The 57,671-nt window shown below is 50.3% G+C and carries 49 protein-coding genes and 1 tRNA gene (2 of these 50 only partly in view); 26 read left to right on the top strand and 24 right to left on the bottom strand.

Going from position 1 to position 57,671, the window contains the following annotated elements:
* Both AACH41_RS03265 and ybeY read right to left on the bottom strand, forming a co-directional pair.
* On the bottom strand, positions 1-109 hold the start of the coding sequence (locus tag AACH41_RS03265) for a ScpA family protein (RefSeq protein WP_338656719.1). The gene continues 689 nt to the left of window position 1, outside the view; the window shows 109 of its 798 coding nt (coding positions 1-109); the start codon lies at positions 107-109; its stop codon lies off the left edge, out of view.
* A gap of 37 nt (positions 110-146) precedes the next feature.
* Positions 147-581, bottom strand: a complete 435-nt coding sequence (gene ybeY / locus AACH41_RS03260) for an rRNA maturation RNase YbeY (protein WP_338656718.1) — start codon at positions 579-581, stop codon at positions 147-149.
* A 64-nt stretch (positions 582-645) separates the two neighbouring features.
* On the opposite strand from ybeY, the gene tpiA reads away from it, so the two are divergent.
* The gene (gene tpiA, locus AACH41_RS03255) at positions 646-1,428 is read left to right on the top strand and encodes a triose-phosphate isomerase (RefSeq protein ID WP_194749466.1); all 783 of its coding nucleotides are present in this window, start codon (positions 646-648) and stop codon (positions 1,426-1,428) included.
* Here the strand turns inward: tpiA and AACH41_RS03250 are convergent.
* The 5 genes from AACH41_RS03250 to AACH41_RS03230 all read right to left on the bottom strand — a co-directional run bounded on the left by AACH41_RS03250 (position 1,417) and on the right by AACH41_RS03230 (position 6,414).
* Entirely contained in the window at positions 1,417-1,707 is a 291-nt protein-coding gene (locus AACH41_RS03250) for a hypothetical protein (RefSeq protein ID WP_338656715.1), read from the bottom strand. The two genes, tpiA and AACH41_RS03250, sit on opposite strands and share 12 nt — an antisense overlap.
* Positions 1,708-1,977: 270 nt before the next feature.
* Positions 1,978-3,132, bottom strand: a complete 1,155-nt coding sequence (locus AACH41_RS03245; protein WP_338656713.1) for a cupin domain-containing protein — start codon at positions 3,130-3,132, stop codon at positions 1,978-1,980.
* 11 nt (positions 3,133-3,143) lie between these two features.
* Positions 3,144-3,887: a hypothetical protein gene (locus AACH41_RS03240; RefSeq protein WP_338656712.1), complete on the bottom strand. Its 744-nt coding sequence runs from the start codon at positions 3,885-3,887 to the stop codon at positions 3,144-3,146.
* Positions 3,884-5,182: a phosphate regulon sensor histidine kinase PhoR gene (gene phoR, locus AACH41_RS03235; protein WP_338656710.1), complete on the bottom strand. Its 1,299-nt coding sequence runs from the start codon at positions 5,180-5,182 to the stop codon at positions 3,884-3,886. Before phoR ends, AACH41_RS03240 begins: the two co-directional genes overlap by 4 nt.
* A gap of 98 nt (positions 5,183-5,280) precedes the next feature.
* Entirely contained in the window at positions 5,281-6,414 is a 1,134-nt protein-coding gene (locus tag AACH41_RS03230; protein ID WP_194749462.1) for a TIGR03790 family protein, read from the bottom strand.
* A 65-nt stretch (positions 6,415-6,479) separates the two neighbouring features.
* Here AACH41_RS03230 and AACH41_RS03225 point away from each other — a divergent pair, with 65 nt between their 5' ends.
* On the top strand, positions 6,480-7,172 hold the full coding sequence (locus AACH41_RS03225) for an SDR family oxidoreductase (protein ID WP_338656707.1): 693 nt from the start codon (positions 6,480-6,482) through the stop codon (positions 7,170-7,172).
* Between the two features lie 5 nt (positions 7,173-7,177).
* Here the strand turns inward: AACH41_RS03225 and AACH41_RS03220 are convergent, their stop codons facing one another.
* Together AACH41_RS03220 and AACH41_RS03215 are read right to left on the bottom strand one after the other, a co-directional pair.
* On the bottom strand, positions 7,178-8,371 hold the full coding sequence (locus tag AACH41_RS03220; protein WP_338656706.1) for a GNAT family N-acetyltransferase: 1,194 nt from the start codon (positions 8,369-8,371) through the stop codon (positions 7,178-7,180).
* A 114-nt stretch (positions 8,372-8,485) separates the two neighbouring features.
* Positions 8,486-9,094, bottom strand: coding sequence for an EF-hand domain-containing protein (locus tag AACH41_RS03215; protein WP_228518928.1), 609 nt, complete (start codon positions 9,092-9,094; stop codon positions 8,486-8,488).
* Positions 9,095-9,523: 429 nt separating this feature from the next.
* On the opposite strand from AACH41_RS03215, the gene ompR reads away from it, so the two are divergent.
* Both ompR and AACH41_RS03205 read left to right on the top strand, forming a co-directional pair.
* Positions 9,524-10,249 (top strand): two-component system response regulator OmpR, encoded by a 726-nt coding sequence (gene ompR / locus AACH41_RS03210; protein ID WP_313987169.1) that lies wholly within the window; start codon positions 9,524-9,526, stop codon positions 10,247-10,249.
* 21 nt (positions 10,250-10,270) lie between these two features.
* The gene (locus tag AACH41_RS03205; RefSeq protein WP_313987167.1) at positions 10,271-11,584 is read left to right on the top strand and encodes an ATP-binding protein; all 1,314 of its coding nucleotides are present in this window, start codon (positions 10,271-10,273) and stop codon (positions 11,582-11,584) included.
* A 52-nt stretch (positions 11,585-11,636) separates the two neighbouring features.
* Here AACH41_RS03205 and cysG read toward each other — a convergent pair whose 3' ends face one another.
* Positions 11,637-13,028 (bottom strand): siroheme synthase CysG, encoded by a 1,392-nt coding sequence (gene cysG / locus AACH41_RS03200; RefSeq protein WP_338656704.1) that lies wholly within the window; start codon positions 13,026-13,028, stop codon positions 11,637-11,639.
* Positions 13,029-13,139: 111 nt separating this feature from the next.
* Between cysG and miaB the strand changes: the two genes are divergently transcribed.
* A complete protein-coding gene (gene miaB, locus AACH41_RS03195) occupies positions 13,140-14,477 on the top strand; it encodes a tRNA (N6-isopentenyl adenosine(37)-C2)-methylthiotransferase MiaB (RefSeq protein WP_338656703.1) in 1,338 nt (445 codons plus the stop codon).
* A gap of 2 nt (positions 14,478-14,479) precedes the next feature.
* Positions 14,480-15,430, top strand: coding sequence for a PhoH family protein (locus AACH41_RS03190; RefSeq protein WP_338656702.1), 951 nt, complete (start codon positions 14,480-14,482; stop codon positions 15,428-15,430).
* A 64-nt stretch (positions 15,431-15,494) separates the two neighbouring features.
* Here the strand turns inward: AACH41_RS03190 and AACH41_RS03185 are convergent, their stop codons facing one another.
* The 5 genes from AACH41_RS03185 to AACH41_RS03165 all read right to left on the bottom strand — a co-directional run bounded on the left by AACH41_RS03185 (position 15,495) and on the right by AACH41_RS03165 (position 21,402).
* Positions 15,495-18,188, bottom strand: a complete 2,694-nt coding sequence (locus tag AACH41_RS03185) for an ATP-dependent RecD-like DNA helicase (protein WP_338656701.1) — start codon at positions 18,186-18,188, stop codon at positions 15,495-15,497.
* A 192-nt stretch (positions 18,189-18,380) separates the two neighbouring features.
* A complete protein-coding gene (locus tag AACH41_RS03180; RefSeq protein ID WP_338656700.1) occupies positions 18,381-19,094 on the bottom strand; it encodes an RES family NAD+ phosphorylase in 714 nt (237 codons plus the stop codon).
* Positions 19,054-19,434, bottom strand: coding sequence for an antitoxin Xre-like helix-turn-helix domain-containing protein (locus AACH41_RS03175; RefSeq protein ID WP_275356742.1), 381 nt, complete (start codon positions 19,432-19,434; stop codon positions 19,054-19,056). Before AACH41_RS03175 ends, AACH41_RS03180 begins: the two co-directional genes overlap by 41 nt.
* A gap of 52 nt (positions 19,435-19,486) precedes the next feature.
* Positions 19,487-20,095, bottom strand: coding sequence for a glutathione S-transferase (locus tag AACH41_RS03170; RefSeq protein ID WP_338656697.1), 609 nt, complete (start codon positions 20,093-20,095; stop codon positions 19,487-19,489).
* A gap of 281 nt (positions 20,096-20,376) precedes the next feature.
* Positions 20,377-21,402: a quinone-dependent dihydroorotate dehydrogenase gene (locus AACH41_RS03165; protein WP_338656696.1), complete on the bottom strand. Its 1,026-nt coding sequence runs from the start codon at positions 21,400-21,402 to the stop codon at positions 20,377-20,379.
* A gap of 192 nt (positions 21,403-21,594) precedes the next feature.
* On the opposite strand from AACH41_RS03165, the gene AACH41_RS03160 reads away from it, so the two are divergent.
* Entirely contained in the window at positions 21,595-21,720 is a 126-nt protein-coding gene (locus AACH41_RS03160) for a DUF3149 domain-containing protein (RefSeq protein ID WP_194749452.1), read from the top strand.
* A 64-nt stretch (positions 21,721-21,784) separates the two neighbouring features.
* On the opposite strand, the gene AACH41_RS03155 is transcribed toward AACH41_RS03160, so the two are convergent.
* Entirely contained in the window at positions 21,785-25,654 is a 3,870-nt protein-coding gene (locus AACH41_RS03155) for a DUF3683 domain-containing protein (RefSeq protein WP_338656695.1), read from the bottom strand.
* Between the two features lie 192 nt (positions 25,655-25,846).
* Between AACH41_RS03155 and AACH41_RS03150 the strand changes: the two genes are divergently transcribed.
* From AACH41_RS03150 to AACH41_RS03140, 3 genes are read left to right on the top strand one after another with little or no spacing between them, the layout of a single operon-like run.
* Positions 25,847-26,269 (top strand): TlpA disulfide reductase family protein, encoded by a 423-nt coding sequence (locus tag AACH41_RS03150; protein ID WP_313987144.1) that lies wholly within the window; start codon positions 25,847-25,849, stop codon positions 26,267-26,269.
* Positions 26,270-26,680 (top strand): CopD family protein, encoded by a 411-nt coding sequence (locus AACH41_RS03145; RefSeq protein ID WP_338656693.1) that lies wholly within the window; start codon positions 26,270-26,272, stop codon positions 26,678-26,680. It begins immediately after the preceding gene.
* Between the two features lie 45 nt (positions 26,681-26,725).
* Entirely contained in the window at positions 26,726-27,433 is a 708-nt protein-coding gene (locus AACH41_RS03140) for a hypothetical protein (RefSeq protein WP_338656692.1), read from the top strand.
* Between the two features lie 85 nt (positions 27,434-27,518).
* Here AACH41_RS03140 and AACH41_RS03135 read toward each other — a convergent pair whose 3' ends face one another.
* Entirely contained in the window at positions 27,519-28,007 is a 489-nt protein-coding gene (locus AACH41_RS03135; RefSeq protein ID WP_194749447.1) for an SRPBCC family protein, read from the bottom strand.
* Between the two features lie 169 nt (positions 28,008-28,176).
* On the opposite strand from AACH41_RS03135, the gene AACH41_RS03130 reads away from it, so the two are divergent.
* The 5 genes from AACH41_RS03130 (at position 28,177) to AACH41_RS03110 (ending at position 32,077) form a co-directional block, all read left to right on the top strand.
* A complete protein-coding gene (locus AACH41_RS03130) occupies positions 28,177-28,743 on the top strand; it encodes a TetR/AcrR family transcriptional regulator (RefSeq protein ID WP_194749446.1) in 567 nt (188 codons plus the stop codon).
* An 85-nt stretch (positions 28,744-28,828) separates the two neighbouring features.
* Entirely contained in the window at positions 28,829-29,797 is a 969-nt protein-coding gene (locus tag AACH41_RS03125) for a carbohydrate kinase family protein (RefSeq protein WP_194749445.1), read from the top strand.
* A gap of 29 nt (positions 29,798-29,826) precedes the next feature.
* The gene (locus tag AACH41_RS03120) at positions 29,827-30,285 is read left to right on the top strand and encodes a glycine zipper 2TM domain-containing protein (protein ID WP_194749444.1); all 459 of its coding nucleotides are present in this window, start codon (positions 29,827-29,829) and stop codon (positions 30,283-30,285) included.
* A 204-nt stretch (positions 30,286-30,489) separates the two neighbouring features.
* Entirely contained in the window at positions 30,490-31,278 is a 789-nt protein-coding gene (locus AACH41_RS03115; protein ID WP_338656690.1) for a GNAT family N-acyltransferase, read from the top strand.
* Positions 31,279-31,354: 76 nt separating this feature from the next.
* A complete protein-coding gene (locus AACH41_RS03110; protein ID WP_275356734.1) occupies positions 31,355-32,077 on the top strand; it encodes a lysophospholipid acyltransferase family protein in 723 nt (240 codons plus the stop codon).
* A gap of 21 nt (positions 32,078-32,098) precedes the next feature.
* Here AACH41_RS03110 and AACH41_RS03105 read toward each other — a convergent pair whose 3' ends face one another.
* The 5 genes from AACH41_RS03105 to AACH41_RS03085 all read right to left on the bottom strand — a co-directional run bounded on the left by AACH41_RS03105 (position 32,099) and on the right by AACH41_RS03085 (position 37,331).
* Complete coding sequence (locus AACH41_RS03105; RefSeq protein ID WP_338656688.1) at positions 32,099-32,902, bottom strand: TSUP family transporter; 804 nt, start codon at positions 32,900-32,902, stop codon at positions 32,099-32,101.
* Complete coding sequence (locus AACH41_RS03100) at positions 32,871-33,710, bottom strand: symmetrical bis(5'-nucleosyl)-tetraphosphatase (protein WP_338656687.1); 840 nt, start codon at positions 33,708-33,710, stop codon at positions 32,871-32,873. The genes AACH41_RS03105 and AACH41_RS03100 overlap by 32 nt, the downstream gene beginning before the upstream one ends.
* 224 nt (positions 33,711-33,934) lie before the next feature.
* Entirely contained in the window at positions 33,935-34,438 is a 504-nt protein-coding gene (locus AACH41_RS03095) for a c-type cytochrome (protein ID WP_194749441.1), read from the bottom strand.
* Between the two features lie 150 nt (positions 34,439-34,588).
* The gene (locus AACH41_RS03090; RefSeq protein ID WP_338656685.1) at positions 34,589-36,073 is read right to left on the bottom strand and encodes a choice-of-anchor I family protein; all 1,485 of its coding nucleotides are present in this window, start codon (positions 36,071-36,073) and stop codon (positions 34,589-34,591) included.
* Positions 36,074-36,191: 118 nt separating this feature from the next.
* On the bottom strand, positions 36,192-37,331 hold the full coding sequence (locus tag AACH41_RS03085) for an NDP-sugar synthase (protein ID WP_338656683.1): 1,140 nt from the start codon (positions 37,329-37,331) through the stop codon (positions 36,192-36,194).
* 230 nt (positions 37,332-37,561) lie between these two features.
* On the opposite strand from AACH41_RS03085, the gene AACH41_RS03080 reads away from it, so the two are divergent.
* Positions 37,562-38,596, top strand: a complete 1,035-nt coding sequence (locus AACH41_RS03080; protein WP_194749438.1) for a sulfite exporter TauE/SafE family protein — start codon at positions 37,562-37,564, stop codon at positions 38,594-38,596.
* A 90-nt stretch (positions 38,597-38,686) separates the two neighbouring features.
* Positions 38,687-38,763 (top strand) — tRNA-Arg (locus AACH41_RS03075).
* Positions 38,764-38,991: 228 nt separating this feature from the next.
* Here the strand turns inward: AACH41_RS03075 and AACH41_RS03070 are convergent.
* Positions 38,992-39,243 (bottom strand): hypothetical protein, encoded by a 252-nt coding sequence (locus AACH41_RS03070; protein ID WP_338656680.1) that lies wholly within the window; start codon positions 39,241-39,243, stop codon positions 38,992-38,994.
* 243 nt (positions 39,244-39,486) lie between these two features.
* On the opposite strand from AACH41_RS03070, the gene hsdR reads away from it, so the two are divergent.
* Genes hsdR through AACH41_RS03045 form a run of 5 tightly spaced genes read left to right on the top strand, consistent with a single transcriptional unit; the run spans position 39,487 to position 48,699 of the window.
* Complete coding sequence (hsdR, locus tag AACH41_RS03065) at positions 39,487-42,894, top strand: type I restriction-modification system endonuclease (RefSeq protein ID WP_338656678.1); 3,408 nt, start codon at positions 39,487-39,489, stop codon at positions 42,892-42,894.
* Positions 42,895-42,944: 50 nt separating this feature from the next.
* On the top strand, positions 42,945-44,516 hold the full coding sequence (locus AACH41_RS03060; RefSeq protein WP_338656676.1) for an N-6 DNA methylase: 1,572 nt from the start codon (positions 42,945-42,947) through the stop codon (positions 44,514-44,516).
* Positions 44,513-46,246 carry a restriction endonuclease subunit S gene (locus tag AACH41_RS03055; protein WP_338656675.1) on the top strand — a complete coding sequence of 578 codons (1,734 nt, stop codon included), beginning with the start codon at positions 44,513-44,515 and terminating at the stop codon, positions 46,244-46,246. The genes AACH41_RS03060 and AACH41_RS03055 overlap by 4 nt, the downstream gene beginning before the upstream one ends.
* Before the next feature lie 19 nt (positions 46,247-46,265).
* On the top strand, positions 46,266-47,846 hold the full coding sequence (locus tag AACH41_RS03050) for an AAA family ATPase (RefSeq protein WP_338656673.1): 1,581 nt from the start codon (positions 46,266-46,268) through the stop codon (positions 47,844-47,846).
* Positions 47,847-47,850: 4 nt separating this feature from the next.
* Complete coding sequence (locus AACH41_RS03045) at positions 47,851-48,699, top strand: hypothetical protein (RefSeq protein WP_338656672.1); 849 nt, start codon at positions 47,851-47,853, stop codon at positions 48,697-48,699.
* A gap of 320 nt (positions 48,700-49,019) precedes the next feature.
* On the opposite strand, the gene AACH41_RS03040 is transcribed toward AACH41_RS03045, so the two are convergent.
* Positions 49,020-51,146, bottom strand: coding sequence for a molybdopterin oxidoreductase family protein (locus AACH41_RS03040; protein WP_338656670.1), 2,127 nt, complete (start codon positions 51,144-51,146; stop codon positions 49,020-49,022).
* A gap of 294 nt (positions 51,147-51,440) precedes the next feature.
* Here AACH41_RS03040 and AACH41_RS03035 point away from each other — a divergent pair, with 294 nt between their 5' ends.
* The 4 genes from AACH41_RS03035 to AACH41_RS03020 all read left to right on the top strand — a co-directional run.
* Positions 51,441-52,007 carry an MOSC domain-containing protein gene (locus AACH41_RS03035; protein ID WP_338656668.1) on the top strand — a complete coding sequence of 189 codons (567 nt, stop codon included), beginning with the start codon at positions 51,441-51,443 and terminating at the stop codon, positions 52,005-52,007.
* A 388-nt stretch (positions 52,008-52,395) separates the two neighbouring features.
* The gene (locus tag AACH41_RS03030; protein ID WP_338656666.1) at positions 52,396-53,697 is read left to right on the top strand and encodes an MdtA/MuxA family multidrug efflux RND transporter periplasmic adaptor subunit; all 1,302 of its coding nucleotides are present in this window, start codon (positions 52,396-52,398) and stop codon (positions 53,695-53,697) included.
* Between the two features lie 15 nt (positions 53,698-53,712).
* Positions 53,713-56,799, top strand: coding sequence for an efflux RND transporter permease subunit (locus AACH41_RS03025; protein ID WP_338656664.1), 3,087 nt, complete (start codon positions 53,713-53,715; stop codon positions 56,797-56,799).
* Positions 56,796-57,671, top strand: partial view of an efflux RND transporter permease subunit gene (locus AACH41_RS03020; RefSeq protein WP_338656661.1) — the start only. It continues 2,253 nt past the right edge of the window; the window shows 876 of its 3,129 coding nt (coding positions 1-876); the start codon lies at positions 56,796-56,798; its stop codon lies off the right edge, out of view. Before AACH41_RS03025 ends, AACH41_RS03020 begins: the two co-directional genes overlap by 4 nt.

The following is a 57,671-nucleotide window of genomic DNA, read 5'->3' as shown; positions in this document are numbered from 1 at the left end:
TCTCCAGATACACTTCCAGCGCATCCGGCGGAATATACAAATCTTGCGGCAAAGCCGAGAGCGGCTCGCCATTGATTCTGATCAGGGTGCTGTTGACGGAAAGCTCCATGCACGGATTGTAGCGACTTGTCGCCGGCGCTTAAAGTTTATTCTGCATAAGGGTTGGGGAAGCCCAGCTTTTGCAGGATGCCGATCTCCAGTGCCTCCATCAGCGCCGCCTGTGCCTCCACCTCATGGTCGTAGCCATGCATGTGCAGGACGCCATGCACCGTCATGTGCGCATAATGCGCCAGCACGGACTTGCCCTGCTCAGCGGCCTCTCTGCTAATCACCGGCGCGCAGATCACAATGTCGCCCATCAGGCAGGGCTCCTCTGCCAACGGGAAGGTCAGCACATTGGTCGCGTAATCCTTGCCGCGGTAATTCGCATTCAGTTGCTGGCCTTCTTCAGCATCGACAATACGGATCGTCAGGCTGGTATCTACGCGCAAGCTGGCGCGGATCCAGCGCTTGAATTGCGACACGCTGGGCACATCTGCCGCAGGTGTCGCCACTTGTAATGAAAAATCGAGTTGAGGCATAGCATCAAGTTTTATGTACAATATCCGACATTATAGAAAGAAAACCCTCAAAGGAAATGGTGTGATGACAAATCGCCCCAAGCTGGTGGTTGCCAACCGCAAAATGAACGGCAACCTGCCAGACAATGCCCGCTTTATGCAAAGTGTGTTGCAAGAGACGCGCCATCACCGGGCGCGCTATGCGGTGTGCCCGCCACATCCCTATTTGCAGCAGGCGCAACAATTACTGCAACACAGCCATGTGGCCTGGGGCGGACAAAACATGAGCCGCTTTGAGCGTGGTGCCTACACAGGTTCCGTGTCGCCGCTCATGCTCAAGGAGTTTGGCTGCACCTACGTCATTATCGGCCACTCTGAACGCCGCTTACGTGGGCACGAAAGTGATGAAAGCTGCGGTGAGCGTTTTGAAGCAGCCCTCAAGGCTGGGCTGACGCCCATCCTGTGTATAGGCGAAACCCTGGAAGAATACGAACTGGGCGAAACCGATCTCGTGGTAGTGAGGCAGTTGAACCCCGTCATTTCACATGTAGGCATCCAAGCGCTCGCCAAAGGCGTCATTGCCTATGAGCCGATATGGGCCATCGGCACGGGTAAAGCCGCCAGTCCGCAACATGCCCAAGCAATTTTGTCTTTCATCCGCGGCCACATTGGGCTACTGGACGAACAGGTTGCAGAACAGATAACCTTGCTCTATGGTGGCAGCGTCAATCCCGGCAATGCTGCGCAATTGATGAGCATGCCAGATGTCGATGGCGGGCTGATCGGCGGTGCATCGCTGATTGTCGAAGACTTTATTCAAATCTGCCAGATTGCCAACGAGTTATCCTCCCTCAAGTCAGCTGCCTGAAAACACGTACCGTCCCGCCCCTGAGTAGTTGAGGTGCTCAGCGCGCAGCCAATAAAAAAGCCGACTTTCGTCGGCTTTTCTACATCCAAGTAAAACCAGATTACGGATGTCTGGATTACTTAGCTTCTTCAGCAGGAGCAGCTTCAGCAGGTGCAGCTTCAGCAGGAGCAGCTTCGGCTGGTGCAGCTTCAGCAGGAGCTTCAGCAGCAGGAGCTTCAGCAGCTGGGGCTTCAGCAGCAGGCGCTTCAGCAGCAGGTGCTTCTTCAGCTGGTTTTTCACCACAAGCAGTCAAAGCCAAAGCCAACAATGCAGCCAACAATGCAGAACGTGTCATCTTTATTTCCTTAGTATGTATGAGCAAAAAATTATGTACGGGTAACGCTGCGGGTGCAGAATCAACCGAGTGAAAAAATTGTATCAGCAATTGATTAAAAAAAGAACGAAAAACCAGTGAAAAAGAAAGGATTTTTTTGTGTCAGAACAACAACTCTGTGTTTTTTTCACAAAAAATCCGCCAAATCCTTTGCAATCAATGCAAAATTAACCGGCTCAATCAGAAAAATGCACGTATCCAGACAGGTAAATCCCCTGCAACCAGGGCAACAAGGGATGAATGGCTGCTGTTTGGCAGTCTGCGGCCGTCAACAGCCGCTGGTTAGCGAATGTATTGAGCAAAGGCCCCGCCTCCGCTGACACACTCACGCGCTCGCCATTGATAAAATACTGGCCTTGCCAATGCAACATCTGCGTCTGCAAGTCCATCACCAGTCCAGATTGCTGGGCGCGTTGCAAAAACTTCTCTGCACTCAGTTTGCGGTTGGGCGAAAACACAACATAAGCTTTGGGCTCTGAAAAATATTTTGCCAAAAACGGTCCCAGTTGCTCAGCCTCCCAGGGCAAGCGGCGCAACATGCCAGCCACTTGACTGACCATCTGCGGGTCAATCGCTGCGGCATCTTGAACGGGTTGCAACTCGGGGTCGCGATACAGTTCGTCAGGCAGCATCTCCTGGCGGCAGGCCTCAAGAAACTCAATGGCCAGTTCACGCGCGGCGGGCGCCCGGAAGCCGATGGAGTAGGTCATGCAATCATCATCTTCTGCAATGCCCCAATGCGCGACATTGGGCGGCAGATAGAGCATGTCGCCCGGTGCCAGCACCCACTCCTGCTCGCATTCAAAGTGCGACAAAATGCGCAAGGGTGCATCGGCAATCAATCTTAAATCCGTTTGCTGGCTGATACGCCAGCGGCGATGCCCCGCGCCCTGCAGCAAGAAAACATCATAGCTGTCGATATGTGGCCCGACGCCACCACCGGTCGGCGCATAACTGACCATGACATCATCGAGTCTGGCGTTAGGGACAAAGCTGAACTGCGACAGCAAGGCTTGCGCCTCTGGCAGCACATGGTTCACCCCCTGCACAAGCAGGGTCCAGTCGCGTGCAGGCAAACTGGTAAAGTCTTCGTCATCAAACGGGCCTTGCCTGACCTGCCAGCCATCTCCCTGATTCATGCGCTTAGAATCAAACTGTATCAATCTGGCCGGCACCTCAGCCTCACAGGCCAGCCCCGCCAGCTCGCCTGGTGTCAGTAATCCCTCAAAACCAGGGATAGCGCCCCGGATTAATAATGGTTTCTTTTGCCAGTAGTCTGCCATGAATTGCGCAGGGCTTAATCCGTTCAGTAGGGTCAGGGCTTGATGCATGATGATGAAGATTATCTAAAAGGAAGAAAAGGGGCGGTCGTGATGCTTTGTGTCAGCCGCGAGATCAAGCGCTGCGACTTCTCGGCCAAGGTCAAGGCCAGCAAATCTGTGCGGGCAACCAGCTTGCTAAACTCGCGCTCAAAGCTCAGATTCTGTACTTCACCTGTCAGGCTATTGGTCAGCAACAACAGTTCACCCTGGGCATTTTTGGCATTCGCCAGTTTCCACATGGCGATTTCAATATTTCTGGCGGCATTGTATAGGTTTTGCGGATCTATGCTATCTAGCAAGAAAAAAGACGACTTGTTACCATGCGCGCGGTAAAGCATGGACTGGATCCCCACCACCAGTGCCAGTACGCGATCTCCGCCGAATTGCGGGTTTAATGCCAGCTTGATCGCAGCGGTGTCTTGCGCATGCCCGAGCGCCTCCAGTTGCCAGCCATGCACGTGAGCCTGCTCAAACACATAGGTAGCGATCTGTTCGGGCCCACCCAAGCCAGATTTCTGCGCTTCAGCCGGGTTGCGTTTATACAGTTTGAGCATCAGCAAGCGCAAGGTGCTGACGTTTTCGGCATATTCAATATCCGCCAGGCGATCCAGATCGGTTTTCACCAGTTGATGCAAGGCATTCCGGTCTTGCCGCACTGGCACCGGACGTCCATTCGGCGAATCGACATAACCTGAATGAGGGGAGGTCGTACAGGCGACCAGCAGCAATAGCAACATCAGGCCACTGCAGCCGATGCAACTCATGCAGGCAAGATCCTTTGCGCAGGAAACACGATACGGAAACAGCTCCCCAGCCCAGGCTCACTCTCCACCTGCAAGCTGGCCTGATGATGATGCAGAATATGTTTGACGATAGACAAGCCCAAACCGGTGCCACCTGTGTCGCGGCTCCGTCCACTGTCCACACGGTAAAAACGCTCGGTCAGTCTGGGTAAATGGTGCGCTTCAATACCGATGCCATTATCTTGGACGCTGAACACCACGTCCTCCCCCCGCATTTGCCAATAAATATCAATCTTGCCTTGTGGCGGGGTATAGCGTACAGCATTGGTGGTCAGGTTGCTCATGGCACTCATGAGTTCATTATAACTGCCCGTCAAGTTAACGTTCGCCTCCATATGCAAGGTGACCTGATGCTGCCCCTGGCTCAATGCCTGGGCATCGCGATGCAATTGCTGCAGCATGGCCTTCATGTCAATCTCGGTTTCATCCTTGAGCGTGACATTATTCTCCAGGCGTGACAAGGTCAGCAAGTCCTCGATAATGCGGCGCATGCGCGTCGTTTGCGCCTGCATCATGTCAAAATAAGGCTGGATATCGGGAGAAATCTCCCCCTGCATGTCACTGATGGTTTCCAGAAAGCCTCCAATCACGGTGAGCGGTGTACGCAACTCATGTGACACGTTGGCAATGAAATCGCGGCGCATGACTTCGGTTTTTTCAATGGCGGATACATCTCGGCAAATCAGCAGTCGCTGCTTGCTGGCAAACGGAATAATCTGCAACTCCAGCGTGATATCGGGACTGCGCCAGGATTTAAGCTTGAGTGGTTCGCTGTATTCTTCGGCTTGCAGGTATTCCACAAATTCGGCCTGGCGCAATAAATAATAAATCGGCTGACTTTCGTCATGATGGCGCTTGAGGCCCAGGCGTTGCACGGCAGGCTCATTAAACCATTCGATTTCATTACGATTATTCAGCACGACCACGCCATCCGGCAAAGCACTGGTGGCATGACGCAAGCGCTCCAAGGTACTGCTTAACTGGCTTTGGCTACGCGAATGGCGGCGCATTTCATGATAGAGATTGGCAAAAATGTCTTCCCAGATACCTTTGCCGTTGGGGATAAAATTCAGGCTGGGCTTAAGGGCCCACTGGTACAGACGGTGTATCCAGTATAAATGTCCGGCCAGATAGGCCAGCACACCACATAAATAAGTCAACCACGCCAGATGCGAATTTGTGAACCAGCCAAGGAGCAGGCAACCAAATGCCCACAGAAACAAAGTCCAAAACGCTTTTAAACGAATATCTTGCACAAGCCAATCTCACCGGATAGATGGCAGCGATTATACGACACAACGATGCAGGCACAATGACAGGAAAATGACGTAAGCGCAGGTGCAATGACCATCGCTCACTCATCCACCACCTGGACGCTTTTGGCGTAGGGTTTGGCCAGCGGCTCGCCAATAAACACGCCCTGCATCGGCCATTTCACGCTTTTCCAGTAGGCCTCAATCAGGGTTTCACCGGCCAGATAATGGCCAATTAACACCTGCGGGTTGGGGAATTTTTGCCAATAATTACAAGGCTCAGACACAGTGCCATAACTGCCGGTAACCCCCGCATCCAGCCAACGCGAGGCGGGCATTTGCGGATTGTAATTAGACAAAATGCCTCCGGTCGAGGTCAAATGATCGGCAATGGCGCCGGGCAAATAATTGTTGGTAAGCAGATAATCGACCGATTTTTGCCCGGTGAAATAAAACATGACTGAGGGCTGTTTTTCTATCGTCTCCTGACTCAAGGTATGCAAGGTCAGTTTTTTGGATTTGACCGTCATGCCCTCTTGCGGGAAAAAAGGTTCACGTGGCTTGGAGCGTGCCGCATCCTGGGTTTTTAGAAAAAACCCATTCGCGTCATTTAAACTGAATTCACTCATGACGCCACGGTCTATGAGTGCCTTGGCCGCAGCGACACTGGTGATGGGCAACAACATGGACAAACGCAAATGGTGATCCGTCCATGGCCGCAATGAGGGGCTGTTAAAGTAAGGGCTGTCGCGGCCAGGGTCACAGGTCTTGCGGCATTGATTGAGATCCAGCCCGAGCGTCAGCGCACTGGTAAGGCTGTTACATTGCACGGCAAACGGGGTGCGCCAGACCAGCAAGACCACTTGCTGCGTGGTCAACTTGGCGTCCAACTGGGCTTTGAGTGACTCAAACTCGGGAACCGTCAGCGCATCTTTAAAATGGCGGGGCAATTCCACCCCGATCAGATTTTCCGCAGGGACTTGCCTAGCTTGCAGGTAGTAACGGGCGACCTCTTCGCTTTGCGCGTCATTGAGGTTATACACCACTGCCACATCTTCCGGCTTTAATAATGAGGGCCGCAACGGGATTTGCTTGCTGAGGTCTACCGCGCCAGCAACACTGCTCACCATAAAAAGCAGGCAGATACCCACTGCCCCCCACTGACTGATCAGCCACTGCTTTACTGCCTTCAACTCAACACTCCATTGCGATTGCAAAGATACTACGCCTGTCATTTCAACCCGCGTAGAATGACATCATAACTTAAATTAAACCACTGCATGAAGGCGAGGTTCACAGCATGAATACACAAACCATCTTAATCACTGGCGGCAATCGCGGCCTCGGCCTCGAGTATGCCAGGCAATATGCCGAAAGCGGCCAGCAGGTCTACGTCACGGTACGCGATCCCGCCCAGGCCCCCGCGTTACAACAACTGGCCAGTCAACATAGCAACCTGCAGCTGCTTGCGCTGGATGTGGCCGATGTCGATTCAATCCGGGCGCTGGCAAGCCAGCTGCCTGCACTGACGCTGGACATTCTGATCAGCAATGCAGGCACCTATCCTGAGAGCAGTTTTGGCCAGACCGACGTGCAAGCCTGGTTACACGCTTTTCAGGTCAACACGCTGAGCACTTACTATCTTGCAGAGGCTTTCTTGCCGCAGCTGCGACGTGCCCCGCAGGCAAAGCTGATCGCCATGACCAGCAAAATGGGCAGCATAGAAGACAATGGCAGTGGCGGTGAATATATCTATCGCAGCAGCAAAACTGCGCTGAATATGGTCGTCAAAAGCCTGTCTATCGATTTGCGCGGCTTTAACATTGTCGTTGCTGCACTGCATCCGGGCTGGGTGCGCACAGACATGGGCGGTCCAAACGGCCTGATTGATACCGAAACCAGCGTGCAAGGCCTGCGCCAGGTGATTGCCAGTTTGACTGCTGCACAATCGGGCCAGTTTATCGCCTATGATGGCAAACCGATTCCCTGGTAACCCAATCAAGTCAATGACGGTCTCTGCGGCAGGCCAGTGTCATTGATATCCGGCATGTTTTTGTATGGACTGCGCTCCTCTAGCTCATTGACATATTGCTGCATGCCCTCGGCCTCCCGGCGCAGAAAGCGCGCCACACTCTGGTGAAAATCGGGATGGCTGAGCCAGTGGTAAGAACAGGTGGGGTAAGCGACAAAGCCACGGGCAAGCTTATGCTCGCCTTGTGCACCGCCTTCAAAATAGCGGATCTGCTCGCGGATACAGAATTGCTGCGGCTGGTAATAGCACAACTCGAAATGCAGACAAGAAATATCGCGCAAACTCCCCCAGTAACGGCCATATAGCGTCGCTTCACCCAGCACACACAGACTGGCCGCCACATCCTCGCCATGCTGCGAAGCAATAAATAACTGCAAATGCCCGGGCAGGTAGCGCTGCAAATGCTCGAAAAATGCCAGGGTCAGATAAGGTGAACTATGGTGGCGGAGATACGTCTGGCAATAGCATTGATAAAACAAGGCCAGGTCTTGCGCAGTCATGTCATGACCACTCACCACGCGGCAGGTCACACCCTGTTGCGCAACTTTTTGCCGTTCTTGCCGGATTTTTTTGCGCTTGTCCCGGCTCAATACCGCCATAAAAGCGTCCCAGTCGGCATATCCCGCATTTTCCCAGCGGAACTGCACGCCCTCACGCCTTAACCACCCTTGCCGTTCACAAAAGTCAGCCGACATGGCATCGGGGAACAACAGATGCGCGCCGGACAGGGCATGCTCCTGACAAAAAGCCTGCAGCTGCTTGAGCATGGTCTCGGCAATCAACGCAGGCGCGTCACAGGCCGGGTCTATCAGCAGGCGTGGGCCAGTGACGGGTGAGAAAGGAATGGCGGAGATCAGCTTGGGGTAATACTGCCCACCCGCTTGCTCATAGGCCTCGGCCCATGACCAGTCAAAGACATACTCGCCGTAAGAGTGCGTTTTGAGATAACAAGGTATGGCTGCCACCAACTGCCCCTGGTCAAACGCAGTTAAATGATAGGGCATCCAGCCCGTCTGCGCACCGACACAAGCGGTGGCCTCAAACGCCAGCAAAAACTGGTAGTCGAGCATGGGATGCATGCCCGCCAGGCGCTGCCAGTCGGCAGGGTCTATCTCCTGCAAGCCACGGGACCAGACAAAGGATAATTGCGAGGGCAGCATCAAGCGGGTCCAGAGTCAGCGACAAAGCCACTAAACAGCAAAAATAATGAAGGCAATCTGCTTGTTTGACACGCCGAAACGCTGAATGGCATGTGCATGTTGAGACAAAGGAAATTAACTTGGACGCTTACGAATGACCGAAACGTCTTTACCACTTGAATTGACAGGGCTATTGGCAGGAATCACTGCCGAGCTTGCTTTGGATTTGTTTCTGGACTTGGCATCAGGCTCTGAGTCGCTGACGATATTTTGCTGATTTTCGATTTTTGCCTCGGTTCTGGCTTCGGCTTCACGTTGACGCTCGACCATTTTGGCATAGGCGGTTTCAAGTTCATCTAGCGTAATCACGCCATTGCCATCAAGATCAACATAGGAAAAATGGCGGGCCACTTGTGGCAAACACAGCGTCGCTTCTTCGCGGTCTAGCGAGTCGTCATTGTCGCGGTTACACTCATTGAACCGTTGTGCGATGCTGTCATGCATGGCCTTGCGCTTTTGCAACATCAACTGGTGGTCGGGATCGGTGTTACGGGCGTAATCAGAAAGGGCCTTGCGCAAACGTGCACGGTCTTCAGGGCTAAAATTGTGCTCCAGCGTTTTGGAAAGGCCGGCATCATCATTGTCAGCCAGACGGATCTCTGTCAATCGGACTGGCAATTTAAGATCAGCCAAAGCAGGGAATGCCAGCAACATGGAGGTTGTCAGCAATACAATTCGTTTCAAATGTTTAATCGCTCTACACATCCAAACGCAATACCTTTATTCCTGTTCCATCGAAAGCACTTGTGTTTAAGCTATTATTGGGTGCTCTCAAGCATGAATCTCATGGCAAACGAGGGACCGATTTTAAAATCAGGTCGATCACATTAACGCAATTGCAACTTTAGCGGCAACAGATTTAACAAAAAATAGCGTTTTCGGATGCCCCTGCCGATAGCAGAAGGCAATCATGCATCAGGATTGTAACTGCAATATTTCATCCCCAACGCCATTTGTAACGAAGTTGTAACTGGCACACTTCATGCGCTCCAATGCTTGGAGTATAATTATCAAGGATAAGTTTTTGGCCTTGCCGTATTTATCTTCCTGCGGTCATCCTGATCGCAATAAAATGCGTTAAGCAAACACTTGCTTCAAATAACAAAGGTCCGTATGTCAGAACAGTTAAAAAAAATCTTGATGGTCGATGATGATTTACGTATGCGCGAGCTGTTACAGCGCTACCTGACTGAACAAGGTTTTAATATCAAGTCCGTATCAGATGGCAAGGAGATGGACAAAACGCTGGCCAATGAACATTTTGATCTGTTGATTCTGGACCTGATGCTGCCGGGCGAAGATGGCCTCGCCATTTGCCGCCGACTGCGTGGAGCCAACCACATGACCCCCATCATTATGCTGACTGCGCGCGGCGATGAAGTGGACCGCATTGTCGGCCTGGAAATGGGGGCGGATGACTACTTGCCCAAACCCTTTAACCCGCGTGAACTGCTGGCCAGAATCAATGCGGTCCTACGCCGTCACGAGATTTCGCCAAAACAGGCAGTTGAAGAAAAATCCGCCGCGTTCCAATTTGGCGAGTTTGTATTCGACACCAGTACCCGCAGCCTAAGTAAAAACGGCGTGCCCATTACGATTACCAGTGGTGAATTCACCTTGCTGAAAGTCTTCACTGAACACCCACGCCAGCCGCTGTCACGTGACCGACTCATGCAACTGGCACGTGGCCGCGAGCTGGATGTATTTGATCGTAGCATAGACGTGCAGGTCTCTCGCCTGCGCCGCATTATCGAGCCTGATCCGGCACATCCTCGCTACCTGCAAACCATGTGGGGCTTTGGTTATGTCTTTATTCCAGATGGTGAAGCACCACAATAATCCGGCCAAGCTTTAATCCCCGTGCGCTTACTGCCCCGCCGACTGCTGTCCCGCATCATGTTGCTGATCGCCATCTTACTGGCGGTCAGTATCTATGCTTCGCTCAAAATCTTTGATTATTTTGACCGCGAACCACGTGCAACCGCCGCTGCCCTGCAAGCCGTCACCATCGTCAATTACACCCGCGCCTCACTGATCGCGTCGCACGAAAATCGCCGCCTGGCCTTGTTATCCGAATTATCAGGCCGTGAAGGCGTGCGAGTCTATGCCGCCGACTTTCTGGAAGATATCGAGCCCTTGCCCGCAGACCCTTTTATTAATCTGGTCGCACTCAAAATCCGCGAACGGCTGGGCGAAGAAACCATTATCACGGTCAATCATTATGATATCCCTGGCTTGTGGATCAGCTTTAATGTCGGCCAGGATGACTTCTGGGTGGTGATCCCCAAAATTCAGGTAGACCGCCCTTTCCCCTGGCACTGGCTAGGCTGGGCGGCCGTGGTCGGCTTGCTTTCACTGGTGGGGGGTTATTTACTGACGGCCCGCATCAACCGGCCGCTGACCATGCTGGTGCATGCCGCAGAACGGCTGCGTAATGGCGAGCCCGCGCCTAAACTGCCGGTGGATAGCGTCGAAGAGTTACGCGAAGTGACACAGACCTTTAACGAGATGGCGGAATCCCTTGCCCGCCTTGATGCGGAACGCACGCTGCTACTGGCCGGGGTCTCACATGACATCCGCACGCCGCTGGCGCGGCTGCGGCTGGCAGTAGAAATGCTGCCGCAAGAAGCCGATTATATGAAACAGGGCATGATTGAAGACATCTCCGATATGGACAATATCATTCACCAGTTTCTGGATTTTGTGCGCGGCGTAGAGGGCGAGCCCACGCGCATGATGGATATTAACGATTTGCTCAATGCACTGGCAGAACGTCAGCGTCGCGCGGGCCGCGAGCTCAAAATTTCGCTGGGGCCCAAATACTTTATTCCCATCCGTCCGCTAGCCATGCAACGCTTGCTCGACAACCTGGTCGGCAATGCTTACAACTATGGCAAAGGCAAGGTCGAGGTGCGCAGCCAGGTCATGGCCGACAAGATCGTCATCAGTGTACTGGATAACGGCCCTGGCATCCCGCCTGAACATGCAGACCGTTTGCTGCGGCCTTTCGAACGCATGGACAGCGCGCGCAACAAATACGAAGGCGGCAGCGGCCTGGGCCTGGCGATTTGCAACCGCATTGCTGCTTTACATAGTGGCCAACTGGCCTTGCTCAACCGCCCGGAAGGCGGGCTGGAAGCCAGGCTTTCACTGCCGATCCTACCTAACACTTAATCTGGGCTACCACTTAATCTTGCCCAACACTTAAGCTGGTTGAGCGCAGCGATTAATCCGCGGACGGCGTAAACCAGTTCAGTCGCTCGCGCAATTTCACCACTTCGCCAATAATCGTCAAACTGGGCGGCTTCAAGCCCGCGGCCGCCACCTCTGCTGCCAGATGCTGCAAGGTGGATTCCACCACGCGTTGCTTCTGCGTCGTGCCCTGCTGGATCACTGACGCCGGCATGTCCGGCGACACGCCTTGTGCCATCAGCTTGCTGCAAATCTGCTCCAGCCCTACCAGACCCATATAAATCACCACCGTCTGCTTGGGTCTGGCCATGGCCTGCCAGTCCAGATCAATGGTGCCATCTTTGAGGTGGCCGGTAATAAATAAACAGGCCTGGGCGTAATCCCTGTGCGTGAGCGGAATCCCGGCATAGCTAGAGACACCGTTGGCCGCGGTAATGCCGGGCACCACTTGAAATGGCACCCCATGCTGCATCAGGGTTTCGATCTCTTCGCCGCCACGTCCAAAGATAAACGGGTCGCCGCCTTTAAGGCGCAATACGCGCTTGCCTTCCAGCGCCAGCCTGGCCAGCAAGGCATTGATTTCTTCTTGCGGCAAGGTGTGCTGGTCACGTGATTTACCCACGTAAATCAGCTCGGCATCGCGACGCACCAGCTCCATCACCTCTTTGCTCACCAGCTTGTCATAGACACAGACATCGCACTGCTGCATCAGTCGCAATGCCCTGAACGTCAGTAGATCTGGGTCACCCGGCCCACCACCCACCAGATAAACCTCGCCACGCGTAGGCGCATCTTCACGCTGATTGAGCAACTCGGCCAGCAAGGTCCGCGCTGCCTGCTCCTGCCCCGACAACACGCGCTCCACCAGCGGCCCGTTCAACACATCCTCCCAAAAGCGACGACGTGCAGGCAGATTAGAGAACTTGGCTTTCACCTGGTCGCGGAATTCACCTGCGATGGTCGCAATCCGGCCATAAGCCGCAGGCAACATGGTTTCGATTTTGCTGCGGATATGCCTTGCCAACACCGGCGCATTGCCTTCACTAGAAATCGCAATCACCACAGGGCTGCGATCAATCACCGAGCCCATGGTAAACGTGCAAAGCGCAGGTGCATCGACGACGTTCACCGGAATATTCAGCCGCTTTGCCGCCACCGACACCGCTTCATTCACCGCTTCATCATCGGTGGCTGCAATCACCAGGCAAGCACTGGTCAATTGTTCGGCCTGAAACTCGGCAGCCACATAGTCAATCTCGCCCTGCGCATGCATCTCGCGCAACTCGTCGCACAACCCGGGCGAGATCACGGTGACCTGCCCTTGCGCCTTGCGTAGCATGATCACCTTGCGCGTCGCGACATCGCCACCGCCGATGACGATACAAGGGCGTTGTGCAATATTGAAAAAAATCGGTAAAGCTTGCATGCAGAGAAGGCTTCGACAAGAAAAGTGTATTTTACCGCAGTCCGTTGTCTTGGCTGGGGTTTCCCCTGCAAATACGCTAAAATACTGTTTTTGTGAGAAATTTAGCGTTCGATGAAGCACGAAAGCGGAAAAAAGATATTCATTAAATCGTTTGGTTGCCAAATGAACGAATACGATGCATCACGCATGATAGACCTCATGCGCGAGCATGAAGGCATGACGCAAACCGAGAACATGGAAGAAGCAGATGTGATCTTGCTCAACACCTGTTCGGTGCGTGAAAAAGCCGAAGAAAAAGTATTCAGCCACCTAGGCCGCATGATTCCGCTCAAAGAAAAAAATCCCAACCTGGTGATTGGGGTTGGCGGCTGCGTGGCCAGCCAGGAAGGCGAAGCCATCATTCAGCGCGCGCCCTATGTCGATGTCGTGTTTGGTCCGCAAACCCTGCACCGCCTGCCCGAGCTGATCAAAGCCAAACAGGCTGCCGACAAGCCACAGGTAGACATTGCCTTCCCCGAGATTGAAAAGTTTGACCATTTGCCGCCGCCCCGCGTCGAAGGGGCGACTGCCTTTTTGAGCATTATGGAAGGCTGCAGCAAATATTGTAGCTTTTGCGTAGTGCCTTACACCCGTGGCGAAGAATTCTCACGCCCGTTTGAAGACATCATCACCGAGGCGATCCAGTTGGCTGAGCAAGGCGTCAAAGAGATCACGCTGCTCGGCCAGAACGTCAATGCCTACCGCGTGCCTTATCAAGGCATCGAGGCCGATTTGCCACTGTTGATTGAAACCATCGCAGAAATCCCGCAAATCGAGCGTATCCGTTACACCACCAGCCACCCCAACGAAATGAGTGAGCGCCTGATTGCGTGCCATGCGACGGTGCCCAAGCTGGCCAACCAATTGCACCTGCCAGTGCAGGCAGGCAGTGACCGCATTTTGATGGCGATGAAGCGCAACTACACCGCGCTGCAATACAAAGGCCTGATCCGCAAACTGAAAGCCGCCAATCCGGCCCTGACCATCACCAGCGACATCATTGTTGGCTTCCCCGGTGAAACCGAAAAAGATTTTCAGGCCACACTCAAACTCATGCGTGATGTGGGCTTTGATTACAGCTTCAGCTTTTTATACAGCCCGCGTCCCGGCACACCGGCCAGCTACCTGCCCGACGAAACCCCACAAGCCGACAAAGCGGCTTGGCTCAAGCAACTGCAAACCGAGAACGAAACCAATGGCGACGCCATCAGCCGCGCCATGCTGGGCACCGTGCAACGCGTGCTCATCGACGGCCCGTCGTGGAAAGACCCCAGTTTGTTGGCAGGTAAAACCGATAACGGACGCGTGGTGGATATCGCTGCCGATGCCCGCTATATCCACCAGATGGTGCAAGTCAAAATTACCGACGTCTACAACCCCAAACGCCTGGTTGGCGAAATTGTGAATTAAGCATGGAAATTACCCTCAGCCCCGAAGACAACCTGATGCTGGCCAACCTGTGCGGCCCGCTCGATGAAAATATCCGCCAACTGGCGAATGGCCTCGATATCGACATCAACCGCCGCGGCAGCACGTTTTACTTGAGCGGCAACCAAACCAATATGCGGCTGGGCGCGCAAATGCTAGAAAACTTCTACGCACGCTCAAAAAAGCCGATTGAACTCGAAGATATTCAGCTCGGCCTGGTAGAAATCGACAAACTCAAACCCGAAGAAGTCAGCAGCAGCGCCATGCCTGTACTGATGACGCGTCGCGGCGACCTGCATGGTCGCACCCCGCGCCAGGTCAGCTACTTGCAACAGATACAAGACCATGACATCACCTTTGGCATCGGCCCAGCGGGTACAGGTAAAACCTACCTGGCTGTCGCCAGTGCAGTGGATGCCATGACACGCGACCGAGTGAAAAGAATCGTGTTAGTGCGCCCGGCTGTAGAAGCAGGCGAACGCCTGGGCTTCTTGCCAGGCGATTTAAATCAAAAGGTTGACCCTTATCTACGCCCTTTATATGACGCCTTGTATGACTTGGCCGGTTACGACACGGTGAACAAAATGTTCGAACGCGGCGCGATTGAAGTCGCCCCGCTCGCCTATATGCGCGGCCGCACGCTCAACCAGAGTTTTATTATTCTGGATGAAGCGCAAAACACCACGCCCGAGCAGATGAAGATGTTCTTAACCCGCATCGGCTTTGGCACCAAAGCCGTGATTACCGGCGACGTCACGCAGATTGACTTGCAACGTCATCAGAAAAGTGGTTTGGTAGAAGCGCAAAAAATCCTCAAGGAAGTCAAAGGCATCGCCTTTACACATTTTATGTCGCAAGATGTGGTGCGGCATCCACTGGTGCAGAAGATTATTAATGCGTATGAGAAGTTTGAGCAGAGTATTCAGAAAGAATAAGATACTCGAACAATGCTTGGCTTGGCTTGGCTTGGCTTGGCTTGGCTGATCCAACCGTTTCATATCAAACTGGAAGTTTTAAGTTTCTTCTCATTGAAATTATATGAACATCTTTGGAATTACTATCCCTACTTAATTCACGAATTACTTTTTGCTGCGTTTCAGGCGTCCAAAATAATTTTAGTGTCTTGCGTGCTCGCGTGACAGCCGTGTAAAAAATGTTGTGCGTGATTTGGTCTTCGTTTGAATCAGTAATCACAATTTTTACTGAATCATATTCAAGGCCCTGTGCCTTATGAATTGAAACCGCATAAGCGACTTGAAAAGGCACAGTTGAATTTAGCTCATCGTCATCATCATCGCTACTTTCCAATTCAAACACTGAGAATCGAACGGTAGACTCGCCCATCCATTCCAGTTCTGTACCATCAACATCAAACTCACTGACTGGTCTATCTAATTTTATGTCGAACTGAATCTTATTATCGAATGTTTTTATATTTTCAATCCAACCTTTTAAATTGTTATAAATGACATCACCAAAACGCCCTGTTTCATTAAAAAGAACGGGGTCATCTATCTTATAAACAGTATCCCTCCATATTACTTCAGGACGTGGATTACTTCCCTGAAGAAATCTATTTATATTGTTGATTCCATACAAACCATCATAATTCAGACAAAGAATAATCTCATCCTTACCTTGAGATTCAAATAATGACTTATCAAGCACAGTCGAATATTCGTTTTGGGCGATAAATTCAGCAATATCATCCTCAATACTTCTCACTTTATTCCAAAAAGTAAGTAGCTTTTCGTCTTTTGCTCTATATGGTGTCTTCAGCTCGAAAGTTGCCGTGGAAGGAATAAATGAGCGTACAAGACTAAACCAGTTACCAAACTGAATAGACTCAATTTGATAAATATCTCCGACAAGTACAAGCAATTTGAAAGTGGTTTTTTCTAGCACTGCAAGCAAATCTGCATTGCTAACGGTGCTACACTCATCAATCACTACTATGTCAAAATTCAAATCCCTTCTTCTATATATCTGACTATTTATTGTTCTGAATGTTGAATTCTGAGCAACTACTTTCCTTTGTAAGTTATCCTTCGCAGGGTTTGTATGGGCTAAAAATAATTTGGATTTATCGTTAAAGTAATTTGCAATGTAATTAACCATGGTGGACTTCCCAGTCCCAGCGGCACCATAAATTAAAGCAACCTTTGATTGACTGAAAAGCTTCCTAAGTGCCTCACTCTTCACTGGGTCGTCAATACCTCTGTTTGATTCATTAAGCCAATAGTCTACCGCCTGCGAGTATCCATCAATTCCATCTTTCGCAAACTGCTGTAACTTTTCAATAATTGCAACAGTACCATCCTCGTAGCCACGAATAAATACATGCCCTTTATCCTGTAAAAGCTGCCTATCAGCATGCTTGTAGTATAGATTGCGGTTATATGTCGCTATTAAATCATCAATACTCTGAAATGATTTAAGGTCATCAATTGGCGTATAAAGCATTCCTTTTGATTCGATATTATTTCTTACGCGTCTTGCAAGTAGCTCATGCTCGCGCGTGCTGTGATCAAGACTTTCTATAAGATCCCAATACCTTGGGTTGTGCCCAATAGGAGAACTACAAAAAGGCATTGAGTCAAAGGGAATACAGCCATATTGCAATTTTAAATTTGAAAGTCGATTACATGGCTCCGAGTTATATTGCGACTTAATAACTTGGTTATTCATTCTCAACATCAAATAACGAATAATATCTTGCCCAGGTAATTTAGACTGCATTAATTGGCGAGCCCTATCCAAAACTGGAAAAATTTGAGGCTTACTAATTCCATATAAACCTTGGTCTTTCATAGACTGATACAAACTATCAGACATCTCTAGAAGACTCAGCAAACTCTCATTGTTATTTGTCAAATATCCCATTAAGACGCGATATTCTCTTGAAGAACTTTCTACCTTTGTTAATAGGCCAAAAAGACGTGCAAAGTTATTGAATTCACATGGCCGGATTGAAACTTCCCATTTTCGAATAATGGTAATCGGCATCGCCTGCTCTAGCACTTGAATAGAGTCCGAATTTAGAGTCAACATTGCCGCATATTTATCTGTAAGATCAATATCCGTAAAAGCGATGATACGGTCAAATTTGCTCACATTATTTGCAGCACGATAAAAAGTTACTTCGTAATAAATACTGCCTTTAACAAAAAATGGGCGCACCTTGTGTATGTAGTAACGAGAGCTGTTACTTTTCTCTGGTTTTCTTAAACGCACCGCCTCAATGCGAGCAGCAATTTTTTCGTGATACTCTTTGAGGGATGGATCAAGATCAAGAGGAAAGTCTTCAAGATTGGTGAGTATTTCAACACCATGATTTTGCTTTAATAAGCTACGTGTTCTAAAAAGATACTCATAGTATTTGAGCATCAATCGCTCGGACGCATCTCCATCAAGAGTGAAGTGCGAAGCACTTTTTTGAATTAGTTTATGAAATTTGGCTAGAAAGTTGACTTTTGCTCTGCTCTTAACGAAGGCAATTGCAGGTTCAACCTTATCATATCGGAACTCTACAACCATTGAATTTTCATGGAGAAATACTACGATCCCTTCGATTAGATTTCGAAGCTGGGATAAAACGTTTTGTGATAATAAGTCTCGTTGGTTAGCAAGGCGCGCTATGTTTTCACAAATAACCTGATCAGCACTTAAAATTTGTTTTTTTGTTGTGCCCACTTTGAGCTCCCTCAATTAGCGCTTTAAATGACAAGACAACTAAATCCTTAAGCGTTTTAAATTCACATAATTATTAAAATTACTCAATTCCGATAATTGCAACTTACTACAAGTGGTTCTGCCAGAGAACAGAAGATTAAAACTCTGTTACCGATTATGAGCCAATTTTAACAATTAAGTAATATCCAAAGGTTATTCCCAATATACTGAGTCAAAAGCAAATGATTCATAGTCCCTACGCCAAATCACTTCTTGAGTATTCACAACCAGCCACCAAGTCTGCTTTTCTGGTCTAGGCGTATTCTCTTTAAACGCTTGCGGAGTTAATACTGCAATACACCACGCTGGTTGCGGGTCTCTCACAGAGGTGTAAATAATCGCGCCTAACTTCACCTCCCTTGCTGTGACTGCTAATGCTTGGGTAGGCTGGTAGTTAGTTTTGTGTTGCCATGCTGGGTCTTGATTAAACGGTGGATTTCTTAAATCAATCGCTTGTGTGGCTAGTGACACTTGAAAAGCGGTGTGTGGCACGGGCTCTATGCGGCTGAGTGCAGGCGCATCTATGAGAAAGCGCCAGCGCCAATAGCCGAGTTCAGCTGCGGCGGTACGAACTGTTTCTGCGGCATAAAACACGCCGGGGTCATTTGGACCGCGAAAGCGTGAACCTCCAGCGCGGCTGGGGTAACGGAATGGTGTGGAGAGCAAGTAATCAAGATGCTCGGTATCCGCGGCGAAAGGTGGCTTATTGCTATCGAGCAAGGCTTCAAGCAGGGTTTGTTCGGCTTCAGTATCGACCAGCTTCATGGTTGAGGCGACATGTTGCGCCTCGACCATGCGCCAAGCCAATGATGCCCAAGCAAAAGCCTCAGACGATACCGCGTGAGGTGTCCAGGTATTGGACGACACGAACTAAGCCTTCAGTTTGTTTAATCAGGTCGATGGGGCGCGCATTGAGCGCCAGGTTTTGATTGTTTAACCAGACACGGGCGGTTTCATCATTGTTGACAATGGAATCCAACGAGCGGAACGCTCGGACAAATAGCAAAGCAAAATCCCACTCTTTGCGTTTTTGGTCGAGGACATATTCACCACTATACAGGCGGGTGATGGTGGCAGGACTCAGGCCAAGAATGCTTGCCAACAAGGCTTTGGAAATCTGCAAACGCTCAGCCGCGCGACTTACCGCTTTGGTTAACACGGATTGTGCATCGGCTTGGGGGACGTTATTTTGTGTGGTCGCGACCATAGAAATTCCTTTCCATGGAAACTCTAACACAATATTATTTCAACAGGAATATTTACTGTGTGTAAGTTGGAAACTTCTGCATCACTTTTTCAAATAATGGGCTTTGCAACCACCCTTCTAACCAGACACGCAATTTTGGATATGCGCTGCTGGCAAACCAATCCGCATCAACCGCTGCAAACTGGCGGATAAACGGAAATATGGCGACATCGGCCATGCTAGGTTTATCCCCAAGCAAATAGTCATGCTGCTCTAATGCAGCTTCTAACCTCTGCAAAAACTGCTCACCTTGTTCACGATAAACCAGTTGCGCTTGCTCGTGGTAACGGTCAGGGTATTTATAGCGGTCAAGTGCTTGTTTAAACTCACCATCATTGATAGTTATCAGCGCGTTCACTGCATCGTGGTCTGCATTCAACCAACCTTGAGGATCGTTCTGGGCAAGTGCCCACTGCATAATATCCAGACTTTGCTCCAGCACAGTGCCGTCAGGCAATTGCAATACCGGCACGGTGCCTTTGGGGGAAATCTGTAGCAAATGTGCAGGTTTTTCACGCAATGAAATCTCGCGCACTTCTACCTGAATATTCGCCGCCCAGATCGCCATACGGGCGCGCATGGCGTAGGGGCAGCGGCGGTAAGAATAAAGGATGGGCTTCATTCTGATGGGCACTTCTATAAACTAAAATTCCGTCGCGATACTGCGTTGCTCATAAAAAATTTCTCCTGACATATCAACTATATGTGGCGTCACAATTTTTAATCGCGCCTTGTCTGGCTTAGCAATTTGAATTTATAGAAGCGCCTGATAACAAGGGAGCTTTAAATAAGTGATTGAGTGTGATGAAGTGCAAGGCGCACGGAACACAGAAACCGGAGCGTACAGATAGTACGTGAGGATTTCGCGTACCGCGTAACGCCGCAATTCGCCCAATCAATCATTTAGTTAAAGTTTCCCAGCGCTTTGCGGCAGTCTTTAATCAGTTGCGGGCCTTTATAGATGAGTCCGCTGTAGAGTTGAACCAGGCTGGCACCGGCCGCTATTTTCTCTTTGGCATCGTCGCCATTGAGAATACCACCGACGCCGATAATCGGCAGGCTGCCTTGCAAACTGGCCGCCAGTGTTTGAATCACGCGTGTAGAACCCGCTTTTACCGGTGCGCCTGACAACCCACCCGCCTCTTCTGAGTTTGGCAAACCGGCCACTGCATCGCGCGACAAAGTGGTGTTGGTGGCAATCACGCCGTCCATTTGGTGCTGCATGAGCAGTTCAGCGATTTCTTGCACTTGCTCGGTGGTTAAGTCGGGGGCGATTTTGAGCACAACGGGGACATATTTGCCATGCAGTTGCGAGAGGATTTTTTGCTCGGCTTTGAGCGTCGCGAGCAGTTGGCCCAGCGCCTCTTTTTCTTGCAGGGCGCGCAGGTTTTTGGTGTTGGGTGAGGAAATATTTACCGTGATATAGCTGGCATAGTTATACACCTTCCGCATGCAGCTCAGGTAGTCTTCAGCGGCACGGTCGTTCGGCGTATCGAAATTTTTGCCGATATTGATGCCCAGGATGCCTTTGAATTTGGACGCCTTCACATTCTGGATCAGTTGATCGACACCGAGGTTGTTAAAGCCAAAGCGGTTAATAATGGCCTCGGCTTGTGGCAAACGGAACAAGCGTGGTTTGGGGTTGCCAGGCTGCGGGCGTGGCGTGACGGTGCCCACCTCAATAAAGCCAAAGCCTAGCGCGGCCATGCCGTCAATCACAGCGGCATTTTTATCCAGCCCGGCCGCCAGGCCGACCGGGTTGGGAAACGTGAGGCCCATGACCTGCGTCGGTTGTGCAGGTAAACGGCAGGCGGCGAGCGTGAGCAGGCCGAGCTTTTCTGCACGTTTGAGCGATTGCAAAGTAATATCGTGTGCTTGCTCTGCATCCAGTTGAAACAGCAGAGGTTTAAGCAGCGAGTAAACATTCATCCGTTTGATTCCTGAACTTTTAATTTTCCAACTCTATCGTTGCATTTTGCCAGCAGTGACTGCCAGACAATACAGTCACCAGGTGTCGCTGACATGACTTTTGCGTTACATCAAAAACCATGATGTCATAAGGGTTCAAAATCCTCTACAGATTCATTGCGTGCAACATGATTCGCTTACTGGAGGAAACCCATGAAAATTTTGATTGATTTGTTATCGACTGACTACGGTTTAATGAGTTTTATCGTGATTGCTGTGATTTTAGTGGTCATGATTTGGGCAGGGATTTATGTCTATGTCAAAGCGCGACAATCATAAACCCTTTGCACTGACACGATACGCCGCCACTTAAACAAACCCCGCTTACGCGGGGTTTGTGGGTTTACAGCAATACTTTCTCAATGCCACCGTTATTGGCCTTCTGGATGTAATTTTCCATCCAGTTTTCACCCAGCACGTGCTTGGCCATTTCCACCACAATGTAGTCAGCTTCAATGCCAGTGTCATCACCATAGCGTGACAGACCTTGCAGGCAGCTTGGGCAAGACGTCAGGATTTTGACTGGCTGCTCGGGGGCGCCCACGGTCAAGCCCATTTTCTCCATGCCTTTTTCCAGCTCTTCCTGTTTGCGGAATTTAACCTGGGTGGCAATATCAGGACGCGCCGCAGCAAAAGTGCCTGACTCACCGCAGCAGCGGTCGTTCAACGCCACCTCGGTGCCCATCAGCTTGTTGGTGACTTCCAATGGCTTGTAAGTCTTCATCGGCGAGTGGCATGGGTCATGATACATATAACGCGTACCGGTCACGCTTTGCAGGCGCATGTCTTTTTCCATCAGGTACTCGTGGATGTCGAGCAGACGGCAGCCCGGGAAAATCTTCTCGAACTCGTATTTCTGCAACTGATCCATACAGGTGCCGCAAGACACAATCACAGTCTTGATATCCAGGTAGTTCAGGGTGTTGGCGACGCGGTGGAACAGCACGCGGTTGTCCGCCGTGATTTCCTGCCCCTTGTCGTGGTTGCCTGAGGCTGTTTGCGGGTAACCGCAGCACAGGTAGCCTGGCGGCAAGACCGTAATCGCGCCCACCTCGTACAACATGGCTTGAGTCGCCAGGCCGACGTTAGAGAACAGGCGCTCGGAGCCGCAGCCTGGGAAGTAGAATACGGCTTCCGAATCCTCATTCACCTTTTGCGGGTTGCGGATGACCGGAATCATGGTGTCATCTTCCACGCCCAGCATGGCACGTGAGGTCTTGGACTGCATTTTCTTCGGCATCGGCCGGTTGATGAAGTGAATCACCTGCGCCTTGATCTCTGGCTTGCCCACCGTCGCCGGTGGTGCTTTTTTGTCCTTGAGCAGGCCAAACTTCTTGGCCAGGCTGTTAGCAATATTAATCGCCTTGTAGCCCATGCCTATCATGGTTGCACGCAAGAACTTGATGGTGGCCGGATCTTTGGCATTCAAATACAGCATACCCGCAGCCGTGCCAGGGTTGAATTTCTTCTTGCCTTGTTCGCGCAGGAAGTTACGCATCTTGACGGACACATCACCAAAGTCAATATTGACCGGGCAAGGTTTTTCACAACGGTGGCAGACCGTACAATGGTCAGCCACATCGTTGAACTCGTCAAAGTGCTTGAGCGAAATGCCACGACGGGTTTGCTCTTCGTACAAGAAGGCCTCGATCAGCAAGGAAGTGCCAAGAATCTTGTTACGTGGGGAATACAGCAAATTGGCGCGTGGCACGTGGGTAGAACACACCGGCTTACACTTGCCGCAACGCAAGCAGTCAGAAATATCATCGGCAATCTCGCCTATGGCAGACTGCTCCATGATGATGGACTCTTGCTCGAGCAAACCAAAGCTGGGGGTATAGGCGTTTTCCAGCCCGGAGCCCATCATGAGTTTGCCTTTGTTGAAACGGCCTTCGGGATCTACCTTGGCTTTGTAAGCAGCAAAGGTATCAATGGTGGCCTGATCCAGGAACTCCATCTTGGTGATACCGATCCCATGCTCGCCAGAAATCACGCCATTGAGGCTACGTGCCAGGGCCATCACGCGCGCAACAGCGGCGTGGGCGTCTTGCATCATGCCGTAGTCGTCAGAGTTAACCGGGATATTGGTATGCACGTTACCGTCACCAGCGTGCATGTGCAGCGCGATAAACACGCGGCTTTTCAACACGGTTTTCTGAATCTCATCCAGCTTGTCCAGAATCTTCTGGTATTCACGGCCAGCAAAAATATCCGCCATTGGCCGCTTGAGCTCACGCTTCCAGGAAACGCGCAAATCGTAAGACTGCACGGCGCGGAACACGTTTTCATATTGGGCATAGGCCTTGCCCATCTCGCCCAGCACAGACACGGGCTCGTCCAGGGTATTCAAAATCAGGCGCCATTTGGCACGCACATCACGCAACAACTGCAAGGCAATGTTTTGTTTGGATTTGACCCCTTCAGGGTCAGAGTTGCCGTCTTCATCCGGTTGCAAAGGCAGGTCGCCAGCGACAAAGGCTTCCAGCGCATCCACCAGACGCAGCTTGTTATTGATAGACAGCTCGATATTGATGCGCTCAATACCGTCGGAGTACTCGCCCAGGCGCGGCAATGGAATCACCACGTCTTCGTTAATCTTGAAGGCGTTGGTATGGCGGGCAATTGCTGCCGTGCGTGAACGGTCCAGCCAGAATTTTTTACGGGCCTCGGCCGAGACGGCAATAAAGCCTTCACCGTTACGTGCATTACACATGCGCACTACGGCAGAAGCCACTTCACCGACGGCGTTTTCATCATCAGACGCGATATCGCACAACAACACCATTTTTGGCCGTTGCTGGCGTGCGGCCTTGGTCGCATAGCCGACGGCTTTCACATAACGCTCATCCATGTGCTCCAGACCGGCCATGATCACCGACGGGTCTTGCTTGGCAGTAGCGTCCAGATAATCCTTGATCTCGACAATCGCGGGCACGGCGTGCGACACATTGCCAAAAAACTCCAGCGCAATGGTGCGTACATGTTTGGGCATGCGGTGCAAAATAAAGGTGGCAGAGGTAATCAGGCCGTCACAGCCCTCTTTTTGCACACCAGGCAAGCCGGACAGGAACTTGTCGGTCACGTCTTTACCCAGGCCGACCTTACGGAAGCTCGGTCCCGGAATTTCAAGAATTTCAGGCTCGGACAGCAGGTTTTTATGGTCGATGTCGTAGCGGCTGATTTTAAAGCGCGCCATGTCAATATCGTGAATTTTGCCCAGGTTGTGATCCAGACGCTCCACTTCCAGCCAGGTCGCATCTGGCGTCACCATGCGCCATGAGGCGAGGTTATCCAGCGCCGTCCCCCACAGCACGGCTTTTTTACCACCAGCGTTCATGGCGACGTTACCGCCAATGCAACAGGCATCGGCAGAGGTCGGGTCGCAGGCGAATTCCAGACCGGCGGCGGTAGCCGCATCCATGGCGCGACGGGTCACCACACCCGCGCCGCACTCAATCGTAGCCACCTGACGGGAGACGCCGGGCAAGGTGCGCATTTGCACACCTGAGTGTTGGTCCAGTTTCTCAGTATTGATGACTGCAGACAATGGCGTCAACGGTACCGCGCCGCCCGTGTAACCCGTTCCGCCCCCACGTGGAATAATGGTCAGACCCAATTCGATACAGGCGCGCACCAGATAAGAGATCTCGGCTTCAGTATCCGGGTTGATCACCACAAATGGATATTCGACGCGCCAGTCGGTCGCGTCTGTCACATGTGAGACACGCGCCAAGCCATCAAACTGCACATTGTCTTTGCGAGTGTATTTGGTCAGTTTGGCCAGGGCTTTTTTGCGTAAGTCGGCCGTTTGCTTGAAATCATCGGCAAACTTCTCTACCGCTTTGGTCGCAGCAGAGACCAGTTTTTGTACTTTTTCATTGCCACCGCTACGTTCTTGAATGGCAGCAATACGATGATATAGCGCCTCGATCAAGGCCTTGCGACGCTTGGGGTTTTCCAGCAGGTCATCTTGCAGATAAGGGTTGCGTGACACCACCCACAAATCGCCCAACACCTCAAACAGCATGCGCGCACTGCGGCCCGTTTTACGCTCGGCGCGCAGCACATTAAGGATTTCCCAGATTTCTTCGCCGAGAAACCGGATGACGATTTCGCGGTCAGAGAAGGAGGTATAGTTGTACGGAATTTCGCGTAATCGTGCGAGAGGGGTAGAATTGCGCTTTAACAAATCTGCGTTGACAGGTGCGTTCATTGATAATTTATCAAAAACAAAAGTCAATTATACCATGTCGTATACAGCACAAACACGTTACACGGCCTATGGTTTTTAGCGTGCATTTTTGAGTCATCCGTTTTTTAAGAGGCTAAGTTGAAATCAATATTCAGAACATGGGGCGTAGCAATAGTTGCATTGGCGCTCATCGCAGGCCTGGTATTTGCTGTCATGCAAAAACCGCAGGCACCAGAAGTCACCTTCACCACGCTGGATGGCCAGAAAATCAGCATGCAAAGCCTGCGCGGCAAAACGGTGCTGGTCAACTTCTGGGCAACAGACTGCTCTGGCTGCATCAAGGAGATGCCTGACCTCATCCACACTTACCAGCAATACAAAGACAAAAACCTGGTGGTGATTGCCGTGGCGATGCCCTACGACCCGCCTGCGCAAGTGCTCAATTACACCCAGGAAAAAGCGCTGCCGTTTGCCGTCATGCATGACGGTTACGGCGAAATGGTCAAGGCGTTTGGTAATGTCAACCTGACCCCGACCACCTTTATCTTTGACGGCAACGGCAACCGCATCCAGAAAACCATAGGCGAACTTAACTTTGCCGAATTACGCAAACTCCTGAATCAGAAAGCCAGCTAAATGTTGTGGGTCAAAGCGCTACATATTATTTTTGTCACCAGTTGGTTCGCCGGCCTGTTTTACCTGCCCCGTATCTACGTCAACCTGGCGATGGAAACAGAAACTCACGCCTATGCGCGCTTGCTGCTCATGGCGCAAAAACTTTACCGTTTCATGCAGCCCCTTATGCTGCTGGCGCTCGTATTTGGCTTATGGTTATGGCTGGGTTACGGCATCACTGGCGGCTGGATGCATGCCAAACTGACCCTGGTCATCCTGCTGATCGGCTACCATCACTATTGCGGCAAACTGCTTAAACAATTTCATGCGCAGCAAAACAAGCGTAGTCATGTCTGGTTTCGCTGGTTTAATGAAGTCCCGGTGCTGATCCTGTTCGCCGTGGTGATTCTGGTGGTCGTCAAGCCATTTTAAGCCGGTATGTTGCACGCATTATTACAATCAGATTGGCTGATAACCATGCTGGACAAGTCCGGCAAGCAGGCCGCGCACAAGCTGCTAGGCTTGTTCATCATTCTGGATGACTTGCTCTCCAGCCCGCTCGCAGAGGCGCAAACCACGCCCGCGACAACATCGACCCAGCCTGGGCGACTGCAGGCATACCTGAGCACACAGGCACAACTGGCAGGCGCGCGCCTGCCTGATATGCTCGCTAACCAGCTCTATTTCATGGCACTCAGCGCCTGTCAGGAAAAGCTGGCACACAGACAATCCAGTGCCCTGCAACATGCAAAACAGGCAGCAAAAGCACTTATCGACGAGCAAACCAAACTGCAAATCGACTGGCTGGCCATCCGCAACTATGGCGTGGTGGCGGTCACCTTGGTCTGTGGCGTCGTGGGCGGTTATTACTGGCATATGCAGCTCGAATCCGCGCCCAGCCTCCAGACCGCAGCGGTGCATCAGCCTCCGCCCCGCCCGTTATCATTCGAGGCCAGTCCCACCGAAACCGCAGCCATTTACAGCCGCCTCGAAACCATGAAACATGGCGATTGCCGACTGATCGAAGCGATTCAACTGCCAGAACGCTTGAAAAGCGTTTACATCGAAAACATCATCAATGGTCACGTCACAACCAACCGCGACGAACAAGTACTGGTCAACCAGCTGCTTGATCAGGTGCAGTGCAATTACACGCCCAAACTGATGGCCAACTCCAGACAGTAGACTGCCTGACAATAAAACAGGCCGTCATTGCACAACAAAAAAGCCGCCACTGCTCGTGACGGCTTTTTTTAAAGCAAACGCTGATTTATTGGAACAGGGTTTTAAGCTGATTCAAACCACCATCGTAAACGCCTTTGATCGCGTCAGAGGCTGCTTTTTCATCTGCAGGCGCTTTTGGCAAGAAATGACTTTCCCACACCACCACAGACTTGCCATCCCCATTGCTATGCACACTCACGGTGGATGCGTAGTCATTCACAGGCAACACGCCATCAGTGATTTTGTAGCCATAGCTTTTCTGTTTTGGATTGTAAGCAGTCAGTGTTTCATTCACTTTGCCGCCATCCTTGAGCGTCAGCACGCGTTTAGCGCCCACGCTGTTATTTTTACCCGAAACGATCTCGGTTTTGGCAACGGCTGGATGCCAGGCACCCAAATCGCCAAAGTCAGAGACTTTTTTCCAGACCACGTCTACCGGCTGATTCAGCTCCACAGATTTAACGACATACAGTGGCTCGGCCGCAAATGCCGTGCTTGAGAGGGCGAACAGGCTAGCTAATAATAATTGACGCATGATTTTCTCCTTGTTGTAGATGAAGTACATTGTAAATAAATTGACCATAAATGTATACTATACGGTATAGTATATTTAACACGGCAAGCAAAGTCAAACAATAGGATTTGTTCCCTGGCTGAAAGTTCTGGGGGTATACAAACTTGTATAGGGTGTTATAATTTTAGGCATGAATGCGCTCAAGCAAAAAATTTTGCAGGTATCGACGGATCTGTTCCAGACGCGTGGCATTAATTCCACGGGGGTAGACACGATTGTGGCTGTCGCAGGCACCACCAAAATGACGCTTTATAAGTATTTTGAAAACAAGGAAGAACTGATTCTGGCCGTGTTGCAACAGAGCCATCAGGACTTTCAGGACTGGATGAATGAAAAACTGGGCGGTCTTGGTGGCAGCCCAAATGAAAAAATCCAAAAACTGTTTGAATTTATTGAAGAGTGGGTGACTTCCCCCTCGTTCACCGGGATCGCTTTTATCAAGGCTTCCGCCGAATTCCCCAATGAAGAAAACCGGATTCATCAGCTGTCTTCGCAACAGTCCCGTGAATTCAGGCAATTTATTACCAAGCTGGCACAAGAAGCCAATATCAAAGATGCCGAAGGCCTGGCGCTGCAACTCTCCATTCTATTTGAAGGTGCCGTACAGGCCGAGCAAATCAAACGCGGCTCAGGCGCGATCAAGTCTGCCAAAAAGGCCGCCAAAACGCTGATTGATCTGGCCATCAAGCAGTCCTGACCACTCTTAGCCGCTCGTAACACTTGCCACACTGCTGGCGCACAGCAATAATAGCCCTACTTTTATCCAACCCCGTATTCACTTCATGAAAATTCTTATTTGCGGCTCACTCGCCTACGACACCATCATGGTGTTCCCTGACCAGTTTAAAAATCATATTCTGGCAGACAAAATTCATAAACTGAGCGTGGCATTTCTGGTCCCTGAAATGCGCCGCGAATTTGGCGGCACCGCGGGCAATATTGCCTACAACCTGCAATTGCTCGAAGGCCAGCCGCAGATCATGGCGACAACCGGGGATGACTTTGCCCCCTATGAGGCATGGCTGAACCAGCATCATATTGATACGCAGCACATCAAGGCGATTGCCGGCACCTACACTGCTCAAGCATTTATCACCACCGACATGGATGATAACCAGATTACCGCGTTTCACCCCGGGGCCATGCAATATGCGCATACCAACAGCGTGAACGACGCCAAAGATATCGCCTTGGCCATCATTGCCCCGGATGGTCGCGATGCCATGTTCCAGCACGCAAAAGAGTGCCATGAGGCCGGGATCCCCTTCATGTTTGATCCGGGCCAGGGCTTGCCGATGTTTAATGGCGAAGAGCTCATGCACTTTATTGAAATGGCTGACTATCTGGCAGTGAACGATTACGAGTCACAAGTCATCCAAGACAAAACAGGGCTCAGTCTGGAACAACTGGCGGCCAAGGTCAAAGCCTTGATTGTGACCCTGGGTAGCGAGGGCTCGCATATTTATGCTGACGGTCAACGCCATGACATTCCGTGCGTTAGAGCAGATAAGGTCGTAGACCCAACAGGATGTGGCGATGCTTACCGTGCTGGCCTGTTGTATGGCATTGTGCGTGGCTGGGACTGGAAAGCCTGTGGCCGGCTGGCGTCTACCATGGGCGCGATCAAGATTGCGAGCCGTGGCGGGCAGAATCATCAGCCGAGCCGTGCCGAGATTGAAAACATTTACAGTCACGCCCTGGTACAGGATGCCCTGAAAGAGGATCCTAGTCTGGGCCAGGCTACCCATTAAAAGAAGCTTGTTCAATATTGGAGAAAAAAATGAAAACACGTGTATTGCAATGGCTTGCTGTCGTATTGGTCACCGGCATTCTGGCCGCGTGCGCGAGCTCTAACTCTGGTAGTGTGTATTCGCGTGATGAAGCACGCAGAGCACAAACGGTGAAAACCGGGGTAGTGGAAAGCGTGCGTGCCGTCAAACTTGAAGGCACCAAGTCCCCCGTCGGCACGATCGCAGGGGGGGCAATTGGTGGGATTGCTGGCAGCTCAGTGGGCGGTGGTCGCGGCAGCGCGATTGCAGCTGTCATTGGTGCCGTCGCCGGTGGCCTGGCTGGTTCAGCCGCCGAAGAAGCCGTCACCCGCAAAAACGCACTGGAAATCACCGTCAAACTGGATGGCGGCGGCCTGGTGGCCATCGTGCAGGAAGCGGACGAACAGTTTAATGCGGGCGACCGTGTACGCATCGTTGAAAACGGCGGCACCTCACGCGTTTCCCACTAACAGAAGCTGGCGTTAAGCGCCGCATAGCAACCATCACCTTCTGGGGTGTGGTGATTAAAAAGAGCAGCCTTGGCTGCTCTTTTTATTAGTGCATGGGGCATGTCCGCCACCATAGTCAACGTCACAGAATTGTCATGTGAACGTCACCAATCATTCATGTGACACTTCTAATATCACCCTAAACCTCAACCAAGGAGTCGCGTGATGTTAGAACGCAATTTGCAGGAACATGGCCTATATCAAGCCGAAGTTCAGCCAACTACCGAGAACAACCGTAAAGTCAACTCAACGCTGAGTGTTGCTCTGGCAACAACCGCAGAAGAAATCATGGAAGCGCAACGCTTGCGCTATCAGGTGTTTGCTGAAGAAATGGGCGCGCAGATCAAGAGCCAGAATGGCCTTGATGTAGACGGCTTCGATGCCTTTTGCGATCACTTGCTGGTCCGCGATGATGCCACGCAGCAAGTGGTGGGCACTTACCGCATCCTGAACCCGATGCAGGCCATGCTGGCAGGCGGTTACTACTCTGCCGGAGAGTTTGATTTGAGCCGTCTGGCTCCCTTGTCTGACCGGATGGTAGAAGTGGGCCGTGCCTGTGTGCATGCCGATTATCGCACCGGTGGCACCATCACCATGTTGTGGGCAGGCCTGGCCAAATACATGATGGCCCGCCAGTATGAATACATGATCGGTTGCGCCAGCATTTCCATGCACGATGGCGGCCACACCGCTGCCTCGCTGTTCAACAGCCTGCGAGAAGACTATCTCTCTCCCGCGGAATATCGTGTGTTTCCGCACCATCCATTGCCGATCGAGGCCCTGGATCAGTCACTCGAAGTGACCTGCCCACCATTGGTGAAAGGCTATTTGCGCCTGGGGGCTTATATTTGTGGCGAACCTGCCTGGGATCCGGCTTTTAATACAGCCGATATGCTGGTATTGTTACCTTTATCCAGAATCAATCCCAGATATGCTGCGCATTTCTTGAAATAACTTGCCAAAAACAAATTTTCTTACCTTCTGCTGGCGCACCGCCCGCATTTTTCTCCACACACTCACCGGACTCACATTGGCAACGCTCGTGTTGCCTGTGTGTGGCCGTCGTGGCCGCGAGCAGTTGATTCGCTGGTGGTGTGCCAAACTATTGCGCTGTTTTAACCTGCAGTTATCGGTGAGCGGCGTACGCCCGGCGCCGCAGTCCAAGCATGTGCTGTTTGTTGCCAACCATATTTCCTGGTCAGATATCCATGCCTTGAACAGCCTGATTCCAGTGCGTTTTGTCGCAAAAGTCGAAATCAAGGATTGGCCAGTGTTTGGCTATCTGGTCAAAAAGTCTGGCACCATTTTTATTAACCGGACACGCCAACGTGATGCGGCACGCGTGCTGAAAGTAGTCACGCAGGCGATGAAACTGGGGGACAATCTGTGCGTGTTTCCCGAAGGCACCACCACCGATGGACAGCAAGTATTACCGTTTAAAAGTAGCCTGATTCAGGCCGCGATTGATGCAGAGGCGACGGTGATCCCGATTGCGATCCACTATCCCATGCCTGACGGCAGCCCTAACCTGGCAGCAGCGTATGCCGGCGAAACCAGCATGATCGAATCCATGCTGTCTTTTCTGAACATGCAGTCACCCAAAGTGCATTTGCATTTTTGTGCGCCGATAGAGGCGCGCCTGCTAGACCGGCAAACGCTGGCCAGCCAGGCAAGAAATGAAATCATGGCGCGCTTACCCTGGGCGACCGTGCCTGAAACCGTCAGCGAACCAGCGGTGCAAAAGCAAGCCTGACCGTGATAGCTCAGCCCATCGTTAGACATATGCCTGCCAGGCCGTTTTAAGCAGCAAAAGCGTCACAACTGCCACAAACACCCGGCGCACCAGCGTGGTTCCATGCTTTAACGCCAATGCACTCCCTAGCAGGCTGCCCGCGATATTGGCGGCCGCCATGGCCAAGCCCAGTTGCCACCAGACTGCACCGCTCCAGCCCAGCACCGCTAACGTTGCCAGATTGGTACTGGCGTTTAACACTTTGGCAGAGGCAGAAGCATGCAAAAAATCCTGGCCGAGAAAACGCACCAGCATAAAAATAAAAAAGCTGCCGGTGCCTGGTCCAAAGAAACCGTCATACCAGCCGATGCTGCTCCCAATGGCCAACGCAATCATCCATCGCTGCCGCACACTGTGGCCCCGGGCACCCTGTTCGACCCCAAACTGCGGAAACTTGAGCGTATAAACCAACACCAGCAACAACACCGCTGGCAATAGCTTGCGCAAAAAATCTGGCGCGACCCAGGTCAAGGTCCATGCCCCCAGGCAGGCGCCTAAAAATGCAGCCAGCATTGCAGGGACTAACCAGGCCCAATCCAGACGCACATGCCGACTATAGCGCCATGCGGCAACACTGGTGCCAAACACACTGGAACACTTATTGGTGCCAAGCAACAGCACCGGCGCGGTATTCGGAAAGCTGGTTAGCAAAGCGGGGACGGTCACCAGCCCACCGCCGCCCACCATGGCATCCACCACGCCCGCCCCAAAAGCGGCCAGGATCACCCACCAGAGTTCCACCCCCAGCCCCGGACTAATCGCCACCCAGGCCGGGCGGCTGATCACGCGGATCCAGCGCCACCTGCGTCGCCTCGCCAGTGTCCAGGGCGTATGCCGTCAGTTCTCGCCCCCATAAACAACCGGTGTCCAGCGCGATCACGCCATGCGCTTGATAAAGGCCCAACGCTGACCAGTGCCCACACAGGATGGGCTGCTTGGCCTGGGCGGACTGGCGACCGGCCGCCTGAAACCAGGGCAGATACCCGGCCGGTAGCTCAGACAGTTCGCCTTTAAACGCGAACTCCATCGCGCCGGCCGCATCCACCACACGCATGCGGGTCAGCGCATTGGTAATCGCCCGCAAGCGGTCCATGCCGGTCAAGTCCGCGTGCCAGGCGGCAGGCTGATTACCATACATCTGTTGCAAAAAGCCCAGATAGTCGGGCGATTGCAACACCGCCTCAACCTCGGCAGCCAGCGCCCTCGCTTGCGGCAACAACCACTGCGGATACAAGCCGGCATGTATCATGGCATAGTCGTCTTCCAGCACCATCAATGGTTGATGCCGCAACCAGTGTAATAACGCTTCGCCATCCTCGGCTGCCAATAAAGGCGCTAAAGTGTCAAAGCGATGCGGTGGCCGCACGGCGTGTGCGACGGCAATGGCATGCAAATCATGGTTACCCAGCACCACCTTGATATGCTCGCGATGCGCATATAACCAGCGCAATACCGGTAGTGATCCCGTGCCGCGGTTGATCAAATCGCCAACCAGCCACAACTGGTCGCGCCCAGGCGCAAAGTTTAGCTTTGCCAGCAACTGCATAAAAGAATGATAGCAACCTTGCAGGTCACCAATTGCGTATCTCGCCATGGCTATGCACCTATCTGAAATCGATTTACGGGCACTGCTACACACTCAACTTCCGTCGCGATACGGCATTGCACACAAAGAAATTTCTCCTGCCATATCAACTATATGCAGCATCAAATTTTTTCATTCGCGCCTTGCCTGGCTGAGCGATTTGAAGGTGTAGAAGCGCCCTGACCAATAAAAAAGCCGCTTGAGATTCAAGCGGCTTATCGCAATAATGCTGTTTATTTTTTCAAGCTGGCAGGATCAAATTTGGCCCCTGCCTGATTCGCCATATAGGCCACCGCATCCGCGACTTCGTGGTCAGTCAATTCTGCATTACCGCCGCGCGCTGGCATGCTACGAATCCCTTCGATGGCATGTTTTACCAAGGTTTCATAGCCTTGTGCAATACGTGGACCCCAGTCACCGGCATTACCGATTTTTGGCGCACCCAAGGCACCCACACCGTGGCAAGCGATACACACGCCTTTAACAATCTCTTCACCACTCTTTTCAACGTGCGCGCCACCTGCTTCAGCCACGGCCACTGTCGCAACCGGGGCAATATTGGCGAGCACTTTTTGCTCTGCTGCTTCAGCCGCTTCTTTGCTTGGGGCCGCTTTTTCGGCACCAAACACGCCAAAAAGATATGCCAGCAGCGAAACCAGCAATGTGAAAGCAATAATGGCGCCTGGAATGGCAATAATTAACTCTTTAATGCTTGAACTCTGATTGTAACCCGACATATCTGCATCCCGTTGCGTTAGAAAAATTTTCCACGTGATTATAGCGCAGAACCGCCAGACAGGAAACGCGCACCGGTATTTACTGCCATGCAAAACAAACAGCCGGGCTGATTCCCAGACCCGGCTGACATTCGCACAGATAAAACCGTACTACTTTTGTCGACGACGCAACATCGCCAATGAGAGCAACCCCATCCCCAGCATCGCTGCGGAGCCGGGTTCAGGGACAGCACTGACCTTGAACAAGGAAGTGGTGTTAGAGCTTTCATTCGAGAACGCCAGGAAAATCTGTCCGGCTTTTTCAAACGCAACCAAGCCTTCTGGCGCTTTGTCGCCGTCTGAGACAATCATATCAATAAAGCTGACTTTGGTAGGATCAGTGATATCAAACAGCGCTACGGCCCCTTTCAGGGTTCGCTCCAAACCGATAGCAGCGATGGTACGGCCACCCAGGGTAAACAAGTCCACACCTTCTGGCTCAACCCCTTTGTCGCGGCTACGGGCGTCATCATAAATCCCACGTGCAAAAGCTTCTTTATCAAGGATATCGCCACTGTCATAAACCAGACTACCATCGGCATTACGGATGCTGAAAGAACGCGCGCCCGCGGCGTACAGATCGCCCGCAGATGAATCGGTGTTTGATACTCGGATATTGGCCAAATCCCCAGTCGCGCCTAATGAACTGGCATTAGAACGATCACCGTCATCCTCACGGAAATCACCTTCGTTCGCAGTCACCAAGTAGTCCTTGCCAGCAACGTTGTAAGTCGCGATCCCGTCAGGCATGTACAACCCTTTTACGTTGGCGCTAATAAAATTAACGCTACCATTGTTAAGCGGGTCTATGCTGTTGCCCGGCAGGCTGAAGTCTTTGGCACCCAAGCCAACCACCTGGGTAAATGAATTGGTGTTCATGTCCAAAATGCCGATGGCATTCGCCTCTTGAAGGGTCACGTAAGCCTTGCTGCCATCTGCACTGACCGCAATATACTCAGGCTCATAATCCATGCCAGTATTATTGCGAATATGGCTACCTGAAGTAGGCACTCCAGACAAGGTCGCAGTGGCAGCCACGCTACGCTTGGTTACATCAATAATAGTCACGCTACCGACTGGATCATTGGCTGCCGGATTGAATACGCGTGGCACCGTGCTGCCTTTACGTGTGCCATACACATCTGGCGTCCCTTCATTGGCAACCAAAATCTTGCTGCCATCCGGCGTAAAAGTCAGCATATCTGGCAATGCACCGACCGTAAATGTGTTAGTTCCAGATGCAAGGCTTCTGGTTGTGGTGTTATATAACTGCACAATCCCCGGTTGAGTACGTGCACTGTTTTCGATGGCAAATGCCGCCATGCCATTGCTGATGCTGACGCTATTGATGTTACCGAAGCTACTGGTGTCAATATGCTGCACCAGGCTGCCTGTAGCCGCATTCAAAACATCTACGCCTTTGACGCCTGCGACCCATAAAGTATTGGTCATGGCATCAAATGCCGGAATTTCAGACAAATAACCACTCCCACTATGGCTAAAGGTCCATTCTTTGCTAATCTGATAACTGGTTGCAGCCTCAGCCACGCCCATGCTGCTCACTAGCAAGCCAATCATTAAAGTCATTTTTTTCATGTGTATACTCTCCTCAAAAAGTGAGAAAAGCATAGGCATCATGCATGACAAATCCTTGACAGTTAAATGTCAATCAAATGAAAACGGACTAGTCATGTAAAATCAAACCGCGCTGAAATTACAACCTCGCATAAGCGTAGTTTTGCGGATACACCACTTTTTCCCGTGCATCAGTCCAGATAATGTCGCAACTGTCATCATCCATATGCACCATGCGGCCATTACGGTCTACGCAATACTCGCCACAGACGATGCGCTCAACAATTTCATAGCCCTGCGCAATGCGGGTGTAATCAAACAAAATGGAGCGGATCACCGTACTGTCGCGCTGGATATGGCAACCCGAGTTAATCCAGGTTGGGCCAACAATGCGGGTATTTTTATCAATCCGGCTACCAGAACCAATGTATACCGGCCCCTCAATCTGCGTGTGCTCCCAGTCAATATGCACATTGAGGCCCACCCACACACCCGGTTTCACCTGCTTGCCCGGAATCGGCATCGACGGGAAGAAGCCTTGCATCATTTGCTGCATCACCAGCCAGTAATCGGTCACTACGCCAATATCAATCCAGTTAAACGGATGCTGGATCGCGTAAAACGGCAACCCTTTTTGCACCAATAAAGGAAACAAGTCCGAGCCAATATCAAACTCGCTGCCAGAAGGGATCAAGTCCAGCACCTCCGGCTCAAAAATATAAATGCCGGTACTCGCCCAGTTAGAGCGCGCCTCCAGCTGGCTAGGCTTCTCCTGAAACGAGATAATGCGCCCTTCATTGTTGGTCACCACCACACCATAGCCAGACACCTTGTCCATGGGCACCTGCATGGTCACCAAGCTCGCCAGTGCGCCTTTTTCCTTGTGCTCTTTCACCGCACGCGTAATGTCCAGGTCAATAATCGCATCCCCGCACAACACAATCGTGGTTTCATCAAAAAAGCCGCTAAAGTCCTGAATCTTGCGCATGCCACCGGCTGAGCCCACTGCATGCGGCACCACCTGGCCATCCACAATATCCCCCTCAAACGAGTAGCCGATATTCACGCCAAAACGATGACCATCCTCAAAGTAATCCTGAATCTTTTTGTGCAGATAACTGACATTGACCATAATATCCGCCACCCCATGCAATGCCAGGTGCTCCACCAGATAAGCCATCACTGGCTTGCCCAGCACCGGAATCATCGGCTTGGGTAAATCATAAGTCAGTGGCCGAACGCGAGTGCCCTTCCCCGCAGCTAAAATCATGGCTTTCATCGTGCTATATCCTCATATGTTTAGATTTATCAGCCAAGCATAGTCACGCTCTATGACACGATTATTGCAACCTTTAGTACGCTCCCCGAGTCAAGGCAAGGTGAGCGCCAACCCCCTGCCCGCCAAACGACTGCCGCTTTTTTATAGATGCTTACTAAAAGCCCAGGCATTTGGGCTATGATTTAAGCGTTTCAAATGCAACCACAAACATAACGCCTACCCTGCCCCACATGATTTATTTAAATGTTTTCCTCATTGCCTTCATCGCGTTTGCAATCAGTATGGTTTGCGGCGGCGGAGCAGGCCTGTTACTGATCCCCATTCTGGGCCACGTGCTCCCGGCGTCTCAGGTGCCAGCGGCGCTATCGGTAGGCACCTCAGTGAGTTCACTGACCAAGCTCTATTTGTTCTTCCAGCACATTAACTGGCGTATCGTCAGGCACTTTCTGCCCCTCGCCTTACTGGGGGTGATCGTCGGCGCCTGGCTACTCAGCTACCTGGCCCCGATGTACATCGAGCTGTGCATGGCCATTTTTCTGGTCTGCAACCTGCCCTACCTCTTCAAAAAAACCGCCGCCCCCAGTGCAGACAAACCCGCGCTATCCAACCACTTTCTTAAATTCATCGGTTTTCTCGCAGGCTTTATCTCCGCCCTCACCGGCGCAGTCGGCGTCTTGTTCAATGGTGTTTACCTCAGATACGGGCTCAGCAAAGAAGAAATCATCGCCACCCGCGCAGCCAATGAGATTTTTCTGCACATCGTCAAACTGGGCCTATATGCCTATTTCGGATTATTTACGCTAAAAGCACTCACCATCGGCTTGCTTGTTGCCATTGCCGCCGTCGCAGCCACCTACCTGATGAAATACGTGCTACCTAAAATCTCCATCAGCCTCTTCAGCAAAGTCGGCTACGGTGCCATGGTCTTGTCAGGCGTCGTCTTGCTCAACAGTGCCATCATCCGCATTCAAGAAGCACACGACCCCAACGTACACATCGTCCGCGTCTCCAAGGGCTATGACGCCACGCTAAACTGGGATGATTTAATCTACACCATTGAGTTCAAATACGGCGAAGGCTTTGAATTTGAAAGAATTATTCCATTCACAGCGCTGGACGCGCCAAGACAAGCCCATGTAAACGCGCAGAATATAGGCGCTGACAAGATTGTCATTGAAAAAGTCTACTCTCTGAAGAAAATCTCATACGAAGCCTATTACTACAGAGGCGAAACTAACTTGATCAAAAAGATCAAGTTTAAGTAACAACGAGAAACGCTTTGAATCAAACACACCTAAAAATTGAGCGGCGACAAGCGAAGCCAGCCGCACTTAATTTGCTATAATGGCAGGATTGCGCCCGTAGCTCAGCTGGATAGAGTATTGGTTTCCGAAGCCAAGGGTCGTGGGTTCGACTCCCGCCGGGCGCACCATACAAATCAAAGACTTAGACCATCTGGTGCCATAAAACACCATGTAACTGGTGCTAAAATGGTGCTAAATTAAGAGAAAATACCCCTAATTTCTAGTGTTTTTTTGACAAAAATTAAGCATATTTCGTGTTGAGTTGGCGCATTACGTCATGGGTCGTTGCCCATATTGAACAATAAAAAAGGCCAAGGTTTAAACCTTGGCCTTTTTTAACATTTCACCTGCTAAATTCAAATCCAATTAGCCAAGTTGACTAATTCTTGTGGGGTAGCAGCATGATTCAAATTACCTTCCAAAGTCGCAGTGTTCACAAACGCCACTCTTTCAGAGTCATTTTTTCCAATCCCTACGTGCACTTCAATTGCCCCACCAGTCCATATCCCAATTTTGTAGTTTAGTAGCATCCTAGCAATAAACCTAACTTCATTGGACATTGCAGCAGCCATAATTTCAGATGCCTCTGCAGCTGTGTATGCAGACATCGCCAGGAGTGCGTGTCTTTCTTTGTTGGCAACCCATCAGTGTCCAAATAAATTCATTGGGCTGAATTGCCAATTAATTAGCTATCCATTAGTAAACTAATTACTCCCGATTGCAAACTTGATCTCCAATTAACAGATGAGTTAAAGTTAATAAACTATGATTTCTGATCAAATAAAACCTTAAGAAAATCATAAATTTAATGTAAAAATTTAGCCAAATTATTAAAACAAGACCGGATAAAAATGGCCAGCAATAACTTTTCTTTTCTAAAACATCATGATGAGCTTTTAGTGCGTTTGGTAGAAACAGCAGAGATGTGCTTTTCGCCGGACCCTAATACAACGCTAATCAAAATGCGTCAGTTAGGTGAAGAGCTTGCCAAAACAATAGCCTCACGCGTTGGAGTTGAATCAGGAAGTGAGATTAAACAAGTTGATCTTTTAAGAAATCTTGATTACACACTCAGACTTGATACCCAAATCAAAGACGCATTTCATACATTAAGAAAATTAGGAAACTCTGCTGCTCACGATATAACAAGCTCAAGCCATCGAGATGCGCTGAATGCATTGCAAGTAGGGCATGCTCTGTGTCAGTGGTTTCATATAACTTTTGGTGGAGACAAAGCCGCTGGCTTCAAAAAAACAAACTTTGTAAAGCCAGTTGATCCTTCAGAAACAGTACGTCAGCTTGAAGAGGCAATACTTGAACTTCAAAAGAAAAATAAATCAGCCGAAGAACGTCTGGCACTTGCTGATCAACTTAAACAACTAGAAGCGGATAAAGCGCAAGCAGAGAAACAACGCGCCGAGCAAATGGCCAGCGAAAGTAAAGTTTGGGAAGAATTAGCCATACAACATGAAGAAAAGCTAGCTGAATACAGAGCTAAGATGGATGCGGCTAATATAGCTTATTTCTCTCTTTTCAATGGGTTAGAGAAACAACAACAAGCCGCAAAAATTAGTTACGTAGAAAAATCAACACTACAACTTAATGAAGCTGAAACACGTGTTTTGATTGACCAACAATTAATTGAAGCTGGCTGGGAAGCTGACAGCGTAAATCTAAAACATGCTAACGGTGCTCGCCCTATTCCCAATAAAAACCGCGCTATTGCTGAATGGCCAACAGATTCTGGCCCTGCAGATTACGTCCTCTTTATAGGACTAACCCCAGTAGCGGTGGTTGAAGCAAAGAAAAATGCAAAAAATATTTATAGCAGTATCGATCAAGCCAAACGTTACGCCAAAGGGTTGCAAGCGCAGAATTGCTTAACTATTGAAACCACATACGGTGATTTTAAAGTGCCACTGACTTTTGCAACGAATGGCCGTCCGTATCTAAAACAGCTAGAGCAAGAGAGTGGCATTTGGTTTTTAGATATAAGGGATAACGCTAACCGCCGTAAAGCCCTTAAAGGCTGGTATACCCCACAAGAAATTAAAACCTATCTTCGCCAAACACCTCAGAAGGCACAAGCTGAGTTGGATGAAATGGCGTTTGATTACAACTTAACCCTGCGTGATTACCAAATTGATGCAATTAAAGCTGTAGAAAATAGTATCAAGGACGGAAAACAAACAGCACTACTAGCCATGGCCACAGGCACAGGTAAAACCAAAACCGCCATTGCCATGATTTATCGACTGCTTAAATCCGAGCGTTTTCGCCGAATCCTGTTTCTTGTTGATCGCTCAGCACTCGGCATACAAGCAACAGATGACTTTTCAGAAGTTCGCTTAGAAAATCTCAACACTTTCGCGGATACCTTCGAAGTTATGGGTATAGCGCAGAATAAATCAGTAAAACCAATCCCAGACGATGGCACAAAAGTGCATATTGCAACAGTACAAGGGCTAGTCAAACGCTTACTTTATCCAGACGATAGAGACAACAAGCCAGGAGTTGGTCAATATGATTGTATTGTTGTTGATGAATGTCACCGTGGATATTTACTCGATCAACAATTGAGTGATATTGAAATATTATTTAGAGATCAAAAGGACTATCAATCTAAATATCGAAGCGTTATTGAGTATTTCGACGCATTCAAGATTGGATTAACAGCCACCCCAGCATTACACACTACAGAAATTTTTGGCCCACCAGTTTTTACTTATAGCTATACAGAAGCCGTTGTTGATGGATATCTAAACGACCACTTGCCCCCGATTCGCATTCATACCAAACTGGCCGAACAGGGCATCAAATATCAAGTAAACCAAGAAGTAAAAGTTTATGATGCCGAAAAAAATAGTATCGAAACATATAATACTCCAGACGAGTTGAATTTTGATGTTGCTGACTTTAACCGTAAAGTCATAGCGCCTGAGTTCACCGCAGTGGTCAGCAAATGGCTAATCGAGAGTGATTCGATTAATCCATACTCAGAAGCTAAAACGCTGGTGTTTTGTGTGACCGATAAACATGCGGATGAAGTTGTCGAAGCACTTAAAGCCGCCATTGAGAATTATCATGGTGAAGTTGAAGACGACACTGTACAAAAAATCACTGGGACAAGTGACAAGCCACTGGCAAAAATTCGTAGCTTTAAAAATGATCGTTTACCGAATATCGCTGTTACGGTTGATTTGCTAACCACGGGTGTAGATGTCCCTAAAATCTGTAATCTCGTCTTTTTGCGCAGAGTTAATAGCCGGATTTTATTTGAACAAATGCTTGGTAGAGCCACACGTTTATGCCCAGAGATAGGCAAAGGCCCTTTCCGAATTTACGATGCTGTAGATATTTACAAGCAATTAGAAGCGGTTAACACAATGAAACCTGTGGTAACCAATGTTGATATTAGCTTTAGCGAACTTGCCACCGAAATGATGCAAAGCCATGCGCCAGATTTACAAGAACTCGCTAAAAGACAGTTTCTTGCCAAGTTGCAAGTTAAAAAGAACTTTTTAACTGACGAACAAGCTTCAAAATTTGAAACCATAGTTGGCCAATCACCATCCGATTTTGCCAAAACACTTAAAGCCATGTCATTAGAACAAGTGGCTGAATGGTTTACCAATAACCCTAGCCTTGCAGAGATATTAGACCAAAAAGCCACGGGCAATAGCAGCTTTAAATCACAGGTGGTAATTCACGATGGTGAAGATCAAGTTACGCAGATCACCACAGGCTACGGAGAAGGCCAAAAGCCAGAAGACTATTTGAATGCATTTAAAGACTTTGTAAATGCCAATAGCAATCGTTTGATCGCCATTCAAACCGTAATCAATAAACCATGGGCCTTAACCCGACAAAGTTTGAAAGCCTTAGCGGTTGAGTTAGATTTGAATCACTTCCGAGAAAAAGACCTGCAAACAGCTTGGAAAGAAATTAAGCAAGAAGAAATCGCCGCTCGCATTATAGGCTTTATACGTCAAGCAGCATTGGGCGAGGCGTTAATACCATGGGAGCAACGTGTAGATAAAGCCCTAGAAAAGATTATGAATAGCCAACCTTGGAAAACCCCACAGCGTGATTGGCTAACACTGATTGCAGAACAGATGAAAGCCACCACCATTGTGGATGAAGCAGCTTTAAGCCAAGGTGTTTTTCAACACCAAGGCGGCATTAAGCGTGCAAATAAACTGTTTGAAAAACCTGTTACTGAGGTATTAGAACAGTTTAACCAAGCAATGTGGAATTAAAACTAACGTACCCCACATAACTAAAATAAATAGAAAGTAGTAAAAATCTCATGAGTACTCAAGACCTCGTCGCCAAGCTTTGGAACCTTTGTAATCTGTTAAGAGATGACGGTGTAACTTATCACGAATACATCAACGAGCTGACCTTTCTTGTATTTTTAAAAATGGCCAAAGAAACAGACACCGAAGATGGCCGAACAGAACAAGAAAAAACACGTGAATTAAAAGAAAATGAAGTACGTAAATCGCCCAATATTCCTGAAGGTTGCCGTTGGGATGATCTCCAAAAGCTAAATGCCGCCTCCCGTCTAGAAGCATACAAAAAAATGCTCGTCGATCTCGGTACCCATGGCTCATTACTCACCCAAGCAATTTTTAACAACGCAAGCACAGTAATACGCAAACCAGCCACGCTAGATAAACTAGTGACTGAAATTGATAAGCTTGATTGGTATGCCGCCAAACAAGAAGGTTTGGGTGATATGTATGAAGGCCTGTTAGAAATTAACGCCACTGAGAAAAAATCAGGCGCAGGCCAATACTTTACCCCACGCGTACTCATTAACGCCATGGTCGAATTAATGAAACCTACGCTAGAAGATGTGATTGTCGACCCAACCGCAGGTACTGGGGGCTTTTTAATAAGTGCCCATCATTATCTTAATGCGCATAACAATGTGCGTGCCTTAGATGAAAAAGCCTACGACAAATACCAACACCGCACCTTTTACGGCATGGAGCTCGTGCCAGATACCCGTCGCCTAGCCATGATGAATCTAATGCTACACGACCTAGCGATTGATGACCAAAACCCAGGCATTATTTATGGCGACACATTAAGCAATGAAGGCAAGGCACTGCCCGCTGCCAGTTTAATTTTAGCTAACCCCCCGTTTGGCACTAAGCAAGGCGGCGGAATTCCTACTCGTGATGATTTAGTACATTACACCAGCAATAAGCAACTCGCGTTTTTGCATTTGATATATCACGTCATGCTAAAACCCGGCGGTCGTGCGGCAGTCGTGTTGCCAGATAATGTGCTGTTTGAAGGCAGTACTGGCAAAGTCATTCGCCAAGACTTAATGGAGAAATGTAATCTGCACACCATTCTGCGCTTGCCTACTGGCATTTTTTACGCAGCAGGCGTTAAAACCAATGTACTGTTTTTTAATAAACCAGCAGATACAAAGAAAGACAAAGGTAACACTCAAAATGTGTGGGTGTATGACATGCGTGCCAATATGCCACAGTTTGGTAAAAGAACTGGGTTTACTGAAAAATACTTTGAAGAGTTTTATAACGCAGTAGGCGGTGATTTAACTCAAGTAGATGAAGCAGCAAGGGACGCCTTTATCCAGCAACACATTGCTGGTAGTGAAATTGGCAACGTTGACACTTGCCGCTTACGTCGCTTCACGAGGGACGAAATACGTGCAAAAGATGACTCACTCGATTTAGTGTGGATACGTGATGATAGTGTGGAGGATAGTGCCAACCTGCCTGAACCCGATGTGTTGATTAACCAGGCGATGGAGGAGTTGGCAGGAGCCATGCTAGAGCTGAAAGCGATTTTGGTCGAACTAGGTACTGCGGAAGAAGATGCTGATGAGGTGGTTCTGTGAATGAGTCTCCAAGTAGCTGGGTTTATTCCACGCTTGAAAAAGTTGGTTTATGGAGTAGTGGCGGCACACCCAAACGGACAATCAAAGACTATTATGATGGTCCCATTCCTTGGCTTGTAATAGGCGATTTAAATGACGGTTTGGTAACAAGTTCAAAAAATACAATAACTGAATCAGGTCTAGTTAATAGCTCTGCCAAGCTTTTGAAAGAAGGTACATTATTAATAGCTATGTACGGTTCGATTGGTAAATTAGGTATCGCGGGTGTTGAGTGTGCAACGAATCAAGCAATAGCTAGCTGTGTTGTTGATAATCAAATTGTAAGTAGAAATTATTTATTTTATTTCTTGATGAGTAGAAGAAAGCACTTACTTTCATTGGGAAAAGGTGGGGCGCAACAAAATATTAGCCAGACAGTTTTAAAGGCATATGAAGTGCCCTTGGCACCACTGAATGAACAAATTCGCATCGCCAATAAACTCGACAGCCTGCTAGCTAAAGTTGATGACGCCCAAACGCGGCTGGAAAAAATCCCCAGTCTACTTAAACGCTTCCGCCAATCGGTACTCGCTGCGGCCACATCGGGTGAATTGACGAGGGAATGGAGAGCCCAGAATGTGACCGAAAGCATCTGTGAACTCGTAGAATGGTCATTCTCTCAAAAAATGGGAAAGCTCAAAGTTAGAGCAAAAAAAGGGTGGGACGTAAACCTTCAATTACAAACCTTACCTGACAACTGGGCATGGATTCCAAACTTTAAACTTGCGAAAGGTAAGTCTACGGCAATTTGTGCTGGGCCTTTTGGTACCATATTCAAAGCTAAAGACTTTCGTGATCAAGGTGTCCCTATCATCTTCTTACGGCATGTAAAGGAAAGTGGTTTTAATCAGAATAAACCAAACTATATGGACCCCGATGTTTGGAAAAAGCTGCATCAAGATTATTCAGTACATGGTGGTGAACTGTTAGTTACAAAGCTAGGCGATCCTCCTGGCGAAGCTTGCATTTATCCTCAGGATTTCGGCGCTGCGATGGTAACTCCTGATGTTATCAAAATGGATGTTGATGAATCTGTTGCGTACACTGAATATCTGAAGTTCTTCTTTAATTCGCCTAACTGTAAAAACATGCTTAGGGAGCTAGCGTTCGGAGCAACACGGCTGCGAATTGATATTCCTATGTTTAAAAATTTTCCAATACCTCTTCCACCAATTAATGAACAAAATGAAATTGTCCGCCGTGTCGGATCACTATTTGCACTTGCTGACAGTGTTGAAAAACAATATACCGAAGCAAAAAAACGGATTGACCGCTTGACTCAATCCTTATTAGCCAAAGCTTTTCGCGGAGAGCTGGTGCCGCAAGAACCAAATGATGAACCAGCCGCTGAGTTGTTAAAACGCATTGAAGCAGAACGTAAACATTTGACGGAGAGTAAGCCAAAACGTAAGGCTACAACAAACAGAAACGATAAAAATGCCACTAAAAGTAAAGGTAATAACCTCACTATGAAATTAAGCGATGCGCCAGAAAACTACTTACTTGATCAGTTAAAACACTTAGGTGGAGAGGCAGATGCCAAGTTGTTATGGAATAAAACCGAGCTTGATATCGATGACTTTTATGCAAAGCTCAAACAAGAAATGCTGGCTGGTAACATTATTGATGATAAAACCTCACCAGATGCATCTCAACGTAAATTAAAAGTCTTGGGCTTAGATAATAATTAAAAGAAAGGTTAGTGCTTACATGCGGATACAGCGCCTTTATATAAAAAGTTATGGCAATCTCAATGAGTTTACGTTTACGCCCGACCAGCAGTCGCAAACAAGTGTAGTAATAGGCCGTAATGGCGCTGGAAAATCCAACTTAATTGAGGCGCTAGTCGAGATTTTTCGTGATCTTGAGGGTGGTGATGCTTCAGACTTTTATTATGAATTAGCATATAAAATTCGCGGATATATTATAGAGATTACTAACGACCCAGAAAGCAGACCCAAGCAAAAGATTATTGTTAATACCCAAAAAATATCGTCAATTTCCTTTGAAGAACAAACCGATATTTATTTACCTAAACATGTATTTGCCTATTACTCTGGATGGAACCGTCGTCTTGAGAAACTTTTTGACAAGCCGACTAAAGCGCTATACAAAAAATGGAAAAGTGGTGGAATAAGTGACAATATTCCATTACGACGCATGTTTTACTGCCGTAAAGATTATAGCCAGCTTGTATTGTTGGCTTTCTTTTTAATGGATGAAAATCCTAAAATTAAAGAATTTTTATTAAGCTTTTTAAAAATCAAAGACTTTGAATCTGCACTTTTTGTGATGCACAAGCCCTTTTGGCGAAGTTCTAGCAAGCCAAGTAAGCAAGATTTAGAAGAAGGAGACCCTTTGTTTTGGTATGCCAAGGGCGCGTTCCAAACCTTTACCGACCGACTATGGCGACATGCCATTGGGCCAATTCGTAATGAAGAGACGGTTCCAAAAGACTTTCGTGATCGCACTGAAGAACAAGAGCGTTTATATCTTTACATTAAAGATAAATCAACTTTGAAAGAGTTGATGTATCCAGGTGAAGATGAAACACACTTTTTTGCGCATTTAGAAGGTTTACATCTGTGTGATTTAGTCGATGAGGTTCGCGTTACAGTTGATCATAGCAAAGCAGGGTTAATCCGATTTGACCAATTATCTGAGGGTGAGCAACAGCTACTGACGGTGCTAGGATTGTTGCATTTCACCAAAGGTGAAGAAAGTCTATTTTTATTAGATGAACCTGATACGCACTTAAATCCTGCGTGGACTTATGAATACTTAAGTTTGTTGGAAAATCAGGTGGTCGATCATTCATCTCAACTATTAATAGCGACTCATAATCCTTTAATGATTGGCAGCCTAAAACGTGAGCAAGTGCGTTTGCTAAACCGATATGATAATGAGGGAATTCATACGATAACTGCCGATATGCCAGATGAAGACCCAATTGGCATGGGTGTCGATGGCTTGCTTCAATCTGAGATATTTGGCTTACGCTCAGTGCTACCACCTAGTGTTGAAGACCGTTTAACAATGCGTTATAAGTTGCTGGGCATAAAAAATAAAACAGAACAAATGGTTGCAGATTTGGCGCGCCTAACAAAAGAGTTAGAAAGCCTCGGGATAGCACATAGTTTTCCACATCCCTACTTTAATCAGTTCTCGCAGGCATTAGCCCGTAATGAAATCATGAATAAGCGAGACTTTAGTCCTGAGGATATCGCTAGTCTTGAAGCTTTATCAGATGAGCTTCTGCAAAACATTATTGACGGCAAGGTAAAGAATTAGTCGTATGAAATATATCCCTTTAAGAGAGTCAAAAAAAGAAGAGCTCGAAGCGTGGCTGAACAAGTCAAACGAAATTCTGGCGGAAATGAAGCTAGAAACAAATCCCAAAAAGCGTAGAGCTATTATTCATCGGAACAAAAGTCATTGGCGTAATGATGATTTATTAAATTATTTAAAAAAATTATCAGATGGAAAGTGTTGGTACACCGAAGCAAGATTTGTTGCTGAGTACCCTCAATTAGAGCACTTCCGCCCTAAAAGTTGTGCGCGTGATGAAGACTGGAAAAAGTGTCATGACGGTTATTGGTGGTTAGCATTTGATATCGAAAACTACAGAGTGTCTAAACCAATGCCTAATGTTAAAAAAGGTACTTACTTTCCATTGCGTGAACCAGCTATGGCGGTTTGTGATCCAGATGTTGCCATAACACGAGAGTCACCCTTGTTTCTTGACCCCGTAAACCAAGGTGACGCTGAGCTAATTAGTTTTAATGCACTTGGTCAACCAGAGCCATGCCCTGAACCAGCTGTCGATCTATGTGAATGGGATAAGCGGCGTATCGAGTTTTCAATAAAACGCTATGGACTTGATAACACTGAGTTATGTGACCGCCGCAAAGAGCTTTGGGTTGCTATAGAGAGCATGATTAGTGAATACGCTACTAATGCTAAAAGAGCCACACACAATGACTGTAAAATAAGCAAAGGCAAGGCAGAGCAACTAATAATACAACTAAAAAAATATCTAGAACCATCTCAAGAGTTTACTAGTTTAATCAGCGCATGCTTTCTTTCTAACAAAGTTGGGAAAGCCCTTTATCCAAAATTATTGACTCAGTTATTGGCGGCATAGGAACTAAAAACAATATCAACCTATAGATATCTTCCTAGATCATCATAAATAACGATCAACGCTCTCACTAGAGCTTCCCTCACCACGTATCAGTCAGCCTATGGTTGGCTACCAAGGGTTCAAAACGCGCGACTATGGGCAGAGTGAGTGAGATTTGAGCTCAATTGTTTAGATTGAACTCCTAAAAATCCAAAAACTTGTCAAAAAATACTCCTTATTTGTAGCAAAATGATGCGTAATTCCCAACCCATTAAATAGTAAATTGGGTTGTGAAATGAACATGTCGAACCAAACCCTGTTCCTGTTTTTCAACCAAACTCTCAAACAAGCTCGACTTCCACCAGATTGTCACTAAACGTATTTGAGTGACCCATGTCACCATACTCGGCAGAACTAATACAGTTAACAGTCCCCTTGTTGAGTTGGCGCCAATAGCCCAACGTGGCAACCACGATGCCGGGGTTCACGTCTGTGGTGACCCGGGCGACCGCTTCAAAAGCGCCTCTTTCGTTATAGGTTTTGACCATCATGCCATCCTGCACATCGCGTGCGAGTGCATCTACCGGGTTGATCATCAGGTATTGCTCGCCTTGCACACGAATTTTGGATTCCATATTCGCGTAGGAAGAATTAATAAAGCCATGGCTTTTGGGGGAGATGATGTTTAAAGGAAACCTGGCCGCCAGCGCTGCGTTGGTATCAGGAGCTTCGCGACTTGGCACATAGGCTGGCAATGGGTCTAAGTCTTCGCCTGGCTGAAAACCGTCATACATCTGCCTGAAAGGGCCGGCGACAAAATTCTTGGCGCCTTCGACCATGAACATGCATTTACCGGTTGGGGTGGGGAAATTGCCCTCGCGATGTGGGGCGCGGTCGTCTTTGGTGCCGACATTCAGTCTTGCAAACCCGTGCTCACGCATGTAGTTGAGGTCTATGCCTTTGCAAGCGGGTGAACTCCAATCTACATAGTTTTCAAGACATTCGCTGTCGCTCCATTTGAAATTGTCTTCTTCGAATCCCAAACGCTGGGCTAAGCGCCGGAATATTTCATTGTTGGGTAAGGCCTCGCCGGGGGGCTCTATGCATTTGGTGTTGTAGGTGAGGTATAAATGGCCCCAGGATAAGATCATGTCTTCCTGCTCTGCCCCCATGGCTGCGGGCAAGACAATATCTGCATACGACGCCGTATCTGAAATGAAGTGATCGGCAACGATGGTAAACAGGTCTTCGCGCTTGAGCCCTTCGATGACCTTGTCAGTTTCGGGCGATTGGGTGACTGGGTTGGTATTCCACACCATGATCGATTTAATCGGCACCTCTAGCGGCGTTTCGCCAAGCAGCGCTCTGCCTAATTGCAGGATATTCACCACCGGCGTACCTTCAGGGATCAAGTCCGGCCTGCAAATCACATCAAACTTGTAAGGATGCTCCCAGACTGGGAATTGCAGCGCACCGCCGCCAACGTGTCGCCAGGCTCCAATCAGGGCGGGCAATGAGGTGACAGCGCGTATCGCCTGACTGCCGCCATAACTGCGTTCCAGCGCGACGCCAATGCGGATTGCGGCTGGCGGCGTGGTCGCATATTCGCGTGCAAACAGGCGAATCTGGTCGGCGGGGATGCCTGTGATGTTAGCTGCCCATTCCGGCGTGCAGGGTTTAGCTCTTTCCGCCAGCTCGGCATAGCCGACGGTATATTTCTCAACATAGTCATGGTCAACCAAGTCTTCTGCAATGATCACGTGCATCATGGCCATCGCCAGCGCGCCATCGGTCCCTGGTTTGGGGGCAATATGCCAATCGGCTTCTTTTGCGGTTTTGGAAGCGAACGAATCCACCACGACGACTTTCGCGCCTCGTTTTTGGGCGTCTTTAATAATGTGCCAGTGATGCAGGTTGGTGGAGACCGAGTTACACGCCCAGATGACGATGAAATTGGCATGGATAAAGCTTTCGGGGTCCACGCCGGCGGTTGGCCCGACCGTGAGTAACCAGGCAGTGCAAGAGCCTTCGCCACAAAAGGTTCTTTCACAAACGGTGGCGCCCAGCCGGTTGAAAAAGGCATCCCCGCCATTGAGTCCATGCACCAGCCCCTGGTTACCCAGATAACTGACTGGCAATATCGCGCGAGGGCCTTCATGATTGATCAGTGCTTGCCATCGATCCACAATCGTATCCAGGGCCTCATCCCAGGTGATGCGCTCAAACTGATTCGTGCCTTTGGGCCCTACCCGCTTCATGGGATACAGCAGGCGGTTGGGGTGATAATGCCGCTTTTCGTAATCTTTTAATTTGACGCATAACCCGCCTCGCGTCATCGGATGATCAGGGTTACCTGAAACTGAAATCAGCTCGCCGTTTTTGACATGAAACTGCATCGCGCAAGTATCAGGACAATCATGCGGACAACCACCATGAAAGGTTTGGACTACATCTGCAACATCATTCATATGACACTCCAAGCGCACTGTTATATGCCGTCATGTTTTAAAAAGAATCAATGCAAGACAGGTCTGTCTATTCCAAATACTATACCCCTTAGCATGGAAATACAATGCTGCTGGATATTGATACTTTTTGTTCTTAAAGCGGATCATCGCCTGCAGATAAAAAGTTTGAACATGGGTTGCATGAATCGCTATTCAAACTCGATATAATCGTTCTAGGCGATACGCAAACAAAATCAATTGTGTTTTCCCAGCGCCCCAATTGATGAATCGCCGCTTATTTTTAAGACTCAATCAATGCAAACCGCCACCCTGCGTGACTTAACCCAGCACTTTAGCCAACACGGTCGACTGGAAAACATTTACCTTCGTCCAGATCGCGGCCAGCCTTGTTTGTCACCCAATCAAGCCTTAGCGATAGCAAACCGTGGATTGCAAGGGGATAGAGCAAGCTTGCGCGCGTCATCACAAGCGAATGGTAGCAAACGGCAAGTAACCTTGCTGCAAGCCGAGCATTTACCAGTGATTGCGGCACTGACTGGTCGGGCGCAGGTGGATCCGGCGGTGCTCAGGCGCAACCTGATTGTCTCCGGGCTCAATCTGCTGGCGGCTAAATCGCTGTTTAAAGATCAGCCCTTGCATCTATTGATAGGTGAAGTGGTGCTGGAGGTGACTGGCCCTTGTGAGCCATGCTCACGTATGGAGCAGGTGCTGGGGACAGGCGGTTACAACGCCATGCGTGGTCATGGCGGGGTCACGGCTCGGGTTTTAAACGGTGGGTGGCTGCAGCAAGGAGACACGGTGCGGGTGATGGTCGCTGAGTCTGCAACAGATGCGCCGTTGCAATCGTCTTTGAGCTTCTAGCAGAAGCTAGCCCGCAAAATTACTTTTTCCTGACTTGTCGTCGCCGTCTAACCCCCTGACTACGCCCGCTTCAATCCCCCGCGTTGAATCAGGGGTTGATACATTTCGTGACAAAATCTTTTGCACAATAATCGCACCAATTGTTAGATTAGCTGCCTAGCAAATGCAGCACTCAATGCGGTGATGCAAGGTTACGCCCTGTAAACAGATATCACAGTGAGCCCCACCCCAATTACAAACTCCTCCCGTTTGCGATTTGGAATTTTCTTTTTCTGGAAAACCAGAATCGGGGGATGGGCGCGATAAAATGCAAGTCGCGGGGGTGAATGATTGACCGCATGAAGAGATGTTTGTATTTTCAACGTTGAGCAAGCACATTGAGTCGGCTATGTCTAATAAAAAAGCGCTATTGAACACTGCAATAGGACTGATTGCCCTGGGATTGGCGATCTGGTTCTGGAAACATCCGCGTACCGAGCAAGGGGCTGAGGTGCCCCAGGCCGAGGCGCAAGCTGAGCAAGGGCATGGTCGCGGACACGGCGGCCATCATGGCCCAGGGGGAGACAAGCCCACGCCAGTGACAGCGGCCACGGTGACGGTTGCCGATATTCCGGTGACACATACGGCGCTGGGGACGGCGATTCCGTCTGCGGTGGTGACGGTGACCAGCCGCGTGGCCGGGCAATTGATTCAAGTGGCTTTTCAGGAAGGTCAGCTGGTCAAGCAAGGGCAGTTATTGGCGAAGATTGATCCGCGTCCGTTTGAAACGGCGCTGGGGCAGATTCAGGGGCAGGCAGTGCGCAACCAGGCCTTGCTCAAAAATAGCCAGATTGATTTGGAGCGCTATAAAACTCTGCAAGCGCAAGACTCGATTGCCTCACAACAAGTAGACTCACAAGCCTCGCTGGTGCAGCAATATCAGGGCACGGTGCAGGCCGACAAAGCCTCGGTGGAAAACGCCAGGTTACAGCTCAGTTTTACCAACATCACCGCGCCGATCAGTGGCCGCATTGGCTTGCGTCAGGTCGATAGCGGCAACAATATCGACACCACCAGCCCGATTGCGGTGATCAATGCGATTCATCCTATCCATGTGGTGTTTACGCTGCCGGAAGACCGCATCACGCGCCTGGTGGCACAAAGCCAGTCAAGCGCTGGCTTGCACAAACTCAAGGTAGAAGCTTGGGACAAAGGCAATACGCGGCGGTTGGCCAGCGGGGTGCTGGAGAGTATTGATAACCAGATTGATACGACTTCGGGCACACTTAAGCTCAAGGCGGCCTTTGCCAACGAGGACGACCATCTGTTTCCTAACCAGTTTGTGAATGTGAAACTGTTTAGCGAGACGATTCCGCATGCCAGCGTGATCCCGATCAATGCCTTGCAGCAAGGGCCGGACGGCGCTTTTGTGTATAAAATTGTGCCCGATACCAACGGCGAAAAAGTGGTGTTGCAAGCGGTGACGGTGGGGCATACCGACGCGGAAATCGCAGCCATTACCAAGGGCTTGCAGCCGGGTGACCGGGTGGTGAGCAGCGGCATTGATAAACTCAAGCAAGACGCCAAAGTGCGGGTCAAGGACCCGAATCACGCGCTGGATCCGGCTGAGCAGGCGGACCCAGCGCCGGCCAATGGTAGTGCTGACGGACAAGCATCCAAGCATAGACGTCGCGCGGCAGCCGGGGCATAAGCGGCACGCCTGACGATGATGAACCCTTCACGGCTGTTTATTTTAAGACCGGTGGCGACCTCGTTATTGATGGTCGCCATTCTGCTGGCGGGCCTGCTGGCGTATACCTTGTTGCCAAAAGCTGCCTTGCCGCAGGTTGATTACCCGGTGATTCAGGTGGTCACGCTCTACCCCGGCGCCAGTGCCGAGGTGATGGCGATGAATGTGACCTCACCGCTGGAGCGTCAATTTGGCGCTATGGCTGGCCTGGCACATATGTCCTCTGCCAGCTCTGGCGGCGTTTCAGTCATTACCTTGCAGTTCAGCCTGAAAAACAGCCTCGATGTTGCCGTCCAGTCAGTTCAGGCGGCCATGAACGCGGCCAGTACCTTTTTGCCTGCGGATTTACCCTCCCCGCCCATCTATAACAAGGTGAACCCGGCCGATGCCCCGGTGCTGACGCTGGCCGTGACTTCGCAGAGCCTGCCATTGCCCAAGTTACGCGACCTGGTGGATACACGCATGGCGCAAAAAATTGCGCAGGTGAGTGGCGTGGGCCTGGTCAGTGTGGATGGTGGGCAAAAACCGGCGATCCGCATTCAGGTGAATCAGCCCGTGCTGGCGGCCTACGGGCTGGGCATGAATACGCTGCGCACCATCATAGACAGCGCCAACTCCAACCAGGCCAAAGGCAATATTGATGGCCCCTTGCTGGCCTATGAGCTCGATGCCAACAGCCAACTGCGGTCAGCAGAGGAATACCGTAACCTGATTATTGCCAACACCGGTGACCGGCCCGTGCGCCTGCGGGATGTGGCTGAGGTGAAAGAGGCACAAGAAGACTTGTATATCTCTGCCTGGGCCAATCAAACGCCCGCCATTCTGGTCAATATCCGCCGCCAGCCCGGCGCCAATGTGATTGAGGTGGTCGAGCAGATTCGCGAGCGCCTGCCCGGCCTGACGGCGGGCTTGCCGGCCGATGTCAGCGTCAGCGAACTCACTAACCGCACGCATACCATCCGCAGTGCGCTTGAAGATGTGCAGTTTGAGCTCATGCTGGCCATTGCCCTGGTGGTGATGGTGATCTTCCTGTTTTTGCGCACGGCGGCGGGCACCGTCATCCCCAGTTTGACTGTGCCGTTGTCGCTGGTGGGCACGTTTAGCATCATGTATGCGGCGGGCTTTAGCATCAACAACCTCACCCTGATGGCGCTGACCATTGCCACCGGCTTTGTGGTCGATGATGCCATTGTCATGATTGAGAATATCGCGCGCCATATTGAAGAAGGCGAGACGCCGATGAATGCCGCCATCAAGGGCGCCCGCCAGATCGGTTTTACCATTATCTCGCTGACCTTTTCACTGATTGCGGTGCTGATCCCCTTGCTGTTTATGGGCGATGTGATTGGCCGCTTGTTCCGGGAGTTTGCCGTCACACTGGCGGTCGCCATCCTGATTTCGGCGGTAGTCTCGCTCACCCTGACGCCCATGCTGTGCGCGCGCTTGCTCAAACCGGCCAAAGCCCCTGTCGCAAACCAGACTAACCTCATAGACCGCATCATTGCCTATTACGGCAGAGGACTGCAGGTTGCCTTGCGGCACCAGCCGCTGGTATTGCTGCTTGCCGCCGCCTCGCTGGTGCTGACAGTCACGCTGGTGATCAGCATCCCCAAAGGCCTGTTCCCGACCCAGGATACCGGCTTTATCCAGGTGATCACCGAGGCCAACGGTTCGGATGCTTTCAGCGTGATCAGCCACAAGCAGCAAGCCGTGGTAGAAGCCATTTTGCAGGATGCCGATGTAGAAAGTATTTCTTCAGTGGTAGGCGTGGATGGGGTCAACACCACGCATAACAGTGGCCGCATGCTGATCAACCTCAAGCCCTACCCGCAACGCCAGGCCAGCGCCAGCGAGGTCATTACCCGCTTGCAATCTCGCCTGGAGGCCACCGCCCCGCTCAAGCTGTTTATGCAACCGGTGCAAGACCTGACGTTGTCAGACCGTGTCAGCCAGACCCAGTATCAATACCTGCTGACCAGCACCGATCCGCAGGCCTTGCAAAGCGCGCTCCCCGGCTTTATGCAAGCACTGCGCAAGCTGCCGCAACTGACCACCGTCACGCATAACCTGCACAGCGACGGCCTGCGCGCCGCCGTGACCGTGGACCGCGACAGTGCCGGGCGGCTGGGCATTACCATGGCGGATGTGGACAATGCGCTCTATAGCGCCTTTGGCCAGCGCATGATCAGTACCATTTTCACCCAGGCCAATCAGTATCGCGTGATTCTTGAGTCGCAACCGTCCTCGGCCTCGGGCTTGCAGGTGCTGGATCAGGTTTATGTCACCAGCAATACCGGGCGCCAGGTGCCGCTGGCGAGTATCGCCCGCATCAGCGAGCAACCGGCGGCGCTGGTGGTGAACCGGGAAGACCAGTTACCCTCGGTCACCATTGGCTTTAACCTTGCCGATGGCTATGCCCTGGGGGATGCCGTGGCAGCGATTGATGCAGTCAAACAGCGCATGCAATTCCCGGCCACCATCATCAGCCGTTTTCAGGGCGCAGCCGCGGCATTTAATGCTGCACTCGGCAACGAGTTGTTTTTAATGCTGGCCGCCATTCTCACCATGTATATCGTGCTGGGGATTTTGTATGAAAGTTATATCCACCCGCTGACCATCCTCTCCACCTTGCCTTCAGCGGGCGTCGGCGCCTTGCTGGCCCTCATGCTGACCGGACACCCGCTCAGCGTGATTGCCATCATCGGCATTATCCTGCTGATCGGCATTGTGCAAAAAAATGCCATCATGATGATTGATTTTGCACTGGAGGCCGAGCGCCATCATGGCAAGTCGCCTGAAGAAGCCATTTATGAAGCCTGCCTGCTCAGGTTCCGGCCTATCCTGATGACCACACTGGCGGCGCTGTTAAGTGCCGTGCCGCTGGTCACCGGCGATGGCCCCGGCTCAGAATTGCGTGCGCCGCTCGGCATTGCCATGATAGGCGGCCTGTTAGTGAGCCAGTTGCTCACCTTGTTTACTACGCCAGTCATCTACCTGATGTTTGACCGCCTGGCCCAGCCTAGTCAGCACAAAGCAGTCACACACAGCGAGGCGAACCCATGAGTGGGCTCACGCTGTTTTTGCGCCGCCCCGTGGCCACCACCTTGCTGGCACTGGCCATTGCCTTGCCCGGCATAGCCGCTTATGTGGCGCTGCCGATTGCCTCGCTGCCGCAAGTGGAAATGCCCAGCATCGATGTGTTTGCGCGCCTGCCCGGCGCCAGCGCCGAAACCATGGCTTCCGCCGTTGCCTCGCCGCTGGAGCGTTCGCTGGGCAATATTGCCGGCCTCAACGAAATGACCTCCAGCAGCACCAAAGGCCAGACCAGGGTCAGTTTGCAGTTTGATCTGGACCGCAATGCAGACAGTGCCGCACGCGATGTGCAAGCGGCCATCAATACCGCCATCCCCTTGCTGCCAGCCGGCATGCAAAGCAACCCAACCTGGCGCAAGAGTGGCCCGACCATGATCATGCATATCGCGCTGACCTCGGACCGCTACAGCCAGTCCGAGCTGTACGATGTGGCCTACAGCTTGGTCGGGCAGCGCATCTCGCAAGTGGATGGCGTGGGCCAGGTCAACGTCAATGGCAGCGCCTTGCGGGCGGTCAGGGTAGAAGTGAATCCGCTCACTGCCAATCAATATGGCATTAGCCTGGACCAGATCCGCACGGCCATCGCCAATGCCAACGCCCATTTACCCAAAGGCTTTATCGAGAGTGCCAGCAAACGCTGGCAGCTGGAGGTTAACGACAGTAACCGCCAGGCGGCCGATTTTCGTGACCTGATTGTGGCCTGGCACAATGCCGCCCCTGTCAGGCTGCGCGACATTGCCGAGGTGAAAGACTCGGTGCAGGAGCTGCGCAGCGCCGGTAGCGTCAAGCAAAAGCCCGGCGTGGTCATCGCGGTGAATAATATCCCGGGCGCCAACATTGTC

It is taken from the genome of Methylophilus sp. DW102, from assembly GCF_037076555.1.
Lineage (GTDB): Bacteria > Pseudomonadota > Gammaproteobacteria > Burkholderiales > Methylophilaceae > Methylophilus > Methylophilus glucosoxydans.
The sequence above is the reverse complement of the archived record's forward strand: the minus strand, read 5'-3'. Positions and strand labels throughout refer to the sequence as shown.

What these genes read in the sequence shown, in the direction of transcription:
- AACH41_RS03150 (WP_313987144.1), top strand. Translation starts at nt 25,847, where the DNA reads ATGCAAAAACCGCAGGCACCAGAAGTCACCTTCACCACGCTGGATGGC.
- AACH41_RS03175 (WP_275356742.1), bottom strand. Translation starts at nt 19,434, where the DNA reads ATGGTCGCGACCACACAAAATAACGTCCCCCAAGCCGATGCACAATCC.
- AACH41_RS03160 (WP_194749452.1), top strand. Translation starts at nt 21,595, where the DNA reads ATGAAAATTTTGATTGATTTGTTATCGACTGACTACGGTTTAATGAGT.
- tpiA (WP_194749466.1), top strand. Translation starts at nt 646, where the DNA reads ATGACAAATCGCCCCAAGCTGGTGGTTGCCAACCGCAAAATGAACGGC.
- AACH41_RS03145 (WP_338656693.1), top strand. Translation starts at nt 26,270, where the DNA reads ATGTTGTGGGTCAAAGCGCTACATATTATTTTTGTCACCAGTTGGTTC.
- AACH41_RS03140 (WP_338656692.1), top strand. Translation starts at nt 26,726, where the DNA reads ATGCTGGACAAGTCCGGCAAGCAGGCCGCGCACAAGCTGCTAGGCTTG.
- AACH41_RS03230 (WP_194749462.1), bottom strand. Translation starts at nt 6,414, where the DNA reads ATGACAGGCGTAGTATCTTTGCAATCGCAATGGAGTGTTGAGTTGAAG.
- AACH41_RS03095 (WP_194749441.1), bottom strand. Translation starts at nt 34,438, where the DNA reads ATGTCGGGTTACAATCAGAGTTCAAGCATTAAAGAGTTAATTATTGCC.
- AACH41_RS03120 (WP_194749444.1), top strand. Translation starts at nt 29,827, where the DNA reads ATGAAAACACGTGTATTGCAATGGCTTGCTGTCGTATTGGTCACCGGC.
- AACH41_RS03040 (WP_338656670.1), bottom strand. Translation starts at nt 51,146, where the DNA reads ATGAATGATGTTGCAGATGTAGTCCAAACCTTTCATGGTGGTTGTCCG.
- AACH41_RS03100 (WP_338656687.1), bottom strand. Translation starts at nt 33,710, where the DNA reads ATGGCGAGATACGCAATTGGTGACCTGCAAGGTTGCTATCATTCTTTT.
- AACH41_RS03050 (WP_338656673.1), top strand. Translation starts at nt 46,266, where the DNA reads ATGCGGATACAGCGCCTTTATATAAAAAGTTATGGCAATCTCAATGAG.
- AACH41_RS03085 (WP_338656683.1), bottom strand. Translation starts at nt 37,331, where the DNA reads ATGAAAGCCATGATTTTAGCTGCGGGGAAGGGCACTCGCGTTCGGCCA.
- AACH41_RS03035 (WP_338656668.1), top strand. Translation starts at nt 51,441, where the DNA reads ATGCAAACCGCCACCCTGCGTGACTTAACCCAGCACTTTAGCCAACAC.
- hsdR (WP_338656678.1), top strand. Translation starts at nt 39,487, where the DNA reads ATGGCCAGCAATAACTTTTCTTTTCTAAAACATCATGATGAGCTTTTA.
- AACH41_RS03070 (WP_338656680.1), bottom strand. Translation starts at nt 39,243, where the DNA reads ATGTCTGCATACACAGCTGCAGAGGCATCTGAAATTATGGCTGCTGCA.
- AACH41_RS03240 (WP_338656712.1), bottom strand. Translation starts at nt 3,887, where the DNA reads ATGAGTTGCATCGGCTGCAGTGGCCTGATGTTGCTATTGCTGCTGGTC.
- AACH41_RS03025 (WP_338656664.1), top strand. Translation starts at nt 53,713, where the DNA reads ATGATGAACCCTTCACGGCTGTTTATTTTAAGACCGGTGGCGACCTCG.
- cysG (WP_338656704.1), bottom strand. Translation starts at nt 13,028, where the DNA reads ATGCAAGCTTTACCGATTTTTTTCAATATTGCACAACGCCCTTGTATC.
- ybeY (WP_338656718.1), bottom strand. Translation starts at nt 581, where the DNA reads ATGCCTCAACTCGATTTTTCATTACAAGTGGCGACACCTGCGGCAGAT.
- AACH41_RS03080 (WP_194749438.1), top strand. Translation starts at nt 37,562, where the DNA reads ATGATTTATTTAAATGTTTTCCTCATTGCCTTCATCGCGTTTGCAATC.
- AACH41_RS03190 (WP_338656702.1), top strand. Translation starts at nt 14,480, where the DNA reads ATGGAAATTACCCTCAGCCCCGAAGACAACCTGATGCTGGCCAACCTG.
- AACH41_RS03115 (WP_338656690.1), top strand. Translation starts at nt 30,490, where the DNA reads ATGTTAGAACGCAATTTGCAGGAACATGGCCTATATCAAGCCGAAGTT.
- AACH41_RS03165 (WP_338656696.1), bottom strand. Translation starts at nt 21,402, where the DNA reads ATGAATGTTTACTCGCTGCTTAAACCTCTGCTGTTTCAACTGGATGCA.
- AACH41_RS03090 (WP_338656685.1), bottom strand. Translation starts at nt 36,073, where the DNA reads ATGAAAAAAATGACTTTAATGATTGGCTTGCTAGTGAGCAGCATGGGC.
- ompR (WP_313987169.1), top strand. Translation starts at nt 9,524, where the DNA reads ATGTCAGAACAGTTAAAAAAAATCTTGATGGTCGATGATGATTTACGT.
- AACH41_RS03030 (WP_338656666.1), top strand. Translation starts at nt 52,396, where the DNA reads ATGTCTAATAAAAAAGCGCTATTGAACACTGCAATAGGACTGATTGCC.
- AACH41_RS03060 (WP_338656676.1), top strand. Translation starts at nt 42,945, where the DNA reads ATGAGTACTCAAGACCTCGTCGCCAAGCTTTGGAACCTTTGTAATCTG.
- AACH41_RS03155 (WP_338656695.1), bottom strand. Translation starts at nt 25,654, where the DNA reads ATGAACGCACCTGTCAACGCAGATTTGTTAAAGCGCAATTCTACCCCT.
- AACH41_RS03135 (WP_194749447.1), bottom strand. Translation starts at nt 28,007, where the DNA reads ATGCGTCAATTATTATTAGCTAGCCTGTTCGCCCTCTCAAGCACGGCA.
- AACH41_RS03125 (WP_194749445.1), top strand. Translation starts at nt 28,829, where the DNA reads ATGAAAATTCTTATTTGCGGCTCACTCGCCTACGACACCATCATGGTG.
- AACH41_RS03220 (WP_338656706.1), bottom strand. Translation starts at nt 8,371, where the DNA reads ATGCTGCCCTCGCAATTATCCTTTGTCTGGTCCCGTGGCTTGCAGGAG.
- AACH41_RS03170 (WP_338656697.1), bottom strand. Translation starts at nt 20,095, where the DNA reads ATGAAGCCCATCCTTTATTCTTACCGCCGCTGCCCCTACGCCATGCGC.
- miaB (WP_338656703.1), top strand. Translation starts at nt 13,140, where the DNA reads ATGAAGCACGAAAGCGGAAAAAAGATATTCATTAAATCGTTTGGTTGC.
- AACH41_RS03245 (WP_338656713.1), bottom strand. Translation starts at nt 3,132, where the DNA reads ATGCATCAAGCCCTGACCCTACTGAACGGATTAAGCCCTGCGCAATTC.
- AACH41_RS03225 (WP_338656707.1), top strand. Translation starts at nt 6,480, where the DNA reads ATGAATACACAAACCATCTTAATCACTGGCGGCAATCGCGGCCTCGGC.
- AACH41_RS03130 (WP_194749446.1), top strand. Translation starts at nt 28,177, where the DNA reads ATGAATGCGCTCAAGCAAAAAATTTTGCAGGTATCGACGGATCTGTTC.
- AACH41_RS03045 (WP_338656672.1), top strand. Translation starts at nt 47,851, where the DNA reads ATGAAATATATCCCTTTAAGAGAGTCAAAAAAAGAAGAGCTCGAAGCG.